Annotated in this window: 61 protein-coding genes and 2 tRNA genes (2 of these 63 cut by a window edge); 36 read left to right on the top strand and 27 right to left on the bottom strand. The window is 53.3% G+C overall.

Features of this window, described 5'->3' with window-relative positions; all coding sequences use genetic code 11:
• Positions 1-1,422: the 5' portion of a 2-polyprenylphenol 6-hydroxylase gene (gene ubiB, locus HF685_RS09250; protein ID WP_168819495.1), read on the bottom strand. The gene continues 132 nt to the left of window position 1, outside the view; 1,422 of the gene's 1,554 nt are visible here — the first part of the coding sequence; its start codon is at positions 1,420-1,422; its stop codon lies beyond the left edge, outside the window.
• A 13-nt stretch (positions 1,423-1,435) separates the two neighbouring features.
• Positions 1,436-2,176, bottom strand: coding sequence for a class I SAM-dependent methyltransferase (locus tag HF685_RS09245; RefSeq protein WP_168819493.1), 741 nt, complete (start codon positions 2,174-2,176; stop codon positions 1,436-1,438).
• Positions 2,177-2,330: 154 nt separating this feature from the next.
• Here HF685_RS09245 and mutM point away from each other — a divergent pair, with 154 nt between their 5' ends.
• Positions 2,331-3,143 carry a bifunctional DNA-formamidopyrimidine glycosylase/DNA-(apurinic or apyrimidinic site) lyase gene (gene mutM, locus HF685_RS09240; protein ID WP_168819491.1) on the top strand — a complete coding sequence of 271 codons (813 nt, stop codon included), beginning with the start codon at positions 2,331-2,333 and terminating at the stop codon, positions 3,141-3,143.
• 138 nt (positions 3,144-3,281) lie between these two features.
• Positions 3,282-3,545, top strand: a complete 264-nt coding sequence (rpsT, locus tag HF685_RS09235) for a 30S ribosomal protein S20 (RefSeq protein ID WP_168819490.1) — start codon at positions 3,282-3,284, stop codon at positions 3,543-3,545.
• Between the two features lie 85 nt (positions 3,546-3,630).
• On the opposite strand, the gene HF685_RS16355 is transcribed toward rpsT, so the two are convergent.
• Complete coding sequence (locus HF685_RS16355) at positions 3,631-4,785, bottom strand: hypothetical protein (RefSeq protein WP_246218560.1); 1,155 nt, start codon at positions 4,783-4,785, stop codon at positions 3,631-3,633.
• A 285-nt stretch (positions 4,786-5,070) separates the two neighbouring features.
• Here HF685_RS16355 and HF685_RS09225 point away from each other — a divergent pair, with 285 nt between their 5' ends.
• Positions 5,071-5,757 (top strand): DUF4136 domain-containing protein, encoded by a 687-nt coding sequence (locus HF685_RS09225; RefSeq protein ID WP_168819489.1) that lies wholly within the window; start codon positions 5,071-5,073, stop codon positions 5,755-5,757.
• A gap of 54 nt (positions 5,758-5,811) precedes the next feature.
• Here the strand turns inward: HF685_RS09225 and dnaA are convergent, their stop codons facing one another.
• Complete coding sequence (gene dnaA / locus HF685_RS09220; protein ID WP_246218559.1) at positions 5,812-7,251, bottom strand: chromosomal replication initiator protein DnaA; 1,440 nt, start codon at positions 7,249-7,251, stop codon at positions 5,812-5,814.
• 533 nt (positions 7,252-7,784) lie between these two features.
• Here dnaA and HF685_RS09215 point away from each other — a divergent pair.
• Positions 7,785-7,860: transfer RNA gene (locus tag HF685_RS09215), tRNA-Val, on the top strand.
• Between the two features lie 2 nt (positions 7,861-7,862).
• Here the strand turns inward: HF685_RS09215 and HF685_RS09210 are convergent.
• Positions 7,863-8,519 (bottom strand): TlpA family protein disulfide reductase, encoded by a 657-nt coding sequence (locus tag HF685_RS09210; RefSeq protein WP_168819488.1) that lies wholly within the window; start codon positions 8,517-8,519, stop codon positions 7,863-7,865.
• On the opposite strand from HF685_RS09210, the gene argH reads away from it, so the two are divergent.
• Genes argH through HF685_RS09185 form a run of 5 tightly spaced genes read left to right on the top strand, consistent with a single transcriptional unit; the run spans position 8,479 to position 12,722 of the window.
• Entirely contained in the window at positions 8,479-9,855 is a 1,377-nt protein-coding gene (gene argH, locus HF685_RS09205; protein WP_168819487.1) for an argininosuccinate lyase, read from the top strand. The genes HF685_RS09210 and argH overlap by 41 nt on opposite strands.
• A gap of 1 nt (position 9,856) precedes the next feature.
• Positions 9,857-10,108, top strand: a complete 252-nt coding sequence (locus HF685_RS09200) for a hypothetical protein (protein WP_168819486.1) — start codon at positions 9,857-9,859, stop codon at positions 10,106-10,108.
• Positions 10,109-10,148: 40 nt separating this feature from the next.
• Entirely contained in the window at positions 10,149-11,408 is a 1,260-nt protein-coding gene (gene lysA / locus HF685_RS09195; RefSeq protein WP_168819485.1) for a diaminopimelate decarboxylase, read from the top strand.
• 43 nt (positions 11,409-11,451) lie between these two features.
• Positions 11,452-12,225, top strand: a complete 774-nt coding sequence (locus tag HF685_RS09190) for a precorrin-2 dehydrogenase/sirohydrochlorin ferrochelatase family protein (RefSeq protein WP_168819484.1) — start codon at positions 11,452-11,454, stop codon at positions 12,223-12,225.
• Positions 12,222-12,722 carry a DUF2721 domain-containing protein gene (locus HF685_RS09185; protein ID WP_168819483.1) on the top strand — a complete coding sequence of 167 codons (501 nt, stop codon included), beginning with the start codon at positions 12,222-12,224 and terminating at the stop codon, positions 12,720-12,722. The genes HF685_RS09190 and HF685_RS09185 overlap by 4 nt, the downstream gene beginning before the upstream one ends.
• Positions 12,723-13,085: 363 nt before the next feature.
• On the opposite strand, the gene HF685_RS09180 is transcribed toward HF685_RS09185, so the two are convergent.
• Positions 13,086-13,631, bottom strand: a complete 546-nt coding sequence (locus tag HF685_RS09180; RefSeq protein WP_168819481.1) for a hypothetical protein — start codon at positions 13,629-13,631, stop codon at positions 13,086-13,088.
• A gap of 50 nt (positions 13,632-13,681) precedes the next feature.
• Between HF685_RS09180 and HF685_RS09175 the strand changes: the two genes are divergently transcribed.
• The 5 genes from HF685_RS09175 to HF685_RS09155 all read left to right on the top strand — a co-directional run bounded on the left by HF685_RS09175 (position 13,682) and on the right by HF685_RS09155 (position 17,915).
• On the top strand, positions 13,682-14,449 hold the full coding sequence (locus HF685_RS09175; RefSeq protein ID WP_168819479.1) for a TlyA family RNA methyltransferase: 768 nt from the start codon (positions 13,682-13,684) through the stop codon (positions 14,447-14,449).
• A gap of 61 nt (positions 14,450-14,510) precedes the next feature.
• The gene (locus HF685_RS09170) at positions 14,511-15,677 is read left to right on the top strand and encodes a mechanosensitive ion channel family protein (protein ID WP_168819477.1); all 1,167 of its coding nucleotides are present in this window, start codon (positions 14,511-14,513) and stop codon (positions 15,675-15,677) included.
• A gap of 111 nt (positions 15,678-15,788) precedes the next feature.
• Positions 15,789-16,967: an acetyl-CoA C-acyltransferase gene (locus tag HF685_RS09165; RefSeq protein WP_168819475.1), complete on the top strand. Its 1,179-nt coding sequence runs from the start codon at positions 15,789-15,791 to the stop codon at positions 16,965-16,967.
• 73 nt (positions 16,968-17,040) lie between these two features.
• The gene (locus tag HF685_RS09160) at positions 17,041-17,334 is read left to right on the top strand and encodes a putative quinol monooxygenase (RefSeq protein WP_168819473.1); all 294 of its coding nucleotides are present in this window, start codon (positions 17,041-17,043) and stop codon (positions 17,332-17,334) included.
• Between the two features lie 86 nt (positions 17,335-17,420).
• The gene (locus tag HF685_RS09155) at positions 17,421-17,915 is read left to right on the top strand and encodes a pyridoxamine 5'-phosphate oxidase family protein (protein ID WP_211051090.1); all 495 of its coding nucleotides are present in this window, start codon (positions 17,421-17,423) and stop codon (positions 17,913-17,915) included.
• Positions 17,916-17,968: 53 nt separating this feature from the next.
• Here HF685_RS09155 and dgcA read toward each other — a convergent pair whose 3' ends face one another.
• Genes dgcA through HF685_RS09140 form a run of 3 tightly spaced genes read right to left on the bottom strand, consistent with a single transcriptional unit; the run spans position 17,969 to position 20,553 of the window.
• On the bottom strand, positions 17,969-18,934 hold the full coding sequence (dgcA, locus tag HF685_RS09150) for an N-acetyl-D-Glu racemase DgcA (RefSeq protein ID WP_168819472.1): 966 nt from the start codon (positions 18,932-18,934) through the stop codon (positions 17,969-17,971).
• 34 nt (positions 18,935-18,968) lie between these two features.
• On the bottom strand, positions 18,969-20,393 hold the full coding sequence (locus HF685_RS09145) for a putative O-glycosylation ligase, exosortase A system-associated (protein ID WP_168819470.1): 1,425 nt from the start codon (positions 20,391-20,393) through the stop codon (positions 18,969-18,971).
• On the bottom strand, positions 20,386-20,553 hold the full coding sequence (locus HF685_RS09140; protein WP_168819468.1) for a hypothetical protein: 168 nt from the start codon (positions 20,551-20,553) through the stop codon (positions 20,386-20,388). The genes HF685_RS09145 and HF685_RS09140 overlap by 8 nt, the downstream gene beginning before the upstream one ends.
• A 107-nt stretch (positions 20,554-20,660) precedes the next feature.
• On the opposite strand from HF685_RS09140, the gene HF685_RS09135 reads away from it, so the two are divergent.
• The gene (locus tag HF685_RS09135) at positions 20,661-21,893 is read left to right on the top strand and encodes a TIGR04063 family PEP-CTERM/XrtA system glycosyltransferase (protein WP_168819466.1); all 1,233 of its coding nucleotides are present in this window, start codon (positions 20,661-20,663) and stop codon (positions 21,891-21,893) included.
• Positions 21,894-21,909: 16 nt separating this feature from the next.
• The gene (locus HF685_RS09130; RefSeq protein ID WP_168819464.1) at positions 21,910-23,013 is read left to right on the top strand and encodes a hypothetical protein; all 1,104 of its coding nucleotides are present in this window, start codon (positions 21,910-21,912) and stop codon (positions 23,011-23,013) included.
• A gap of 1 nt (position 23,014) precedes the next feature.
• Here HF685_RS09130 and HF685_RS09125 read toward each other — a convergent pair whose 3' ends face one another.
• Together HF685_RS09125 and HF685_RS09120 are read right to left on the bottom strand one after the other, a co-directional pair.
• Positions 23,015-23,335, bottom strand: a complete 321-nt coding sequence (locus HF685_RS09125; protein WP_168819462.1) for a hypothetical protein — start codon at positions 23,333-23,335, stop codon at positions 23,015-23,017.
• A 34-nt stretch (positions 23,336-23,369) separates the two neighbouring features.
• Positions 23,370-23,558 (bottom strand): hypothetical protein, encoded by a 189-nt coding sequence (locus HF685_RS09120; protein WP_168819460.1) that lies wholly within the window; start codon positions 23,556-23,558, stop codon positions 23,370-23,372.
• A 142-nt stretch (positions 23,559-23,700) separates the two neighbouring features.
• Here HF685_RS09120 and HF685_RS09115 point away from each other — a divergent pair, with 142 nt between their 5' ends.
• Entirely contained in the window at positions 23,701-24,360 is a 660-nt protein-coding gene (locus HF685_RS09115) for a S24 family peptidase (RefSeq protein WP_425500186.1), read from the top strand.
• 57 nt (positions 24,361-24,417) lie between these two features.
• Complete coding sequence (locus HF685_RS09110; protein ID WP_281352767.1) at positions 24,418-25,080, top strand: MBL fold metallo-hydrolase; 663 nt, start codon at positions 24,418-24,420, stop codon at positions 25,078-25,080.
• On the opposite strand, the gene HF685_RS09105 is transcribed toward HF685_RS09110, so the two are convergent.
• The gene (locus HF685_RS09105; RefSeq protein ID WP_168819457.1) at positions 25,077-25,328 is read right to left on the bottom strand and encodes a DUF6356 family protein; all 252 of its coding nucleotides are present in this window, start codon (positions 25,326-25,328) and stop codon (positions 25,077-25,079) included. The two genes, HF685_RS09110 and HF685_RS09105, sit on opposite strands and share 4 nt — an antisense overlap.
• Before the next feature lie 140 nt (positions 25,329-25,468).
• Positions 25,469-25,909, bottom strand: coding sequence for an MAPEG family protein (locus HF685_RS09100; RefSeq protein WP_168819455.1), 441 nt, complete (start codon positions 25,907-25,909; stop codon positions 25,469-25,471).
• Between the two features lie 51 nt (positions 25,910-25,960).
• Between HF685_RS09100 and HF685_RS09095 the strand changes: the two genes are divergently transcribed.
• From HF685_RS09095 to HF685_RS09075, 5 genes are all read left to right on the top strand, one after another.
• Positions 25,961-26,122, top strand: a complete 162-nt coding sequence (locus HF685_RS09095; protein WP_168819454.1) for a hypothetical protein — start codon at positions 25,961-25,963, stop codon at positions 26,120-26,122.
• 2 nt (positions 26,123-26,124) lie between these two features.
• The gene (rpmF, locus tag HF685_RS09090; RefSeq protein ID WP_168819452.1) at positions 26,125-26,304 is read left to right on the top strand and encodes a 50S ribosomal protein L32; all 180 of its coding nucleotides are present in this window, start codon (positions 26,125-26,127) and stop codon (positions 26,302-26,304) included.
• A 50-nt stretch (positions 26,305-26,354) separates the two neighbouring features.
• Entirely contained in the window at positions 26,355-27,398 is a 1,044-nt protein-coding gene (gene plsX / locus HF685_RS09085) for a phosphate acyltransferase PlsX (protein WP_168819450.1), read from the top strand.
• Positions 27,395-28,366: a beta-ketoacyl-ACP synthase III gene (locus tag HF685_RS09080; protein ID WP_281352766.1), complete on the top strand. Its 972-nt coding sequence runs from the start codon at positions 27,395-27,397 to the stop codon at positions 28,364-28,366. Before plsX ends, HF685_RS09080 begins: the two co-directional genes overlap by 4 nt.
• 107 nt (positions 28,367-28,473) lie before the next feature.
• Positions 28,474-29,523, top strand: a complete 1,050-nt coding sequence (locus HF685_RS09075) for a helix-turn-helix domain-containing protein (RefSeq protein WP_168819448.1) — start codon at positions 28,474-28,476, stop codon at positions 29,521-29,523.
• A gap of 30 nt (positions 29,524-29,553) precedes the next feature.
• Here the strand turns inward: HF685_RS09075 and HF685_RS09070 are convergent.
• Positions 29,554-29,628 (bottom strand) — tRNA-Val (locus HF685_RS09070).
• A gap of 43 nt (positions 29,629-29,671) precedes the next feature.
• A complete protein-coding gene (locus tag HF685_RS09065; RefSeq protein WP_168819446.1) occupies positions 29,672-30,049 on the bottom strand; it encodes a response regulator in 378 nt (125 codons plus the stop codon).
• Between the two features lie 115 nt (positions 30,050-30,164).
• On the opposite strand from HF685_RS09065, the gene HF685_RS09060 reads away from it, so the two are divergent.
• Positions 30,165-31,082: an N-formylglutamate amidohydrolase gene (locus tag HF685_RS09060; RefSeq protein WP_211051088.1), complete on the top strand. Its 918-nt coding sequence runs from the start codon at positions 30,165-30,167 to the stop codon at positions 31,080-31,082.
• A gap of 248 nt (positions 31,083-31,330) precedes the next feature.
• Here HF685_RS09060 and HF685_RS09055 read toward each other — a convergent pair whose 3' ends face one another.
• From HF685_RS09055 to HF685_RS09045, 3 genes are read right to left on the bottom strand one after another with little or no spacing between them, the layout of a single operon-like run.
• On the bottom strand, positions 31,331-31,864 hold the full coding sequence (locus HF685_RS09055) for a cytochrome b (protein ID WP_168819442.1): 534 nt from the start codon (positions 31,862-31,864) through the stop codon (positions 31,331-31,333).
• A 52-nt stretch (positions 31,865-31,916) separates the two neighbouring features.
• Positions 31,917-32,702 carry a SapC family protein gene (locus tag HF685_RS09050; RefSeq protein WP_168819440.1) on the bottom strand — a complete coding sequence of 262 codons (786 nt, stop codon included), beginning with the start codon at positions 32,700-32,702 and terminating at the stop codon, positions 31,917-31,919.
• A 45-nt stretch (positions 32,703-32,747) separates the two neighbouring features.
• Positions 32,748-34,196 (bottom strand): FAD-binding oxidoreductase, encoded by a 1,449-nt coding sequence (locus HF685_RS09045; protein ID WP_168819438.1) that lies wholly within the window; start codon positions 34,194-34,196, stop codon positions 32,748-32,750.
• A 207-nt stretch (positions 34,197-34,403) separates the two neighbouring features.
• On the opposite strand from HF685_RS09045, the gene HF685_RS09040 reads away from it, so the two are divergent.
• Positions 34,404-34,934, top strand: coding sequence for a hypothetical protein (locus tag HF685_RS09040; RefSeq protein WP_168819436.1), 531 nt, complete (start codon positions 34,404-34,406; stop codon positions 34,932-34,934).
• A gap of 158 nt (positions 34,935-35,092) precedes the next feature.
• Positions 35,093-36,502 carry a DEAD/DEAH box helicase gene (locus tag HF685_RS09035; protein WP_168819435.1) on the top strand — a complete coding sequence of 470 codons (1,410 nt, stop codon included), beginning with the start codon at positions 35,093-35,095 and terminating at the stop codon, positions 36,500-36,502.
• 93 nt (positions 36,503-36,595) lie between these two features.
• On the opposite strand, the gene HF685_RS09030 is transcribed toward HF685_RS09035, so the two are convergent.
• The 3 genes from HF685_RS09030 to HF685_RS09020 form a co-directional block, all read right to left on the bottom strand.
• A complete protein-coding gene (locus tag HF685_RS09030) occupies positions 36,596-37,135 on the bottom strand; it encodes an MOSC domain-containing protein (RefSeq protein ID WP_168819434.1) in 540 nt (179 codons plus the stop codon).
• A gap of 4 nt (positions 37,136-37,139) precedes the next feature.
• Complete coding sequence (locus HF685_RS09025; RefSeq protein ID WP_168819433.1) at positions 37,140-37,736, bottom strand: hypothetical protein; 597 nt, start codon at positions 37,734-37,736, stop codon at positions 37,140-37,142.
• Positions 37,737-37,836: 100 nt separating this feature from the next.
• The gene (locus HF685_RS09020) at positions 37,837-39,264 is read right to left on the bottom strand and encodes a sigma-54-dependent transcriptional regulator (RefSeq protein WP_168819432.1); all 1,428 of its coding nucleotides are present in this window, start codon (positions 39,262-39,264) and stop codon (positions 37,837-37,839) included.
• 168 nt (positions 39,265-39,432) lie between these two features.
• Here HF685_RS09020 and HF685_RS09015 point away from each other — a divergent pair, with 168 nt between their 5' ends.
• The 5 genes from HF685_RS09015 to HF685_RS08995 all read left to right on the top strand — a co-directional run bounded on the left by HF685_RS09015 (position 39,433) and on the right by HF685_RS08995 (position 43,110).
• Positions 39,433-39,555, top strand: a complete 123-nt coding sequence (locus HF685_RS09015) for an aa3-type cytochrome c oxidase subunit IV (RefSeq protein ID WP_168819431.1) — start codon at positions 39,433-39,435, stop codon at positions 39,553-39,555.
• Between the two features lie 16 nt (positions 39,556-39,571).
• On the top strand, positions 39,572-40,699 hold the full coding sequence (locus HF685_RS09010) for a Re/Si-specific NAD(P)(+) transhydrogenase subunit alpha (RefSeq protein ID WP_168819430.1): 1,128 nt from the start codon (positions 39,572-39,574) through the stop codon (positions 40,697-40,699).
• Positions 40,699-41,205: an SHOCT domain-containing protein gene (locus tag HF685_RS09005; RefSeq protein ID WP_168819428.1), complete on the top strand. Its 507-nt coding sequence runs from the start codon at positions 40,699-40,701 to the stop codon at positions 41,203-41,205. The genes HF685_RS09010 and HF685_RS09005 overlap by 1 nt, the downstream gene beginning before the upstream one ends.
• A gap of 10 nt (positions 41,206-41,215) precedes the next feature.
• A complete protein-coding gene (locus HF685_RS09000) occupies positions 41,216-41,530 on the top strand; it encodes an NAD(P) transhydrogenase subunit alpha part 2 (RefSeq protein WP_168819426.1) in 315 nt (104 codons plus the stop codon).
• A 98-nt stretch (positions 41,531-41,628) separates the two neighbouring features.
• Positions 41,629-43,110: an NAD(P)(+) transhydrogenase (Re/Si-specific) subunit beta gene (locus HF685_RS08995; RefSeq protein WP_168821440.1), complete on the top strand. Its 1,482-nt coding sequence runs from the start codon at positions 41,629-41,631 to the stop codon at positions 43,108-43,110.
• Between the two features lie 153 nt (positions 43,111-43,263).
• Here HF685_RS08995 and HF685_RS08990 read toward each other — a convergent pair whose 3' ends face one another.
• Positions 43,264-43,458, bottom strand: coding sequence for a hypothetical protein (locus tag HF685_RS08990; RefSeq protein WP_168819424.1), 195 nt, complete (start codon positions 43,456-43,458; stop codon positions 43,264-43,266).
• A 40-nt stretch (positions 43,459-43,498) separates the two neighbouring features.
• Here HF685_RS08990 and HF685_RS08985 point away from each other — a divergent pair, with 40 nt between their 5' ends.
• From HF685_RS08985 to HF685_RS08975, 3 genes are all read left to right on the top strand, one after another.
• Positions 43,499-44,194 (top strand): aspartate/glutamate racemase family protein, encoded by a 696-nt coding sequence (locus HF685_RS08985; protein ID WP_168819423.1) that lies wholly within the window; start codon positions 43,499-43,501, stop codon positions 44,192-44,194.
• 76 nt (positions 44,195-44,270) lie between these two features.
• Entirely contained in the window at positions 44,271-45,467 is a 1,197-nt protein-coding gene (locus HF685_RS08980; RefSeq protein ID WP_168819421.1) for a parallel beta-helix domain-containing protein, read from the top strand.
• A complete protein-coding gene (locus HF685_RS08975; protein ID WP_168819419.1) occupies positions 45,467-46,504 on the top strand; it encodes an SO2930 family diheme c-type cytochrome in 1,038 nt (345 codons plus the stop codon). The genes HF685_RS08980 and HF685_RS08975 overlap by 1 nt, the downstream gene beginning before the upstream one ends.
• Before the next feature lie 23 nt (positions 46,505-46,527).
• Here the strand turns inward: HF685_RS08975 and HF685_RS08970 are convergent, their stop codons facing one another.
• Together HF685_RS08970 and HF685_RS08965 are read right to left on the bottom strand one after the other, a co-directional pair.
• Positions 46,528-46,950, bottom strand: a complete 423-nt coding sequence (locus tag HF685_RS08970) for a DUF2147 domain-containing protein (RefSeq protein WP_168819417.1) — start codon at positions 46,948-46,950, stop codon at positions 46,528-46,530.
• A gap of 59 nt (positions 46,951-47,009) precedes the next feature.
• The gene (locus HF685_RS08965; protein ID WP_168819415.1) at positions 47,010-48,242 is read right to left on the bottom strand and encodes a multidrug effflux MFS transporter; all 1,233 of its coding nucleotides are present in this window, start codon (positions 48,240-48,242) and stop codon (positions 47,010-47,012) included.
• 82 nt (positions 48,243-48,324) lie between these two features.
• On the opposite strand from HF685_RS08965, the gene HF685_RS08960 reads away from it, so the two are divergent.
• Together HF685_RS08960 and dinB are read left to right on the top strand one after the other, a co-directional pair.
• Complete coding sequence (locus tag HF685_RS08960) at positions 48,325-49,896, top strand: pentapeptide repeat-containing protein (RefSeq protein WP_168819413.1); 1,572 nt, start codon at positions 48,325-48,327, stop codon at positions 49,894-49,896.
• A gap of 45 nt (positions 49,897-49,941) precedes the next feature.
• Complete coding sequence (gene dinB / locus HF685_RS08955) at positions 49,942-51,081, top strand: DNA polymerase IV (RefSeq protein WP_168819411.1); 1,140 nt, start codon at positions 49,942-49,944, stop codon at positions 51,079-51,081.
• A gap of 107 nt (positions 51,082-51,188) precedes the next feature.
• Here dinB and HF685_RS08950 read toward each other — a convergent pair whose 3' ends face one another.
• The 3 genes from HF685_RS08950 to HF685_RS08940 form a co-directional block, all read right to left on the bottom strand.
• The gene (locus HF685_RS08950; RefSeq protein WP_168819409.1) at positions 51,189-53,531 is read right to left on the bottom strand and encodes a TonB-dependent receptor; all 2,343 of its coding nucleotides are present in this window, start codon (positions 53,529-53,531) and stop codon (positions 51,189-51,191) included.
• Positions 53,532-53,719: 188 nt separating this feature from the next.
• Positions 53,720-55,120 carry a glutamate--cysteine ligase gene (locus tag HF685_RS08945; protein ID WP_168819407.1) on the bottom strand — a complete coding sequence of 467 codons (1,401 nt, stop codon included), beginning with the start codon at positions 55,118-55,120 and terminating at the stop codon, positions 53,720-53,722.
• 80 nt (positions 55,121-55,200) lie between these two features.
• Positions 55,201-55,641 carry the 3' portion of a YqaA family protein gene (locus HF685_RS08940; RefSeq protein ID WP_168819405.1) on the bottom strand. It continues 141 nt past the right edge of the window, so only the last 441 of its 582 coding nucleotides appear in the window; the start codon falls outside the window, past its right edge; its stop codon occupies positions 55,201-55,203.

Here is a 55,641-nt window from a genome sequence, read left to right as displayed (position 1 = left end):
CGCAGGAGGTGCGCCGCCTTTTCGGGGGAGTTGTGCATCCAGCCGCCGGACAATGTCGGGTAGCATCATTAACGTGCCGACATCATCATTGATCCGGTCGGCAATGGCGGCTTCTGGACCAAGCTCGCCGCGTATCCATTCTTTGACGTAAGGCCCGCTGGTGTCCCACATATTGATCAGTGGATTGAGGTCGGTGGCGATCCCTTCCACCATCACCATGGTTTTTTGGAGAAGCAGCAAATGCGGCTGGGTTTCCATGTCGAAATCGCGGGTAATTGCGAACAGCCCGTCAAGCATATCGCCTACCGATAGCTCGCTCACCGGCTTGCCCCGCATGGGTTCTCCGACCGCTCTCAATGCGGTTGCGAAATCTTCCATACTGTGATGATCAGGCACATATTGCGCTTCAAAATGAATTTCCGCGACACGTTTGTAGTTGCCGGTGGTCAGGCCATAGAGGATTTCAGCAAGCCAGAAACGCGCCTTTTTGTTAATCCGCCCCATTATGCCGAAATCAATCGCCACAATGGTGCCGTCCGCTTTCACAAACAAATTTCCCTGGTGCATATCGGCGTGAAAATAGCCCGCTTCAATCGCTTGCTTGAGGAAAGTGCGGACGAGGCGGTTGGCCACATCATCGAGGTCATGCCCGGCTGCGATAAGTGCATCGCGTTTGGAGATTTTTACACCATCCACCCAGTCGAGTGTCAGCACGCGGCCCGAGGTCCGGTCCCAATCGATTGCAGGTATTTCAAACTGATCGACATTGGCCATATGTTCAGCCAACTCCGATGCGCTGGCTGCTTCGCGCCGCAGATCGAGCTCGCGCATGGTCCAGCGCCGGAAATTGGCGATAACGGCGGCGGGACGAAGTCTTTTTGCCTCTCCGCCCATAGCCTCAAGATGGGCTGCTGCCCACTCATACGTCTCGATATCTTGGTTGAACTTTTTGATAATCCCGGGGCGCAGCACTTTTACCGCAACATCCTTGCCTTCAATCGTCGTCGCCCGGTGCACCTGAGCAATCGACGCCGCACCAACCGGGTCGGGATCAATGTGACTGTAAAGCTCTTCGACCGACTTGCCGAGGCTGGCTTCAATCTCGTCGCGAATTTTATCAAACGCCACTGGTGGTAGATTATCTTGCAGTTGGAGAAGATCACGCGCAGCTTCCACCCCGATAATGTCAGGTCGGGTGGCGAGCGTCTGGCCGAGCTTGATCGCTGCCGGGCCAATGGCTTGCAGCGCCGCAGAATAATTGGGCGTTTTCGGCTGTATCGTGCCCAACCGCGCGAAGCGAAACAGGCGGCGGACCTGCGGCGGTGTTGCCTTGTGCTTTTCAAGGTCGCGTAGCGCGCCATGCTTGGCGAGCGTGCGGCCCCATTTGAGCAGACGAAACATATGGGTGCGGGCAGAGGTCATGGATTTTACGTGCTCAGACTTTCCAGCCGCTGTGAATACAGACCAGCCCGCCCATCATCGGTTCGACCTTGGTCTGCGAAAAGCCTGCCGTCTTGATCATCGCCTCAAATTTTTCCATCGGTGGAAAGCGATCAATCGATTCTGCAAGATAGCGGTAGCTGTCTTCGTCTCCGGCCACAGCTTTACCGACTTTAGGTAAAATTCGGTGAGAATAAAAATCATAAGCCTTGTCAAAACCCGGCCATTTGGTCTGCGAGAACTCCATGCAGTAAAACCGTCCACCGTATCGCAAAACCCGGTGCGCCTCTTCCAGCGCCTTATCGATATGGGTGACGTTGCGGATGCCAAACACAATGGTGTAGGCATCGAAATGCGTATCTGGGAAGTTCAGTTCTTCCGCGTTTTGTTCGCTCCAGACCAGCCGACCTTCGCCTTTCTTGATGGCCCGTTCAACGCCGGCTTCCAGCATATCGGGGTTTATGTCAGCCACTGTAATGTTCGCGCCGGTATCGACCATGCGGAAAGCAATGTCACCGGTGCCGCCCGCCATATCGAGAATTTCTTCGCCTTCGCGGGCTTTCACGCGGCGCACGAAACGGTCTTTCCAAAGCCGGTGCGTTCCGGCTGTCATGGCATCGTTCATCACATCATATTTGGAGGCAACGCTGGAAAATACCTGCCCGACGCGTCCGACTTTTTCATTCTCGTCGACGTCTTCATAACCAAAGGAGACCGTTTTGCTTTCAAGTGCCATTATATACTCATGCCCTAAGAATGTATCGTCAGTGCCAGCTTTATCATCCACCGGCATTAGACGAGGCTTGGCAGCACTGCAATCACCCTGTAGCTGGCCATTAGGTCATATTGTAAGCCGTCTAAAAGATCGGTGCATACACGCAGGAATTTCAATGCCGGAGCTACCAGAAGTGGAAACAACGGTCGCTGGATTGCGACCAGCGCTGGAAGGCAGGCGCTTGACGTTGGTCGAACCGCGCCGCGCCGATCTGCGGCGACCGTTCCCGGTTGACTTGCGCCAGAGGATGACCGGCGCGCGGGTGGTATCGCTGGGTCGACGAGCAAAATATGGCCTGATTGAAACAGATCGCGGCGATGTGATGATCTTTCATCTCGGCATGTCAGGCCGCTGGCGGATTGATCCCTCTGAATTGGAAAAGCACGATCATTTGCTGCTGGAGACCGACGAAGGCCGCCAGCTCGTGCTGAACGATCCCCGCCGCTTCGGCTCAGTTGATATCACAACGGCTGATGCTCTGGATGAATATGGACCATTTTTCGCGATGGGCCCCGAGCCGTTAGGCGATGATTTTACGGCCGCCTATTTGAAGCGCGTAACCAAAGATCGCAAGGCCCCCATCAAGCAGCTTTTGCTGGACCAAAAGACGGTAGCAGGACTCGGTAATATCTATGTGTGCGAGGCGCTTCATATGGCTGGCATTTCTCCCCATCGGACAGGTGGACAGATATCGAAACCACGTTACGAAAGGCTGGTTGTTGCTATTAAGCAGGTGCTTACATCAGCCATTGCAGCAGGTGGTTCGAGTTTGCGGGATTTTGTGCGGCCGGACGGAGAATTGGGTTATTTCGCCAAGGATTGGCTCGTCTATGGCCGTGAAGGGGACGCATGTCATTGTGGCGCTGTCGTGCTGCGCAAAGTGGATAGTGGCAGATCGACCTTTTTCTGCCGGAAATGTCAGCGATAGCGTTGGATGACTGGCGAAAACGGAACTACCACTCTGCTATTGACGAGAATCAGATCAGAAGCTAATGACCGCCGACTTGAGCTAGTGATGCTTCTTTGATTCACGGCAAACCAGATTTTCAGATATTGAGGTATTTTCATGGCTAATACGCCGCAAGCAAAAAAACGTATCCGTCGTAATGGACGCCGCACGGTCATTAACAAAAACCGCGTGAGCCAGATCCGGACGAAAATCAAAGCGGTTGAAGCGGCTTTGGAAGCGGGCGACAAGACTACTGCAGCGACGGCATTGACCGCTGTTCAGCCAGAATTGGCGCGCGGTGTCTCCAAAGGCCTGTTCCACAAAAACACAGCGGCCCGCAAATTTAGCCGCCTTACCAAGCGGGTTGCTGCGCTGGGTTAGTCCTATGCCATGTCGCTAAAAAAAGAACCCGCCCCTGAAAGGCGGGTTTTCTTTTGTCTGTGACACACGGCTGACCGCAGTCGTCTTAGATCATCATCAATTTACTGCGCCGAATCATCGAGAAAAATCCGATCATACCTGCGGTGGATTCATCGCTGAGTTCAATGAAAATGCGACGGCCGTCCTTCTCATCGGCCCGGCGTTCAAATATTTTCTCTTCGGTCATAGTTTTGATCCAGCGCAAGGCAGTGGTTGGCGGCACGCTAGCGGCGATGCATAGGCTGGATACTGAAACGCGGACACCTTCGAGTCGCGCTGCCATCAGGTCCAACAGCATATCCCATGCGGGATCGGCAAATAGTTCTGCATCAAAATATTGATCGCGCAGGCGCCGAGCCTTGATCAAATCCCTTATTTGGCGGGCAGAAACGGGACCTTGTAGTTCGCCACTTTCGACTTTTTCCGCGCGCTGGCCGCTATCCGCCGCGAAACCATAGGTTTTTTGGTCTGGCTTGTTCTGGGCATTAAACCCAAGTGGTACATCTGCCACATTATTGCGCCCCGGAAAATTCGTTCCTTGGGTGATTTCATCGCGCCCGAGGAAAGGGTCAGCGATTGCCTCTCGCTGAGTGGCTCCATAATCCGGGGCTGACAATTCGTTGAGCGCCTTGGCAATGCGCTCAACATCTGCCGAGATTTTCTTCAGATCGACAAGATCAACCTCATCGCGGTTCCCGAAGATATGTCTTTGCCCACGCTGGATACGCCGGGGCAGCGCTATGATGATTTCAGCCGTAATATCAGTCTTTTGTGGGCCATTTTTATTGAGGATGATATGTTCTACATCTGCGCAGTTGATAGTCTCCAATATTTCATCGAGCAATTCGATTTGAAATATAAGGACAAGCGGTAGGCCGCGATCATTGCAAATCCTCCCGATCTGCGTCATCGGGGCGCTTGTTATTTCGTCTGCAGAATCAATTTGAGCGAGCACCGCTGAGGCGTTGAACTGCCGCAACAAAGCGGCCTCCGCTTCGTCCAGGCCCTTGTTCGTCGAAACCCTCAGTCCACAAAATTCAATAATTTGTCGATATTGATCGCCCGTTCCTGGATCATTGGTGGTTAGGATAACCGGGCCGATAAAATCATCGATATGATGGCCAATATCAGGATCATCGTAGTTTTTCACATTATATCCGCTAACCAATTGCTCCAGTTCTTGACCATTTTCATATTTCATTATCTGTTGTCCCCCATGTTTAACAAGTTTTGTTGGTAAGGATTAAAATAGAATGCGTTTCGGAGAGAAGTCGAACCGATCACGCTCCGATATGGACGGAAATCAGAGGAAATATCGATTTTATCATGGCCGGATTTGTCCATTCACAAGGCATTATGGCGTCATCATAATTGCTCCGAAATGGATAGATAAAATGGATTGCGCCAAAATTCCGTCGTTCAAAACGGGTTCAGCATGCTAATGATATTAAAGAACGATGATGGTGGATAACCAGAAGGATTTGCAATGACAGGGTCTAGTAAAACTATATCGCGGCGGGGGCTTATGGCCTTGGCGCCGTTTTCACTCTTGGCGCTCAGCGCCTGCGCGACTCCTTTCCGCGCTGATGTCCAACGGTTCGTCGCATTGCCTGAAACTACGGGCCAAAGCTTCGCCGTTGTAGCCAGCGACCCAGAGCTGAAAGGCGGACTGGAGTTTGCACAATATGCTGGGTTGGTTGAGCAGCGCATGATTGAACTGGGCTATCAGCGCAGTGATGATCCAGCGGCGGCCCAGCTTATCGTCAGTATGGATTATGACGTCGACAAGGGTCGCGAAAAAGTCGTTGCAGATTATGATCCGTTCTATTCAAATATCGGCTTCGGCTCATATTACGGACGCGGATTTGGACGGCGCGGTTTCTATGGAAGCCACCGCTACCGCTATGGCTTCCATGATCCGTTCCTATTCGGTGGATATGGTTTTTCCGGATATGGCGGAGCGCGCAGCTTCACGGTGTTTACAACCGAGCTGGATATGAAAATCGATCGTGCGGTTGATGGCGAGCGCCTTTTTGAAGGTAAAGCCGAGGCGATGTCACGCTCGAAAAACCTTACGTATCTGGTGCCTAATCTCGTGGAAGCCATGTTCACCGGCTTCCCGGGAAACAGTGGAGAGAAAGTCCGCATCTCTGTTGCACCTGAAAAGAACTAATGGCAACGAATTAGAGCCAAAGAACGACCGGTTGATAACGGGTTTTTCTAGCGTTCAGCTTTCCAGTTGGCGGAGCAGCATCCTGACATCATTGTCCATCTCGCTATCTTCGCCACGGAGTTGCTCGACCAGTTTCACCGCATGTATAACCGTGCTGTGATCGCGTCCGCCGAATTTGCGACCGATTTCCGGATAGCTGCGCGGGGTCATGACCTTGGCGAGATACATGGCGACCTGACGCGGCCGTGCAACAGCGCGGGCGCGGCGTTTGGATGACATTTCATTGCGCTCAAGCCGGTAATATTCACAAACGGTGCGCTGGATCTCATCAATCGTAATGCGGCGACGGCAGGCGCTCAAGATGTCGGAAAGCTGTTCTTCGGCGAGTTCCCGGGTGATATCGCGTCCTGTCAATTGTGCGTAGGCCAACAACTTGTTAAGACCACCTTCCAGCTCACGCAAATTGCGGCTGATTGTCCGGGCAAGAAACTCCACAACATCATCAGATACTTTTTGATGCGGCATGCCAGCTAGCCGGTGCTTGAGAATATCACGACGGAGCTCGAGGCCAGCCGATTGAATATCGGCGACCAGGCCCATTGAGAGGCGAGAAAGCAGTCTTTGATCGACTCCGTCCAGCGCTTGCGGCGGACGATCTGCCGCCACCACGACGCGTTTGCCCTGGCTGATCAGCGCATCAACCGTGTGTAAAAATTCCTCCTGCGTCGAGTTTTTGCCGACGATGAACTGAATATCATCAATCATCAGCAAGTCGGCTTCGCGCAGGGAAGCCTTGAATTCCATCGCTTCGTTGCGGCGCATCGCGGTGACAAATTCAATCATAAACCGTTCTGCGGACATGTATATGATCCGCGCACCTGGAAACTCTATGCGGTAGGCATGGCCAATAGCATGCATCAGATGCGTTTTGCCCTGACCGGTGGAAGACTGCAGATAGAGAGGGCAAAACAACGGTTTCTCTGGAGCCGCCACGCGTTGTGCTGCATTGAGCGCGAGCACATTAGAATTGCCTGCGATGAACTGATCGAATGTCATCCGCGCATCAAGGTCAAGTCGAAATTTGCTGATATTCTCGGACGAGTTTTGCCCGGAGAGTTCTACCTGCTTAACCTTCGCTATGCGGGCGGCCCCAGCTTTGGCGCTGAATGTTAGAGAGCGCACATCTGGAAAATGACTCTTCCATGCCAGCGTCAACCGATCAGCATAACGATCACGAATCCAGTTTGCTGCAAATTCCGAAGGGACGACAAGCTGCAACTCGCCAATCGTCGCTTCAAATTGTGCGAGCTTGATCGGCTTAATCCATTGACCAAAAATCTGGGCACCCAGATCGCGGCGCAGGCCAGTACAAATCGTAGCCCATATTTGGTCCAGCTCTGTGTTCAACCCTGTCGTCTCACCCAGATTGTTAGCTGTGGTATCGACCGCCTCGATGCTAACCATTTCATTGCCGACATTTGCATCCTCTTCCACTTATAACCCCCGTTACTTTTTTGCTTTGGCCCGCTTCATGTCAGCACCAATGTTCGACTGCTGTGCTGCCCGCATTTATTGTACCCGATGTTCGAGTGCCCCCAGCCATAGGAACACGACAGGCACAGCAAAATTGATGTTGAAAACACGTTTTCAACGCAGCACTGTTATTTTCATTGAAGGTTTGGATAACCAATCCATAACCAACCGCCGATGTTCTTTATTAAGCGGCTCAAACCGATTCGAGCAAGGCCGGGATTGTAAAAAAAATGAAATAAACCTGTTGACAGTAGCAAGCTGTGGAATTTCCCGAATTATCTTTTAAAATATTGAATTTATTAGATAAAATATTGTGGATAAGTGGGGGTAAGTTGCGAATCGCGGGATAAGCTAGCCTTTTGAAATTGCGTTCAAATTTTGTTCTCCCACGCTTTACACAATGATACAAAATCTAAATTTATTGAAAGGTGCTTGCCAAAGTCAGGATGTTTTGGCATTGGCCGCCGCCTGTACTCCACATGTGCCGAGCATGGGGGCGATTAGCTCAGTTGGTAGAGCGCTTCGTTTACACCGAAGATGTCGGCGGTTCGAGCCCGTCATCGCCCACCACCTCACTTCTCAGACAGCGTCTCTTCCATCAAGGTGGCTGCCCGGGCACCGTCCCAGTCCATCGCACCGATGACCCGCCAGACTTCTTTGCCGCTCTCGTCATAAAGGACTGTTGTTGGCATCAGGCCCGTTCCGAATCCAAAACTCAGGCCGTTTTCAGGATCGATATAGGGTTCCAGCATTTTGAAATCAGCGCGCTCGAAAAACGGGTCAACCTTCTCTGCTCCTTGCAAATCCTGTGAAACGACAATCACCTCAAGCCGGTCTTCCTCGCGGGCAGCGAGTTCATCGAGCATCGGCATCTCCACCACGCAGGGCGCGCACCAGGTTGCCCAGATGTTGATGAGCAAGGGCTTACCTTTGAAATCGCTGAGCCGAACCGGGTTTCCATCTGGCCCTTCAAATACCACATCAAGCATATCCGAACCACGCTGCGAGATATCGAGTTTGCCGACAAGACCGCTGTCGCTTTCTATGGTTTCGCCGTCTCCAGTTAGTTCCGTGCCATCAACATCTTGCTCCGCTTCGCTGGAGCCTCTATCGCAGGACGCAAGCGCAAGCCCGATCAAGACCAAGAGGATGTATCTTATCAACGACGCCACTAAAAATTCCAACGCTATGTGGGGCGGCAGGTTTGCCGATGGCCCTTCATCTGTCATGCGCGAGATAAACGCCTCCATCCCGTTCGACAAGAAGTTATGGCGACAGGATATTCGCGCATCGTTGGCGCATGTCGCGATGCTGGCCGCGCAGAAAATTATCGAGGCCGAAGACGCGACGCAGATTATCAGGGGGCTCAACCAGATCGCACAGGAATTTGAAGCGAACGGGATAACCGAAAATCTGGATCTCGAAGACATTCACATGCATGTAGAGGCGCGGCTCACTGAAATACTGGGCCCGGTCGCGGGGCGCTTGCACACCGCCCGGTCGCGCAATGATCAGGTGGCGACGGATTTCAAGCTCTGGGTGCGCGATGCGCTCGACATGGTCGATGCGGCGCTGGAAGAACTACAAAAGGCCTTGCTGGACCGCGCCGAAGAGCATGCGGACACGGTCATGCCCGGCTTTACCCATTTGCAGTCTGCCCAGCCGGTGAGCCTTGGCCATCACCTTATGGCTTATTTCGAAATGATCCGGCGGGATCGTTCGCGGTTTGCCGATGCGAGAACGCGGATGAACGAATCGCCTTTGGGCGCGGCGGCATTGGCAGGAACCGGTTTTACGATAGATCGCGGTAATACGGCACAAATGCTCGGTTTCGATGGACCGACTAGAAACAGCCTTGATTCGGTATCCGACCGTGATTTCGCTCTCGATTACCTGATGGCTGCCACCCAGTGCAGTCTGCATCTCTCGCGGCTGGCCGAGGAGTTTGTGATCTGGGCGAGTCAGCCTTTTGGTTTCATCAGCCTACCCGATAGCTATTCCACCGGCTCATCGATCATGCCGCAAAAGCGCAATCCTGATGCTGCTGAATTAGTGCGTGGACACAGTGGGCGCATTGCCGGTGCGATGCAGGCGCTGGTAATGACAATGAAGGGGCTCCCACTAGCGTATTCCAAGGATATGCAGGATGATAAACCTCCCGTGTTTGAAGCGCATGATCTGCTCGGACTTTCCATCGCAGCGATGACCGGGATGATTGCCGAAGTCGAATTCCGGCCAGCACGTATGCGGGAACTGGCCGAGTCCGGATTTTCTACCGCCACCGACTTTGCTGACTGGCTGGTTCGCGAAGCCAAGCTACCCTTCCGCGAGGCGCATCATGTGACCGGTACTGTTGTTGCACTGGCGGAAAAGCAAAATTGCGGTTTGTCAGAATTGACGCTGGAGCAATTTCAGCAGATTGATGCGCGGATTTCCGAGCAGGTCTTTGATGTTTTAACCGTCGATGCCTCTGTCGCCAGCCGTTCCAGCTATGGCGGGACAGCACCCATTCAGGTAAAAGCGCAGATTACGAGTGCGCGCAAAGTATTGGGGCTGGAGAATTGATATGAGAAAAATCTGCGCCACAGGCCTTGTCGTCGCTGGCACCATAATATTGACAGCATGTGGCAATCGCGGCGCTCTTGAACCAGTTGAGGGTAGTTCATTGCCGCCACCGGTCTATGGTGAAGCCACAGCACCAACAGGCGACGAATTGCTGATACCCTCTACGCAGGCGCAGCCTGAACGCAGCGATGAATTGCTCCGTCGCTCGGAAAAGCGGCAGGATGACAAGTTCGATCTTCCACCGCCCGGCTAAACTTGTTTCTCCTCACACTCTTTCGTGAAAGCCAGAATCCTTGGACCATTTTCAGCTCAAAAACGGCGTGCTTTACGCAGAAGATATCCCCGTACCGCAGATTGCAGCAGAGGTGGGAACGCCGGTCTATATCTATTCCCGCGCAACATTGGAACGGCACGCTCGCGTATTTCGTCAAGGCCTGAAAGATGTCGGCAAGATCCATCTTGCTTTTGCCGTCAAGGCCAATCCCAATCTGGCGGTGCTGCGGGTGCTTGCCAATCAGGGCTACGGCGCGGATGTGGTATCTGGCGGAGAACTGGAACGAGCGTTGGCCGCTGGCATGAAGCCTGAAGATATTGTGTTCTCCGGCGTTGGCAAAACCCGCGCAGAATTAACGCTCGGGTTGGATAAAGGCATTGGCCAGTTTAATCTGGAATCCGAAGAAGAAGGCCAGTTGCTGGCGGAAATTGCTGCCGCTCGTGGCGCGCAAGCGCCCGCAACTTTGCGCGTCAATCCCGACGTGGATGCCGGTACGCACGCGAAAATATCAACCGGTAAGAAAGAGAATAAATTTGGCGTGGGCATTGATGTCGCGCCAAATATTTATGCGCGACTGTCCAAATTGGATGGGCTGAATCTACGCGGCGTCGCGGTTCATATCGGGAGTCAGCTGCAAAACCTCGACCCGCTGGAAAAATGCTATGCGCGCATGGGTGAACTGGTCGAGCAATTGCGCGGCGCTGGCCATGAAATCAGCCATGTTGATCTGGGCGGCGGCTTAGGTGTGCCTTACAAGCCAGAGGATAATCCCCCAAGCCCGGCCGATTATGGCGCTATGGTGGAGCGGGTAACAAAAGGCTGGAACGTAACACTGATGTTTGAACCGGGCAGGGTGATCGCTGGCAACAGCGGCATCATGGCGACACAGGTAATCCGTATCAAGCCGGGTGTGAATAGCGACTTTGTGATTGTGGATGCGGCGATGAACGATCTGATGCGGCCTGCGATATATGATGCATGGCATCATTTTGAGGCGGTGGAACCCACAGGCGAAACAATGATAGCTAGCATTGTCGGACCGATTTGCGAGAGTAGTGATATTTTTACCAAGGAGCGTAAGGTGGACCGGGTTGCTACTGATGATCTTGGTATATTTCGCACAGCTGGCGCTTATGGTGCAACGATGGCCAACACCTATAACAGTCGCCCGCTGGTGCCCGAGGTTCTTGTCGATGGCGACAAATATGCGGTGGTTGCCGAACGGATTGAGCCAGCGACAATCATGGCGGCGGAGCAAGTGCCGGACTGGTTGAAATGATAACGTTATCTGTTCATGTTATTTTGTCTAGCGGAACAGGCCAATGAATCAGCTGCCGATCTTTGTGAACCTGAAAGGGCGCAAAGTGATATTGCTCGGGACTGGTGAAATGGCGGACGCCAAGCGGCGTTTATATGAACGCGCCGGGGCTATCCTTACCGATGATGAAGAGGCTGATGCCGCGTTGGCGGTGGTTGCCATTGAAGACGATGAGGCGGCAGTGACTGCGGTTCATAGTCTCAAAGCGAGAGGTTTGCTGATCAACGCCGTCGATCGGTCTGCGCTTTGCGATTACACAACGCCCGCTATTATTGACCGCGATCCGGTGCTAATCGCAGTCGGAACAGGCGGCGCATCAGCGGGGCTTGCAAAGGCCTTGCGGCAAAGACTGGAGCGCATGATACCCGGCAATCTCGGCGTGCTGGCGAAAACACTTTTTGCAGCCCGCGAGCGGATCAAACACATTTGGCCAGAAGGCGCTGATCGCCGCAAGGCAATCGACGCGGCGCTTGATCCGGGCGGGCCACTGGATGTTCTGGCCGACCACGACGTTGATGCCGTGGAGACATGGCTCGCCATGCCGCACGCGGCTGAGCTTTCGGACGTTGTTGATTTGCTATTGTCCAGCACCGACCCCGACGATCTCACGATTCGCGAAGCGCGCTTGCTTGGGCAAGCGGACCAGATTTTTGCAAATGAAGATGTGCCGCCGGCAATTTTGGACCGCGCCAGGGCCGATTGCGAACGCTTTGGCCTGTCACTATGGAATGAGCAACCGACGGTCGGATTAACCCTGCGGATAAGGATGCACCCATGAATTCCATAGAGATATTTGCCAAGGGCGATATCGTCACCGTATTGCAAACCGCCATGGCGCCTGCTTTTCTGTTGGTCGCTATTGGCGCGATGCTCGGGCTTTTTGCTGGCAGACTGGCGCGGGTGATCGATCGCTCCAGAGCGTTGCAGGAATTGTTCAAGGAAACACAGGGTCGCGACCATGATCTTGTGGTCAATGAACTGCACGATATTCAATTGCGGCTCAAAACGGTGAACAGCGCGATTTTTCTAGGCGTGATCAGCGCCATTGTTGCTTGTGCGTTGATCGGTTTGCTTTTCGTGATGGGCCTTACTGGCATCAACATGTCGAAGGTGATTGCCGGTGCCTTCATTCTCGCGATAATGCTGCTTTCCGTCGCACTTGTGCAGTTCTTGCGCGAAGTGCGTATCGGGTTACGAGATTTTATGATCCGTGAGGAATATCTTGAAGAAACCGAGGAACATAAAGGCAAGCCGCTGATTAAACGCGGCGAATAGCGGTTGGGATATATTATTATCCAGAAATGAAAAGAGGCTGCCGGTATTGCACCGACAGCCTCTAAGCATGAGTCAGCGGATGGAAGTGCCGCTGCCGGGTAACCTGATCGTTAGATCAAATATGCTCCCCGAACGGATTTTTCCGATCCTATTACTGAACCATGAGACATCGGACCACCTCCTTTCGCTGTTGAAAAATATACGAACTGTTGCATTGAATTTTCTCCGCTGTTCGACGGTTTCAATGTGAATCAATTTATGGCTACGCACAAGGCTTGAAATTATTTATTTTGCTGTCAATATTACGGGTTCTATTAAAGCGGGCCGTCTCAAACCAATGCGGAACTAGAAAACACCGCTTCGTTACCGGCAATCTTCCACGACACGCGCAAACTCTGCCCAGACCGGGATAGCTAGTGGCTGCATCCCGGTTGTTTGGACCGCAAACCGGCCACGGCTAAAGGCTATGCGGTCGAGCATATAGTCCGCCGGAGCCAAAGCTAGTGCGGAGTAATAGGGTGAGCTGCTGCCCGTGCTGCGGGTTGGATAGGATTGTAAACCAGAGCTGGCCCGCAACGTGGTCTGCGCGCCCGAGGTTGCCTGGCCCGCCCGCGACAGGAAAATCTGTCGCTGGTCGCGATCGCAACGGACTGTCAGTGTTGCATCGGCGTTTGCCGGGCCAAAGAGCGCGATCGAACCGCGATCATCCTGGCGATAAACCCATGTGCCCGGCGCGATGGGCCACTCGGTCCAATCATCGCTTACTGGTACCTGTGCTGGCGCAGGAGTCGATGTCTGAACAACCGGAGCGGGCGCGGGGGCTGGTGTTGGCTCGGGCTGAGCCGTCGAACACGCTGCAAGGCTGAACACAGTGGCGATTGCCGAAAAATTATTTACCGTGATTCTCATAGCGAGCGAATATGGTCAAAACCAATGGCTTAGGCTAGTGCCAATCTTGCATGACCTATAATGGAACCAAACCGGAGAAAACCGTTAAGCTGCGCATTGATCAATTGCTGGTTGATCGCGGCATGGCGGAAACCCGCACGAAAGCGCAAGCCTATATCATGGCGGGTCTGGTGATGGTTGGCGGACAAAAGATCGAAAAACCGGGACAAAAAATCGCGTCCGATCTGGAGATTGTTCTGAAAGGCAAGGATCATCCGTGGGTGTCGCGTGGGGGATTGAAGCTGGATCATGCGCTAAAACATTTTGAAATTGATGTGACTGGCATGACCGCTATTGATGTCGGCAGTAGCACCGGCGGATTCACCGATGTGTTGCTCAGCGGGGGTGCAGCGAAGGTTTACGCCGTGGACAGCGGGACCAACCAATTGGCATGGAAGCTGCGCCAAGACGAGCGGGTGATTGTGCACGAACAAACCAGCGCGCGGGTATTGACCGAGGCGCACATAACCGAGCCTGTTGATCTGATAGTATGCGATGCCAGTTTTATCTCGCTGACCAAGGTGTTGGAACGACCGATCAGTTTCGCCAAGAAGGGCGCGATACTGGTTGCGCTGATCAAGCCGCAATTTGAAGCCGAGCGTGCTGATGTTGGCAAAGGCGGTGTCGTGCGTGATGAAGCGGTGCACAAAGCTGTCTGTGACAAGGTCGGGCAATGGCTGATAGCGCAAGGTTGGTCCGTGCTGGGTTTAACCACAAGTCCAATAACTGGGCCCAAAGGCAATGTTGAGTTTTTAATCGCCGCTCAACGGTCAACATGATGCAACCGAAAGCCGACAGACGGGTTGTGTTTTATCCCGACCCCGACTAGCGGACAGAATTATGACCAATGCTACAGCATCACCCGTCGGGCCGACAATTCCGGACTTTGCTAAATCGTTTAATACGCTGGTTTCGGATAGCAGTCTTTGGCTTTCGACCCACTATATCGAACTGATTGTTGCCATCGCTATCGGTGTTGCAATTTACGTCGTTCTGGGCGTCGTAAAAAGATACGCCTCGCGCTACGTCAACAAAAGCGAAAGTCTGACCGACTATAAGCTGATCCTGATTAAGGCGATCGCACGCACAAGCCGATTCTTCCGAATCATGGTTTCTGCCGAACTGGTTGTGACTTTTGCCTACGCCCCTTTCAGCATCGACAAAATCATCCATGTGTTTTTCACTATTTCAGCGATTTTACAGACGGCCATTTGGTTACGCGAAATCATTTTAGGGTTGTTTAACCGCAGACTTACCGCCGATCCTTTGGAAAATGAGACCTTGGCGAACGCAATGGCGCTTATTCGGCTGTTCGTGACGTTTATCCTGTTCGCCATCGCAACGATCATGATCCTCGACAATCTGGGTGTTGATGTAACCGGGCTTGTTGCGGGTTTGGGTGTCGGTGGTATCGCTATCGGCCTCGCTGCGCAGGGCATATTCTCCGATTTATTCGCAGCTCTGTCGATTATTTTCGACAAACCGTTCCGCCGCGGGGATACGATCACCTATGATACGACCATTGGTAAGATCGAGAAAATCGGCCTGAAAAGCACACGATTGCGATCAGTTACCGGCGAAGAAGTCATCATCTCCAACACAAACCTGCTTGGTAAAGAAATTATCAATATGACCCGTCTCGACCGTCGCCGGACGCGCTTTGGCATTGGTGTGATCTACCAAACCGAACCGAAAGAGGCGCGCCGCATTCCCGAATTGCTCAAGAAAATAGTCGAATCGAATGATGCGGTATTTATCCGGTCCGGCTTTGTCGGATTTGGCGATAGCTCGATCAATTTTGAACTGGATTTCGATATTTTGAGCAGCGACTATGAAGTCGTGTTTGAGGGGCGTCACAAGATCGGGCTGGCGATATTACAGACATTTAACGAGGAAGGTTTTGAATTTGCCTATCCCACGCAAACTACCTTTACGTCTGCGCCTGATGGCAAAATGATCATGCCTTATCCGGAAGGCGGTTTCGGAATCGCTGCCAAAGAGGGCTAGCGTGCCGTAACGTCAGGTGCGTTTCAAAGAAAAACCTTGTTAATTGACCGATTAAAAGGGACACTAGCGTCATATTTCGACTCATAAATTCACAATAAAAGGAACTTCACCATGCGTGACGCAGTCATCGTTTCTACCGCCCGTACCCCTATCGGCCGTGCCTATAAAGGCGCATTTAACGCTACTCCCGGCCCGACACTGGGCAGCTATGCCGCAAAGGCAGCAGTCGAACGCGCGGGCATTGATCCCGCCATGGTTGATGATGTTGTCTGGGGCAGCGCCCTGCAACAGGGATCGCAGGGCGGCAACCTGGGACGCAACGTAGCTTTGCGGTCTGGCTTCCCTATCGAAGTTCCGGGCATGACGCTCGACCGTCAGTGTTCTTCCGGTTTGATGGCAATTGCAACGGCTTCCAAGCAAGTCACAATTGATCGCATGGATGTTGTTGTCGGCGGCGGACAAGAGTCCATCTCTACTGTCCAGACCCCAGAAATGCGCGTTGCACCGGATCCAGCACTGCTTAAAATGCACGACGATATTTATATGCCGATGCTCCAAACCGCTGAAGTCGTTGGTGCGCGCTATAAGATCTCGCGGGAAGCTTGCGACGAATATGCGCTGAAATCGCAGCAGCGCACCGCAGCAGCACAGGAAGCTGGCAAATTTGACGACGAGATAGTCGAAGTAACGGCAATAATGGGCGTGCAGGACAAGGAAACCAAAGAGATTTCGATGCACGAAATTACACTCAGCAAGGACGAAGGCAATCGCCCGACCACAACGCTGGAAGGTTTGCAGTCTCTGAAGCCTGTTCTCGGCGAAGATAAAATCATCACCGCCGGTAACGCATCGCAGCTGTCTGACGGTTCATCCGCCAGCGTTGTGATGGAAGCAAAGGCTGCTGAAAAAGCAGGCCTTAATCCGCTTGGCCGTTATGTCGGCATGGCGGTAGCGGGCACGAAGCCTGATGAAATGGGCATTGGTCCCGTTTTCGCAATCCCAAAATTGCTTGAACGCTTTGATCTGAAAATGGACGATATCGGTCTGTGGGAATTGAACGAAGCCTTTGCTGTGCAGGTGCTATATTGCCAGCAGAAACTGGGCATTCCTGACGAGTTGCTCAACGTAAACGGCGGCTCGATATCAATCGGTCACCCCTATGGTATGACCGGCGCGCGTTGCACCGGGCACGCTCTGATTGAGGGCAAACGTCGCGGCGCGAAATATGCGGTCGTCACAATGTGCATCGGCGGAGGACAAGGCGCCGCGGGATTGTTTGAAATCTTCTAATAGCGAAACATTCTAACGGGCTGGTGGGAAATCACCGGCCCGTTTCATTTATAAAAAGACAGAAGGACAGATTATGGCAGCAGTAGGTATCATCGCGACGTTGACGGTTGCGGAAGGCAAGAATGCGGTTTTTGAAGCCGCGTTTTCGGAGTTGATGGCGGAAGTTCACGCGAACGAGCCGGGCAACGAATTTTACTCGGTATTCCAGTGCCGTGATAATCCGCAGCAATATAAAGTTCTGGAGCGCTATGTCGATCAGGCCGCCCTTGATGCCCACGGCAAGTCGGATCATTTCCGGGCGGCTGGGCCAAAGCTGGCACCTTGCATGGCGGCGGCTCCGGTTATTGAAAACATGGATAGCATCTAAACTTGATCTGAATAAATCGACTGTTTTCGCGGAACAAATCTGGATGCTGCGCGTAAGTTTCTCATAACCCCGAAGGAGAAACATACATGGCAGACGCCGATATGAAAACCGCTGAGAATATTCAAGAGATCAAGGAAGAATTTTGGGAAGCCCTAGACGACAGCCCTTATGTGATGGTCAGCATTATGGGATCAAATGCACATGCAATCCCGATGCGCGCGCAACTCGATAAAGATGCGGATAGCGCTATCTGGTTCTTCACCAGCACCGATAACCGACTTGCAAGTGGTGGTCCAGCGATGGCGCAATTTGCCAGTAAGCGCCATGATCTCTTTGCCTGCATCGGCGGAACGCTGACCAAGGAAACCGAGCCGGCGGTTTTCGACAAGCTGTGGAGTAATGCAGTTGAAGCGTGGTACGAAAAAGGTCGTCTTGACCCAAAACTGCTATTGCTGCGCTTTGACCTTCGCAATGCAGAAATCTGGGAATCAGATCCGGGCATTGTCGGTATGTTCAAGATGATGACCGGATTGACGATGGATGGTAACGAAATGGGCGAACACGCGAAAGTCGCGCTTTAGCATATTTCTCCAACACAGAATTACACGGCCTCCGCTTCAAACCGGAGGCCGTTTTATTTCGGGCCAATCATGCCACCGGAAAAAACAAAACCATCAGATCGGTCTTTCGCCAGCAATAACGGACCGTCAAGATCAACCCATCGGGCACGCTGGGCCAATGCAAATGCAGGGCGGATGCCAAGGGATGTTGACAGCATACAGCCGACCATCAGCTTAAGCCCTTCTGCCTCCGCAGCATTTGCTAATGCTATGGCTGCCGTCAACCCCCCGGTTTTGTCGAGTTTGATGTTCACCGCATCATAATAGGGCGCAATGCGCTTGATGTCGGCAGCGGTATGGCAGCTTTCATCAGCGCATAGAGGTACAGGCGATTGCACTCCGGCGAGCAATTCGTCTCGTCCAGCGCTAACCGGTTGCTCAATCAATTCTACTCCCAAACCAGCCAATCTCGCAGCCTCTCGCGCAATGTCGAGATCATTCCAACTTTCATTGGCATCGACAATCAAGCGGGCATTGGGCGCCCCGCGATGCACGGCGACGACCCTTTCATGGTCATTATCGCCCGATAGCTTGAGTTTGAGCAGAGAATGGCGGTCACCCGCAGCTCTTGCATCAGCTTCCATTTTCGACGGTTCACCAAGCGAAATGGTATAGGCGGAAATGAGGGGTTGCGGTTTGGGCAGCTTCGCGACCTGCCAAAGCGGCTTGTCCAATTTCCGGGCTTGCAAATCCCAAAGCGCGCAATCGAGCGCGTTGCGCGCCGCACCCCTTGGTAAAGCTTGCAGCAGCATTTGCCGATCAAATTCTGTGGCCTGGTTGGCAAATCCTGCGATCGTGCCGACGCAGCTTTCCGCCGTTTCGCCCTCATAATATATCGGCGTGGACTCGCCTTGGCCTTCATGAAAACCGTCCGACACCGTACAGACCACGATATCAACATAGGTCTTTGCACCCCGGCTGATGATGAAACTGCCATCGACAGGCCAGCGTTCAATTTGTGTGGTAACGGTTAAAGCCATGTTCGGTGCTTAGCATCACAGATTGTGGCGTCATCTAATTTGTGAAAGGCTGGGCTGAACCGGGACCTGGCTTGGGCAATGCGGGGGGTCTGGCCTTGCCGGTCAAGCGCTTGGCAATAGGGCGCCATTTCGCTTCGGTCGAGCGGCGCGACATATAGGTGTCGAGCCCCAATTGCATCGCGACCAGCATATAGATAAACGGCTGGTATGCCACGCCGACGAAAAGTGCGCCGACCATATAGATGATATGGCCGTGCTGCAGGGCGATGGCGAGCGGCGCGACCCATTTTTCACCCTCTTTCGGGGTTTTGGTGTAGCGGCGCCGTAGCACCTCCATTCGCCAAATACCTCCGCCGTGGATAAGCAGCCAGATTACCAGGCCGGGATAGCCTTGCTCACCCAGCATTTCAAAATAGCTGCTGTGGAAGGCGCGGCTTTCGTCGACAATCTCTATCGGACCTTCGTCTTCAATTTCATATTCTACCTCTTCTTCGGGTTTATCAGGGTCTTCGATCAGATCATAGCTGATCTTGTTGAGGCGATAAGAATCGAAGCCGCCGCCAAAGGGGTTGTTTTTCGCGTATTCCAGCGTCCACTGCCACACGGCGATGCGGGTAGAAGCGGATTCATCCGCTTTGTAATTCTCTATAGTCGACATCCGGTCTGAAAAGCTCTGAGGCAGGAACGGAATTGCCATTAGCCCCAATATGACTGCTAGACCGGCATAAATGAAACGATATTTCACGAAGCGTAACTGCAGTACCGCGAGCACCGCGATGCAAACCAGTCCGGTCCGCGCTTGTGTTCCGATTGGAATGAGCAGCGCGGCAAAGCATAAAGCATAAGCGAAGAGCTTGACCCGCCAGTCTGGCGGAAAGACCGTGCCCCAATTGGCCAGCCAAAGGATAAGCGGAATGATACAGATCGCAACCATCGAGATAATCGAGCCTTCGTAAAGCCCGCTATTGTCATCAATAAGCAGCACCAATACGCCATAGCCACCGCCCGATGCCAGTGTTTTAATGCCGCCGGTGATGATCAGCGTGCCTGCGCAGAGCACCATGAACAGCGCTAACGCTTCAATCCGCAATTTTGTTTTCAGTGTCAACGGCAGGAAGATTGCAAAGACCAGCGCTTTCCACACCCAGTCCCATTTTTCCAAGGCAGCTTCCGGTACGGCGGCTTGCACGGTGGTGTACCCACAATAAACAAGCAACAAAATCATCAAACCTTGCCGGACGGAGAAACGGCTGTCCTTCTTTTCGTCACCAACCATATACCCCAGAAAGGCGAGGCCGAAAACGATTAGTGACAGCGGGATGCTGTTGAGAAGAAAATAACTAAGGCGCTGCGGCGCAATGATATCGACATAAGCGTAGACCAGAGTGAACAAAAATGGGCGCTTGAACGCAATAAATAGTAGCGCAAGCAAATAGCCGACGAATACGAGATCACGCATCGGGATTTGCTCCCGAATTTTGGTTGCCCGCACCAAAGCCGCTCGGTTCCTTGTCCCTTTCGGGTGGGTCTTCGAGATCGAGATCGGGGCGATGAATGAGTCGCCACGCCGCAATCAGCAGCAGACCATGTGTCAGCGCGATTGAGAAATTGTCGATCATCTATCCAAATCATCCCGTCCATGCGCATCAAACGCGTTTCTATTCTTCGCGCGATACAGGGATTGGGTTGACGGGACGTTAATCCTTTTCGGGCACAGAATCTTTCCATGACACGGATTTTACATATCTTGGATCACAGCCTGCCGCTTCATAGCGGCTATTGCTTTAGAACCCGGGCGATTATGAAGGCGCAGATTGCTGGTGGTTTGACCGTAGCTGGCGTCACGGGCGTGCGGCAAAACCAGCATGGTTATGAAGCAAAGACGCCTTTGGAACAGGCCGACGGTTTGGATTTTTACCGCACCTTGGCCGCGGTTGACGGCCCATCACCGGTGCGCGAATGGCGCGAGGTAGCGGTTTTCGCTGAACGGATTGCCTCGGTCGTACGCGAGTGGCGTCCGGATGTGCTCCATGCCCATTCTCCTGCGCTGAACGGATTGGCAGCCTTACGGGTCGCCCAAAAAACTGGCCTGCCTTTGCTTTATGAAATTCGGGCCTTCTGGGAAGATGCCGCTGTCGGTAATGGCACGGGCCGCGAAGGCAGTCCGCGTTACTGGCTGACCCGGCAGCTGGAAAACCATGTTGTTAACGGCGCTGATGCGGTAGCGGTGATCTGTGAAGGATTGAAATCCGACCTTGTTTCGCGCGGCGTTGCCCAGCAGAAAATTACCGTTTCGCCGAACGGCGTTGATCTGGAGTTATTTGGCAAGCCACCAGCGCCGGATGAAAATTTGCGTGCTGAGTTGGGCTTGCAGGGTAAATCGGTTCTCGGCTTTATCGGCAGCTTCTATGATTATGAAGGTCTTGATGATCTGATAGCAGCAATGCCGATGTTGCAGCAGCGATGCCCTAAAGTGCATTTGCTAATGGTTGGCGGCGGGCCGATGGAAGAAGCCTTAATGGAACAGATGGAGGCTTCCGGCATGGGTTCTGCCATCACCTTCACTGGCCGCGTTCCGCACGATGAAGTCGAGCGCTACTATGGTTTGATGGATGTAATGGTCTATCCCCGCAAAGCGATGCGCCTTACCGAGTTGGTGACGCCGCTCAAGCCGCTTGAGGCGATGGCGCAGGGCCGCCTTGTCGCCGCATCCGATGTTGGTGGTCATAAGGAACTGATTGAAGACGGCGTTACGGGGACATTATTTCCTGCCGGAAACCCGGAAAAAATTGCTCAAAAACTAGCCGATTTGTTCGAAAACCGAGAAGCGTGGCCACAAACCATTGAAAAAGCAAAGAAATTTGTTGAGGCAGATCGTAACTGGTCGTCAAACATTTTGCGTTACACTCCTGTTTACCAAAGGCTGATTGCGCAAAAATCTTTTGAGCGCGCGGCCTGAATCGACGGAGTATATTGTGGACCAGCTAGATCAAGATCTGACCCGCTTTAAAAAGCCAAGCATGGCTGCTGTTGGCGGCTTTGCAGCGGCCCTGGTCATTGCGACATTACCAGCTGTTTATCTGGAAAAAATCATCGGCTTTACCGGCATAGCTGAAATTATATCCGCTGCTGCGCCGCCGCTGGGGAACACTGCGAAGGGGCTTATTGCAGTGACGGCCGGACTGGTTTCTGCGTCAATTATTTATCTGTTTCTTAATCAAAAAGGGGGCTCTGACATGGGCTTGGCATTACCAAAATTTTCCGTTTCTGACGACAACGTTGCAGATCCGGGGCAACCGATGGTAAAAAAATCCAAATTTTCATTGAAGAAATTACTGCGGAAACCGAGAAAAACGGGCGCGACAAATGACAGGAAAGTAATGGACCTTGCTGATCTGCCAAAATTGCGGGAAGCGGATGCGCATCCTGATGCTCCTGCTCGCCGTCCAATTTTTGCCGAAGCCGATCTGGGTTCACCATTGGCTGAAAAAATCCAGCCTTTCGAAGCCGCCTCGGCTGCGCCTCAACAGGCTGAACCGCCAGTGGCTGAAACACGGGCGACCACGCCGGCTCCGTTTGTCGCTGATAGGCAGTTGCGCGCGCCTGTTGAGCATGTGTCTCAACATCAAGTGCCAGCGCAAGAAACCGCGTTGGACCTTTCCAATATGGTTGTAGCGCCTGCAGAGCAGGTTGCGGCTCCTTTACAGGCACAAACCGTTGCCGCGCCGGAATCACAAATTCAGCCACACGAAGATCAGCCACAAGAAGATATGTCCGCGCTGTCGATTGCCGATTTGGCGAGCCGACTGGAAGCAGGCCTGGCACGGCTGAAGCAACTTGAAATCGCGAGCCGCGCCATTGCCGATCCGGTTGCCCCGGAAGCTGCGTCAGTTGTACCGGCACCTGCAGAAAATGCTGGCAGCTTCAGTGTCTCCAGCCAAGAGGCACCGCTTAATGTTCCTTCTTTAAAGCCGGTCGAAAAAACCGAAGAGGAAGTTCAGGCCGCGCGTCAGGCTGATATGGATGCGGCGCTAAAGGCGGCGCTGGGCACTTTGGAAAAAATGACAGCGCATCGGTAGTTTAATCGGCCGGTTTCCCCACCGGATCGACTATCGTCAAAATGTCGATGGCAATGCGCGCGTCTGCTGGCGCGCGTAAGTGCACCAGTATATCGGCTACAAAATGGCCGGAAATGTCAAATTCATGGCTGACCAGTGGCGCAAGCAACGCGTTGACAGTCTTTTCCTCGACGCCCGGTTCAGTGATTAGTTCGAAATAATGCCGCGTGCCGGAGAAGGTGATGCTCGCCCAGGGTTTTTCCCGTTTCAGGGTAATTTCGCCATAGCGTCCAAAATACTGCTGTAATTGCATGGTGAGCTGGCTGCCCACATCATTTTTCACGATGTGCCGCGTCCTCTTCCTGACCGGACAATCTTTAACAGGCATGGTCGCTGCGCCATTCTTTCATGAAATTGATCACGCGCTGGGAAATATTATTGCCAGGCTGGCGGCCATTGCGCAGATCTTCGACAAAGCGCGGGTCGCGCACCGACAAGCGGCCAAACTTGGTCCACGGCATATTGGTGTCGCGCATAAATTTTTCGATTTCTCGTAACAGGTGCATTGGCTCTCTCCGCTAGTTTCGGTCGGTGTTGGAGGCGGCGAATCGCTTCCAATAGGGAAAATCCTATTTGAAATGTAATTTCCTACATGTCTAGGATATTTCCTATTGCCATTTTCGGCCAATCGTCTAAAACCGGAGCATGATGCAGGATGATCCGCGTGCAAATCTGGAAGAGCTTATCCGTAAAAACGGCGATGATTTTTCGTCGCTATCGAAGATGCTTGGCAAGAACCCGGCCTATATTCAGCAATATATCCGCCGCGGAACGCCGAAAAAGCTCGATGAAGATGATCGCCGGCGGTTGGCCGAATTCTATGGTGTGGATGAAGAGCAACTCGGCGCAGTTGGCCGTTCGCCCGCCGCATCGAAGCGATCTGGAAAGCCGTCAGACGGTTTGTTCCGGATCAGGCAATTGCAGATCGGCGCGTCCGCAGGCCCCGGATCGATTGCGGATGATGGTGAATATCACGAAGCTATGGGCTTCGGGCCAAAATGGCTGAAACAATTGGGCGCTGACCCCAAGAACCTTTCGCTTATCAGCGTTGATGGCGATTCGATGGACCCGACCTTGTGCGATGGTGATGACATCATGGTCGATCACAGTGCCGCCCAGCGCCCGCTTCGCGATGGCATATATGTGCTGCGCATGGATGATGTGCTGCTGGTCAAGCGGGTCGCGCTCGGACCATCGGGAAAACTTTCGATCCGCAGCGATAATCCGCAATATCCTGATTGGGACGATGTCCATGCCAACGAAGTGAATATTATTGGCCGGGTGGTTTGGACCGGGCGGCGATTATAATCCCCCTCGCATTTTCGGCCCTTGCAACTTGCGCGCGCCACCGCCAAATAGCATCCCATGACAGAAGCACCCTTGAAAGCCGTGATTATTCCGGTGACACCACTCCAGCAGAATTGCACGCTCCTTTGGTGCACCAAAACCAATAAGGCCGCGCTTAGCGACCCCGGCGGCGACTTGAACCGGCTGAAGGCGGCGGTGGAACAACATGGCGTTGATCTGGAAAAGATCATCATCACCCATGGCCATCTTGATCATTGCGGGCAGGCGGGGATGCTGGCTGAAGAACTTGGCCTGCCGATTGAAGGCCCACATAAAGATGACCTGTTCTGGATTGACCAGCTTGATGGCGACGGCGCGCGTTATGGCATGGAAGCCAAGAGCTTTGTGCCAGACCGCTGGCTCAATGATGGCGATCAGGTGACTGTCGGCGATCTGGTGCTGGATGTGATCCACTGCCCGGGACATACGCCTGGCCATGTCATTTTCTATCACGAACCATCAAAGCTGGCGGTTGTTGGTGATGTGATTTTTCAGGGTTCTATCGGACGGACGGATTTCCCGCGTGGCAATCATCAGGATCTGATCGACGCGATCACGCAGAAGCTATGGCCGCTGGGTGATGATGTTACGTTTATTCCCGGACACGGACCAGTCAGCCAATTTGGTCATGAGCGGCGCACCAATGCGTTTGTTGCCGATGATGTGCTGGCGGCGCGCTAGATACACCATTCCAAAGGCTGTTCGCCGACCTTATCGAGGTTCTTTGGTTTCACGCGGTTAGTCACCATGCGCTCATGCAGATTGCGCACCAGATTGCTGCCGGTTTTTTCAAACAGGAACGGGAAGAAACCATGCAGCAGGCAAGCAAATCCGGTTATGATCATCGGAACACCAAAGCTCGAAGCCGTGGCAAAATGCTCAAGATAGGTTTCGCCAACTGCCTTGGGGTGATCGGTAAAAGGGTTCATGTCCGCTCCATCTGATTGATTAGAGGATATAATAGCCTGTCGATAAGAAATATCTTTGCCAAAATTCCCGAAGGCGCATCTGATGGAACGAAAATATTCTAACTGAAAGATTCAAACTAGAATATTTTTTGCCTTTTGTCTTAAAGCGTTTCACCTTCTGCCATCGGGATAGGCGCAGTGCTCGCGTCCGCAACGGTGAAATAGGGTATGGCGATCGCGTAAATCCCCAATCCCAGCAGGGTAAGCATCGTCACAAGCGTACCGACCATCCGGCCTTTGCCAAATTTGCCATCATCCATGCCGATGCCATGAGCGACACGGCCGAGAAGGTAAATGCCGCCGACGATCCATAGCCATGTCGGCGATCCCATTGCCAGTTCGATCAGGCCAATTAACGCCAAGACAAATGGGGCGGATTCAATGAAGTTGCTATGCGCCCGCATCCGGCGAATAACTTTATCATTACCGCCGTCGCCAACACTTACTTTTTCGCTGGTTCGAACCTGCCCGACGCGAATCATCAGCCAGATGTTTATCAGCGCAGCAGCGCCTGCAATCGTCAATGTAATCGGTAAAATCATAAATCCCCCAAAGCGGTGTTAAAATATCCCGCTGCTATAGGAGTAGAATGCTTGCAACGCACAGGAAAATCGTTATACGCGCCCTTTCGCATGCGACTTGCCAGCGGCTTTGCGGTGATTCTCTTCATTTTGGAAGCGAGCTACCGGAAAATCAACAAGCCCAAAGTATTGCCGCATTGGTTATCGATAATTGAACTTAAAGAACAGGCTTAGCAATGGCTGTACCTAAAAGAAAAACGACGCCGTCAAAACGCGGAATGCGCCGGTCACATGATGCTTTGAAAGTCGAAGCACATCAGGAATGCCCGAATTGCGGTGAACTCAAGCGCCCGCATCATATGTGCGGCTCTTGCGGCCATTATAACGGCCGTGAGGTCTTGGCTGTAGACCTTTAATCGTTTAGGCTTCTGGCTTTAATAGCGCTTTCAAGGGGAATATAGTGGGAATGAGGCCGCGAATCGCAATTGACGCGATGGGCGGTGATGTTGGCCCGCGCGTTATGGTGGCAGGTGCTGCCCTGGCCCGCCATCGTCATGAAGGCTTTCAATTCTTGTTTGTTGGCGATGAAACCCAGATCAGGGATGCGCTCAAAGATCATCCTAATCTTGCCGCTGCTTCCGAAGTTTTGCATGCCGAAGATGTTGTTTCGGCAGATGCCAAGCCCAGCCAGGCGCTGCGCGGCTCCAAAAAAACATCCATGGGTCTGGCGGTAAACGCCGTAAAGGCCGGCGACGTGAGCGCGGCTGTTAGTGCTGGTAACACCGGCGCTTTGATGGCGATTTCCAAACTTGCGTTACGCACCATGCCCGGCATCGACCGGCCTGCATTGGCCGCATTGCTGCCGACTTTGAAGGACACGGATGTCGTGATGCTGGATCTGGGCGCAAATGCCGAATGTGACAGCCGCAATCTGGTTCAGTTCTCGGTCATGGGCGCAGCCTATAGCAAGATTATGCACGGATTTGAAAAACCCAGCGTCAAGCTGCTGAATATTGGCACCGAAGACGCCAAGGGCACAGGCACGATCCAAGATGCCGCAGAGGCACTGCGCAGTGCAAAAGGCTTGAGCCTGGACTTTCGGGGTTTTACCGAAGCGGACAAGATTTCTACCGGCGAGGTCGATGTTATTGTGACCGACGGATTCTCGGGCAATGTGGCCTTAAAAGCACTGGAAGGAACGGCACGGTTTGTGACGGACCTTCTCAAGCGCAGTTTTCGCAGTTCACTCCGTTCAAAATTCGGCTTTCTGATTTCTCGTCCGGCCACCGAGATGCTCCGTGGCCATCTGGATCCCAATAATCACAATGGCGCCGTATTTTTGGGCCTTAACGGCGTCGTCGTAAAAAGCCATGGCAGCGCCGATGAAAAAGGCGTGGCCAATGCGGTCGAAGTCGCGGCACGACTGGTTGAGGATAGTATTTTGGAACGGATCAGTGAAGAAATTTCCAAAATTGGTCAATCAACGCCAGCGGCAGCAGCAGCGAAGTGACGGACCAGGCCGCTATACGCGCGGTCATTAAAGGCACGGGCTCGGCTTTGCCCCGGACACGGGTTTCCAACGCAGAGCTTGCGAAGCGGGTTGACACCTCTGACGAATGGATCGTTGAGCGGACGGGTATCAAGTTCCGCCATATCGCCGAGCATGATGAAACGACCTCCAGTCTGGCGACACAAGCGGCGCAAAGGGCGCTGGATGCTGCTGGTATGGCGGCATGCGACATTGATTTAATCGTGCTAGCGACCGCTACGCCGGATCAGACTTTCCCGGCAACGGCGACAACCGTGCAGGAAAATCTGGGTTGCAATGGCTGCGTGGCTTTTGACGTAGCGGCGGTCTGCTCCGGCTTTTTATATGCCCTGTCGGTCGCAGAAAGCATGATCCGGGCAGGTAGCGCGCGTAACGCGATCGTCATCGGCGCAGAAACATTCAGCCGGATACTGGATTGGGAAGACCGGACGACATGCGTGTTATTCGGAGATGGTGCCGGTGCGATCATCTTGTCGGCGGAAGCAGGCGAAAAGGGCGTTCTTGCGACGCGATTGCATGCTGATGGTGCGCACAATCAACTGCTCTATGTCGACGGGGGTGCTGGAACGACCGGTACCGTCGGAAAATTGCGGATGAAGGGGCCGGAAGTATTCCGCCATGCTGTGGTCAACCTGTCGTCGGTTTTGAAAGAAGTGCTGGCGGAGTCTGGCGAATCTATTGACGATGTCGATTGGGTTGTGCCTCATCAGGCCAATGAGCGGATATTGGACGCCACAGCAAGAAAACTCAAATTATCTCCCGACAAGGTTATCAAGACGGTTGATCAACATGCCAACACCTCTGCTGCTTCGGTCCCGCTTGCGCTTGATACCGCAGTGCGTGATGGCCGTGTTAAATCGGGCGATCTGCTGGTTCTGGAAGCAATGGGTGGCGGCTTTACCTGGGGCGCAAGCGTCATTCGTTATTAGCGTAAATCGTTTCATTACAGCGAGATAATGTCCCTGTTCATCGCTGATTTTACATATTCATCGAATGCCAGTTGAGGGATCCTGAAATCGCTTCGTAGTTTCATACTATGGGGCATATCAACATATCAACACATTCAGTTTCATCGCAGTTTTTATACCGGGCATTTCAGAGCGCGCAGGCATTAGGTGCACGAAAGCCGGTTTTGCTTGCAGCGCTTGATCTTGAAGAATCGGCTTTGCGCAACCCTCTCCGCCGTTTTGATATGTCGAGCATATCGGCTTTTTGTAACGCCGCCTCGCACGAGCTGGGTGATCCGGCAATTTATGATGCAATCGGACACCAAATGTTGCCGCAGGGTTTCTCCGATATTGGCTATTCCGCCGTATTTGAACAAAATTTTGTGAAAGCGGTCAAATGGATGATCGGGGCTTATCACATCGTCGGTAGCGATCAGGAAAATACCGAAATATTCGGCATTGAAAAGCAGCCAGAAGCAGAGCGTCTAATATGGAATATCCCCGGTGTCGCCTCACCGGAATTCCTGCATATAGTTTTCGCAAATGTGTTTCACTTTGGCGAAATGCTCTCATCCGGTCGTTTCCAGACCGTTCGCGCGATATATTTCAAGCATTCCCAACCGCCACATTTCGCCGGCATTGGCACCACAGGTGCAACGAATCATATTCCCTGCTATTTTAACGCACCGCAAAGCTATCTGGAATATTATCCCGGCGTTTTGGGGCAGCCCAATCAGATGGAAAATCGCGGGATTGTTTCTGCGAGAAAGAACCAGCGCGCCGATTTCCAACCGATCGATCACGATACACTGTCGCTGGCTCGGTTGAGCTACTATTATCTGATATATCTTCTGGACAAGCCGGGTCTTAATCTTGACGCAGCCGCTCAAAGCTTTCAGGTGGCCGAGCGAACAATGCGGCGAAAACTTCTCGCAGAAGGTGCATCATTTCGGCAGATTCTGGAAAATGCGCGGCGGGATACGTGCCAGTTATATTTTCTCGAAAACACCCGCTCGTTGGGCGAGATTGCGGCTAAGCTTGGTTATAGTGAGCTCAGTGCATTTACGCGTGCTTACACCGCTTGGCATGGCAATCCACCGAGCCGCGATGCACGCTCCCCAAGAGCATTGGCTGCGTAAACCAGGTCACTATTTCGAATAAGGGAAAAATGGTGGGCGTAGAGAGAGTTGAACTCCCGACCCCTTCGATGTCAACGAAGTGCTCTACCACTGAGCTATACGCCCACACTGAGGGCCGTCTAGCCAGACGGCCTTATCCGCGCAAGACTTAATTCAGGTCGCTGATACTATCGGGTTCAAACATCCGCTGAACTTCCAGAACGAGATCTCGCAAGTGGAATGGTTTTGAAAGAATTTTGGCCTTGGGAACGGATTCTCCGGCACGCAAGGTGACACCCGAAAATCCGGTGATGAACATCACCTGCGTGCCGGGGGAAAGCGTCGCACATTGCTGGGCCAGCTCAATTCCATCCATTTCTGGCATCACAATATCGGTGAGCAACAAATCAAACTCCTGCGCTTCCAACAACGGAATTGCAGCGGTGCCGCGATCCACCGCCACGACTTCATAATTGGCTTTCTGAAGGGCACGGGTAAGGTGCTCCCGCATGGCGGTTTCATCTTCTGCCAGGAGAATTCTAATCATTGGTCATCTTGTCCCGTTATCATTCGTGCCACTATATGCCTGAGGCATACCTTATGCGCAAATCCCTTAACATTTTCGTGATTTTTACTGGCAAACGTGCAAAATGTTGAAAATTATGAAGCAAAATGATGAAACGAACGGCAATTACGGCCAGCTAACCGGGGTCGCAACCGACGTGAAGCCATTTTCCGACTTTAACATCGACAAGCTGCAATATCCTGTTTTGCTGAGTGTTCCGCATGCCGGACGCGTGTATCCCCAGGCGATCATGGATAACCTGGCCGTCCCGGCAAAAAGTCTGCTGCGGCTTGAGGACCGCTATGCGGACCGACTAATTACCGGTGCTGTCGAGGCGGGTTTCGCCGCTATTGTCGCTCATAAACCGCGCGCATGGATCGATCTCAATCGTAGCTGCCATGAAATTGATCCCGAGATGGTGATCGGCCTTTCATCAAAGCAGGTGCCCAAGCCAAGCCGGAAAGTACGCGGGGGGTTGGGCCTGGTGCCGCGTCGATTAACCGGAGTTGGCAATTTATGGCATCGCAAATGGAGTTGGGAGAGCCTCGAAAGGCGGATCGACACTTGCCACGAACCGTATCATCGGCATGTATCCGGAATTCTGCAAAAGATTCGCTTGAAATTTGGCTGCGCCATGCTGCTTGATGTGCACAGCATGCCGCCGCTTGATCATCCGGACGACCAAAACAGCAACCCGCAAATTATCATTGGTGACCGTTTCGGGCGAAGCGCCGGGTCGCGTTTTTCGGAGCTGGCGATGGGACATTTCAGTCGAGCTGGATTGCGCTCCACGCTCAACCATCCCTATGCTGGCGGCTATATATTGGAGCGCCATAGCGCGCCGGATAATAATATCCATGCGATTCAGCTTGAAATCGACCGGAGCTGCTATCTTGATGGAAGCCTTCAGGAACCGGGTGCCGGATTATCAGCCATGATCGGGCACGTCGCGGTTTTGGCAGAAAAACTGGCTGACCAGATCAACGGTCAATTTTTGCTTGCTGCGGCTGAGTAAGCCTATCAATTTAAGATGCGAGATTTTGAAAGCCCAAGAAAAAACCACCTCGCTTTCTGGGCGAGGTGGTCAAGGTTCAGGGAGGTGGTGTTCTCGAAGAACACCGGTACTGGCCCAATCGGGGGAGACCGGCCGGTACGATTCATAATGTGGTCTCTCTTTGGGACAGTTGCAAGCCCCAAAACCACAATTTTTCCGATATTGTTAAATAGCAACGATCAATATTTTTGCAGCCATTTGGCCGGTCGCTACCCAGGCCACATACGGGCGAGAAGGTTATGTTTATCAACCAGATGATGCTTCGCGACGGCCAGCAGATGCAAAACGACCAAACCAAGCATGATTTTCCCGCCCAGCTTATGCCCTTCGTGCAGCGCCTCGCCCAACGCCTTGTTTCCTTCGACCGGAAGCATCGGCACCTCAAACAACCCAAAATAGCTGAACGGGGCGGGATAGGTGGACATCCACAACCAGCCACCGATTGGCAGGCCAATCATCAACACATAAAATAATACATGGCTAATTTTGGAGAGTAACGTCTGCCAACCCGGCATATTCGCGGGCAACGGTGGTGGTTTATGGCCGAGCCGCCACCCGAGTCGTCCAATCGACAGAAACAAAATCGTGATCCCGATGGCTTTATGATAGTCCATATAGGGGCCGCGTGCTTCGCGGCTCATATCCTCGGTAAATTCGGCAAGTCCGATATTGGTTATAATCAAAATCGCAATAATCCAGTGAAACCATATTGCTGTGGTGCTATAGTTACTGCGCTGGTTCATTGCGATTTCTCCCAATTATGATGTCTCTGTGTTTCGGGACTAATCCTTGATTCTAGCTAGGGACGGCGGGCGCTTCAGTTACCTGAGGCACTTTGCCGGCTTCCACCTGCTTGGCAAAAACTTCACGCATGATCTGCAGCGAGAAGAGATGCGAATAGATAAGCGGCAGTATGCCGTTCTGGTTGATCTTACGCAGTTCATCGCCACGCAAATCACGCAATTTTTCTTCGTTCACCATCTTGAAACCGCGATAGACATAAGGTTTTTCGACTCCGGTTTGCTGAATCGAAACTTCACCTTCCATCAGCAGATCCATTTTATTAAGCTCTTCCATGAACTGGCCGGTGCGCTGACCAGCTTGTTCGAACTGCTCGCAAAATTCCAAAATACCTTTGGTGGTGTCAGTCGGCTGATCTTTGTCGAACAGCGGATCGCCTTCTTTGTACTCGCCAAGTGCTTCTGTTGTCGGATCAAAGCAAAGCGATAGCTCGTCAGCATCCGGGCGCAATTTGGCGAGCAGGAATGGATAGCGGCGAACATAAGCGGGCACATAGGCTGGCTGATTGAACTTGCCGTCATCGTCCATGAAAGTGTTTACGCCTTCGTTGAGGCCCATCAATATCAAGGGGACAGTATTCTCCCCGGTCGAGAAGACGATTGGGTAGTTGCGTCCGGCGCTGGCAAATTCATCAATAGTGATCGGAATGGCATGCTGGCTTTGCATGAAAGCGGCATTATCAAAGCCTTTCACTTTCCATTTTTTGTGATCATTGCTGTTGAGCGGCACCAGGTCTTTGTAGAACATGGGTAAAGCTTGTTGTTGGGGCGCGCTGGCCATAAAATGTCTCTCCGGGTCAATTGAAAATAAACAGTTGCGTCTGCTTTAAGAGGCTCGCTGTTCTGACGCAAGGGGAACTAGTTTGCCTGGATTCATAATATTCTTGGGATCAATAGCAGATTTTATCGCCTGTAAGGCCAGTAGCTGGGCTTTGTCAGACAATCGGCCAAGTTCGGCCCGCTTGTTTTGACCGATGCCATGTTCGGCTGAAATAGAGCCGCCCGCTGCTACGACGAGATCATGAACCATCGGCGTTATCTTGGCCGCATATTCCAGAGTCCAGCCGGTGCCAGCCGCGCCGGGTGGCGCTTTGACATGATAATGCACGTTGCCGTCACCCATATGGCCAAAGGCAGCCACTTCGGTGCCGGGGAATTTTGCTTCCATGATGGGCGTCGATTCGGTGATAAAATCTGCCATTTTACTGATCGGAACGCTGATGTCATGTTGCAGGGCGGGCCCGGCCGCGCGTTCGGCTTCAGCGATTGAATCGCGAATTTTCCAGAAGGCCTCGGCCTGGGTTTCGTTGGATGCAAAGGCTGCGTCTTGCGCAAGATTCTCTTCAAACGCTTTTTCCAGCAAAGTTTCGGCAGTGATTCGGGGATCAGTCGCGTCGTGCTGGTCGCGCGTTATCTCGATTAATACATTCCACGCAGACGGCTGCGCGAGCGGCGCTCTGGTGCCGGGAATATGCTCCAGAACCGAGTCAAGGCAAGTCGCCGGGATGATTTCAAACCCTTCCAGCGACTGGCTTTCGCGAGCGTTGAGAAACTGGAACAGCGCATAGGCCGCCTGTGGCGTCTTCACGCCGACCCATGTGACACAGCGATCAACCAGCGCGGGAACGGTTTTCAGCGTCGCGGCAGTTACAATGCCCAAAGTGCCTTCACCGCCGATAAGCAGCTGTTTGAGATCATAACCGCGATTGTCTTTTTTGAGCGCTGCCAGGCTGTTCAATATACTGCCGTCGGGCAAGACGGCTTCGATACCGGCAACCAGCGATCGCATTGTGCCGTGGCGCAGCACCTGTGTACCGCCTGCGTTCGTCGATACCAACCCTCCTATGGTTGCAGAGCCTTTGCCGCCCAAAGTCAGCGGGAAGCGCTGGCCGTGCTCCGCCAGTGCTTCGTGAAAATTTTGCAGGATGACGCCGGCATCGCAAACCGCGAGCTGATCGCACGGGCTAACACTGCGGATAGTGTTCATCCGGCGCAGCGATAGGATTATCGATTCGCCGCTTTGATCCGGCGTAGCGCCGCCGACCATGCCGCTATTCCCGCCTTGCGGGACAATCGCGATTGCATGCGCATTGGCAATTTTGACGACTTGAGCGACTTCCCGCGTCGATGCCGGGGACACCAGAGCCTGGGCCGATCCGGTATATCTTCCACGCCAGTCGGTCAGCCAGGGTGCCATATCCTCGGCATCCATTGTCAGGCCCTTGGGCCCGACACAGGCGGATATTTCTTGCAGCCAGTCCCGGCTATCAGACATGAGTTTCTCCAAAGCAGATATTCACTTCCCTATCAAATAGGAAGCATGAGCGCGATAGTGAAACAGGAATCTCCAGAAATCCAAACTCTTGCGCAAAAACTTGAAATGGTGGAATATATTCCCGCGACTAATCGTACGGGAAGGCCAGTTCATCAAGTGTTCAATCGTTACTGGTATAGCCGCGCCAATGACAAATAAGGGTTTCTGGTGAGTCTTTCGCTTTCTGCACTATTGTTGCTTGCTATCCCGGTGGCACCGGCACCGGCGGCATTACCTGCGCAGGATGCGCCATCATCTTTGTCAGATAGTGGTTCAACGGGCCAGGATGAGGGCCACTATGTCCCGCCCCGGTTCGATCGATATGCGCAGGTGCGTATCGAGAAGCGGGTGATTATCCGGGTACCCCGGCGTCGCCCGGCATTGACTATGCCACTCGCGGATATTCAGCGAAATTCTTCGCCCCCGGTTTACGAGGAAAAGAAAATTGGCAAATGCCTGCCGATGACGAATATTTTAGGCGTGCAGCTCTATGAAGGCAGAGAGCTTGACCTGATTACCAAGGACCGCAAACGGATTCGCGCGCGGCTCGAAAAAAAATGTCAGGCGCGCAGTTTCTATTCCGGTTTCTATATGGAGAAATCCGGGGATGGAAAAATCTGTGCGGACCGCGATATCTTGCACAGTCGGACTGGCTCAAAGTGTGAGATTGATCGATTCCGTGAACTCGTCCGGAAATAGCTTTTTGGGCCAATTGTGAAATCTGCTTGGGTGCGAGGCGGCACCAGATAGCTTGACAAAACCGGCTTTTGCACCCATCGAGCGACCAGTAAACCAGCGTATCAGTAACATGCGTCAATCCAGTGCTATCAGGCACTGACCAAACTTCCGGAATCAATATGAAATTTGCCGACCTCGGCCTCTCCGACGAACTTTTGAAATCCATAGCGGATGCCGGCTATGATGAGCCAACGCCCATCCAGGCGCAGGCCATTCCTCCGGTTCTGATGATGAAGGATATTATCGGTATTGCGCAAACCGGCACGGGCAAGACCGCCAGTTTCGTGCTGCCGATGATCGATATTCTGGCGCACGGACGTTCGCGGGCAAGAATGCCGCGTTCGCTGATTCTGGAACCAACGCGCGAACTGGCAGCGCAAGTCGCAGAGAATTTCGAGAAATATGGCAAGCATCATAATCTCAGCATGGCCTTGCTGATCGGCGGTGTTTCGATGGGTGACCAGATCAAGGATCTGGAAAAGGGCGTGGATGTTTTAATCGCCACTCCGGGGCGGTTGATGGACTTGTTCGAACGCGGACGCATCCTGATGTCGGGTTGTGAATTGCTTGTGATCGACGAGGCAGACCGAATGCTCGATATGGGATTTATTCCCGATATCGAGGAAATTTGCTCCAAGCTGCCGGCAACCCGTCAGACGATGCTGTTTTCCGCGACGATGCCACCGCCGATTAAAAAACTCTCCGACCAGTTTCTCAACAATCCCAAATATATCGAAGTGTCGCGACCGGCGACGGCCAATACGTCTATCGAACAGTCGATCATCAACATCGCGCCAAAAGCCAAGCGCAAGCTGCTCTATGATATTCTCGACAATGAAGGCGTCGATACGGCAATCATCTTTTGCAACCGCAAAACCGAAGTCCGTGATTTGTGCGAGAGCATGCGCAAGGATGGTTTTGATGCCGGGCAAATTCACGGCGACATGGACCAGAGCTCGCGGTTGGCGGAACTGGAGCGATTCAAGTCTGGTGACATCAACATATTATGTGCCTCTGACGTCGCAGCGCGCGGACTCGACATCAAGGGTGTGAGCCATGTCGTGAACTACGATATTCCCTGGCATCCCGATGATTATATCCACCGGATTGGCCGGACAGGGCGCGCAGGCGCAACGGGCATTGCGATCACGTTCGTTACCAATCGCGATGCCGAGCATGTTGATAGTATCGAGAAACTGACGGGCATGAAATTGCCGGTGCGTGATGCCAAATCGATCAAATCCGGTAAGAAGCCAGCGGCGAAGCACGATGGCAAGCCCAAGGATGCTGGCAAGAACAAGTTTGAAAAACCAGCCAAGAAACCGGTTGAAACAGATCATGATCGTAAACCGGAAAAATCAGAACAGCCGTATGAGGCAAAATCTGAAACTGCAAAACCGGTAAAGGCCAGATCTGAAAAAGCCAGCCGGAAACCTGCGCCGGCACTGGCGACTCCTGTCGAGGATGAAGATTCCGAAGGTTGGAACGGTCCGGTTCCCGGTTTTCTGGATGCCAAACTCAATCGGTAAGCTCATTTCGCGCTTGGTTTATGGATAGTAAATTGAAGCCCGTTCGTCCCGAGCTTGTCGAAGGACGTCGTTATCCACGCTCTTGATCTGCGACTAGACCACGTTGAGTGCGATACGAGGGGCGGGCGGCAATTCCAAGTTGATCTGGTCGCCGATGGAAATTGTTCCACCCCTTTCCACAATCGCCATCACTCCGGCTTTTCGGATGAGTTGACTATTTTCGTCGCGACTAAGCACCGCTTGCATCAAGCCTTTGGAGAACCGGTCAAGTTGCAGGCATGGATTGCGCAACCCGGTGATTTCAATGATCGCATCGGCTCCGATTTTCAGTTTCGTACCACGGGGTAATCCCAACAAATCGATGTTCCGGGTAGTTATATTCTCGCCAAGGTCACCCGGCGCGATTGCAAAACCCTTCTCGCGCAGCTCGGCAAATAGCTCTTCGTGGATGAGGTGCACTTGCCGGAGATTGGGTTGGCTTGGGTCTTTGGCAACTCTCGAGCGATGTTGAACGGTTTCCCCGCAATGGGCATCGCCCAACACACCTTTGCCGGTCACAAGTGTGATTTGCCGTCCGCTGGCCTTGCTAAATTGATGGAGCTTGTCGCGATTTACGGAAACGACGGAACCCATAAGCCTATTGCAGTGTCAGGCTATCGATGATCTGCTTGGTCAATGCGTCCAGTTTTTCAGCCTGATCTGCCGGATAGCGAACCATCGCGCGGACCATCGTTCCGTCGGGTTTGCGGAAAATACGCTGGCGCATTTTTGAACTGTCGTTTGACAAGCCGGATGCCCGATATTCATTTTCCGAAACGTCGTCTCCGGTCACCGAATCTCCGCCTTGCTCAACCGCATCAACCGCTGCCTGAAAATCAGCATCTTCGCGATTTTCGATCCAGCCAACCGTTAGTGTCGCCCCATTTTCTGGATCTTTATAAACATTGCCATTGTCATCACTGGCTGCCTTGTCCAGCGTCCATTTTTCCGGCACCATGATCGAGAAACCGCGCAGTGCGTTGGCATAGCTGGTCATGGCGATGCTATCGAGAGCGGCTCCCTCAGTTCCACCGGCCGCTTCATCGCGTATTGCTGCGGTGGCGGCGTCGGCCTGTTTAGCCAGTTCTTCGCTGGACGGCACATCGCCGACCGCCTCTTGTTTACCGCATGAGGAGAGCAAAAGCGCGGCCACGAGGGCGGCGCTCAATGGAACAGATGGAAGCTTGTTTCTCATATCCCAGACTTAGGGAGTCCCGGCTTAAACATCAACGGTGAAGTGGAGCGTTAAGATTCTTCTCCTGTGTTGGAAAAACCTCACCAACACCGGTTGCAACTCAAGCCGCGTTGTCGATGCCCAGATCAGCCAGCTTGCGATAGAGCGTTGAGCGGCCAATGCCCAGACGCCGTGCGACTTCCGTCATCCGGCCGCGATAATGGCCAATGGCAAGGCGGATCACATCGGCCTCTATTTCTTCCAGTGGTCGCAAGTTCCCGTCTTGTGCATATAAGGTAATACCAATGCCTTCGGGACTGCTGAGCAAATGCGGATCAGCATCACCGGATTCTGCGACAAAAGTCGCGATTTGTGGAAATTCATCACAGGTCAGTGCGTCGCGGTCACACATGACGGCTGCGCGGAACAATACGCTCTGCAGCTGGCGGACATTGCCCGGCCAGCTATAGCTGCGGAGTAGATTCAGCGCTTCGTCGGTTATCCCAAGGCTACGGAGGCCTGGCTGCAAGGCGAGGCGTGAGAGGAAATGCCGCGCCAATGCCGGAATATCGCCGGTACGTTCTTTCAGCGGCGGAATAGTAAGGCCGACTACATTGAGTTGATAATAGAGATCTTCGCGAAAACGCTCTTTTTTGACTTCCCGTGCCAGTTTGCGATTGGTCGCTGCGATAATCCGCACATCGAGCTGGAAACTGTTCGGACTGCCCAATGGCTGGATTTCTGAAGATTTCAGGAATCGCAGCAAGCGCACCTGAGTTTCCTGCGGAATCCGGTCCACTTCGTCCAAGAATATTGTGCCACCTTCGGCCTGTTGTAGCAAACCGATTTTGCGGTCAAACGCCCCGGTAAACGCGCCTTTTTCATGGCCGAACAGGATCGAATCGAGCAAGTTCCCGGTGATCGCGCCGCAGTTTATTTTTAGCATCGGCAGCTTGGCGCGCGGGCTGGCGGCATGGATAGCATCGGCGATCACTTCCTTGCCAACCCCGCCTTCGCCTTCAACCAGCACCGGCACGCGGGCACGCGCCGCTTTGGCGGCAATCGCGAGAGCAGCGCGGAACGCGGGCGCGGCACCGACAATTTCTTCAAACGCCAGCGGGACCGAAATTTTCTCGGTCAACGGGCGCAGCTCGCCGATGTCTTTGGACACGACTACTGCTGCGGTCAGCGCCTGCAGCAGCAATTCCGGCGCAACCGGCTTGATCAGATAATCGGTGGCTCCGGCGCGGACGGCATCCACCGCTTCTTCAATGGAACCCACAGCAGTGAGCATCAATATCGGCAACGCAGGGCGACGCGCGCGCAATTCGGTGATGAGTTCCGTGGCTTCTGATCCCGGCACCCAATGGTCCAATATGATCGCATCAAGCATCATGCCATCTTGCGTACCCAGCGTGGCAATCGCTGTTTCGGCATCGCGGGCAAAAATCGTGCGGAACCCGGCGCGCGAGGCCAGCGCCGAAATTAGCCGGCATTGCGCGGGCTCATCGTCGATCAGCAGCAGTAATTTAGTGCCGTTTTGCGCCATTTTTATCCCATATGTGCCAGAATGAAGCATATTCTTAGCGGGAAGGGGTAAAGAGCCGATTAAAGACCGGACAATTATTCTATCCAATTCGACCAATGACAGGGCTTGAGCGCCGTGAAATATGCGGTTACTAACTTTTCAGCATTTGAACAAATATGTGGGGAAATCATGGCTTCAGACAATAATATGGACACGGCAAAAGAAGGTTATGCGAAATTTCTGTCGATGCTGAAAGTTGGCATGGTCATTACTGCACTTGTAACAGCACTGGTGGTCTTTCTCATATCCTAACCGATTGGAATAAATCGTGAAAATTGCCGTCCTGAAAGAACTCGCCGAGGGTGAGAAGCGTGTGAGTGCGTCACCGGAAACGGTCACAAAATTCATCAAACTCGGGGCTGCGATGGCCGTGGAAAAAGGCGCTGGCGAATCTGCCTCGATCGCCGATTCCGATTATGAGGAAGCCGGTGCCAGCGTCGGAACGCGCGCTGCTGTGTTGAAAGACGCGGATATTGTGCTCGGCGTGCAGGGGCCAGAGCCCAAGTCATTGAAAGACATGAAAAAGGGCGCATGGCTGATAGCCAGCCTTGATCCGTTTGGTGTACGGGCGCGGGTTGATGAATATGCCAAGCTTGGCATTGATGCTCTCGCGATGGAATTTATGCCGCGGATTACGCGGGCGCAATCGATGGATATTTTATCGTCGCAGTCAAATTTATCCGGCTACAAGGCGGTTCTCGAAGCCGCAGCCCATTATGGCCGCGCATTCCCGATGATGATGACAGCGGCGGGCACAGTGTCTGCGGCGCGATGCTTTATCATGGGCGTCGGTGTGGCCGGTTTGCAGGCGATTGCGACAGCCCGACGTCTGGGCGCGCAAGTGTCCGCTACCGATGTGCGCGCTGCGACGAAGGAACAGATTCAGTCGCTCGGCGCAAAACCGATTTTTGTCGAGAGCGTCGAAGGCATCGAAGGAGAAGGCACCGGCGGCTATGCCACCGAAATGAGCGAGGAATATCAGAAGGCGCAGGCTGAGCTGGTATCGTCGCATATTGCCAAGCAGGATATTGTGATCACCACCGCGCTAATCCCCGGACGGCCTGCGCCACGCCTGATTTCAGACGCGCAAATCGCGACCATGCGCAACGGCAGCGTGATTGTTGATCTGGCGGCAGAAGCAGGCGGCAATGTCGAGGGCGCTGTTGCTGGCAAGGTTGTGGAAAAGCACGGCGTCAAAATCGTCGGCGCGCAAAACATGCCAAGCAGCATGGCAGCAGACAGCTCGGCGTTGTTTTCGCGAAACCTGTATAATTTCCTCAGCGCCTATTGGGATGAAGAGGCGAAGCGGCCTGTGCTGCCAGATGATGATGAAGTGACGATTGGAATACGCCTGACCAAAGACGGCAAGGTTGTGAACGAGCGGTTGTTGGGGTGATGGCTAAAGGCAAGTCGAATAAGCATTTGGAAAACTTTAGAGCGTCTAAACTGAAGCCGAGTGAGACGATTCATGGCCATTTGGATGGTTGGATCGGCGACATGATGGGGAAAGGTGACAAGAAACAACACAATGGACAGTTTGTTCTTACCGATGAGCGCGCTTGTTTTTATCGCAAAGGAATATTGGGCGAGGTGTTTGAAACCATGCCACTTTCTAAAATTACATCAGTAGAATCTCTATCTCGGATGGGCTATCGGGTGTTGAGATTGCACACGTCTAATGACGAGTTGGCATTTAAGACGTTTGAAGAAAAAGATTACTTTGATGAAACCTACAATAAGCTCGAAGAAATTCGTAATCAGCCTGCGTCTAACTCAACTGCTTCATCCGTAACAGAAGACATACCTGATCAAATCAAGAAATTGGCCGATCTTAAGGATGCTGGAATTTTAACAGATAACGAGTTCGAAGCCAAAAAGGCCGAATTGTTGTCCAGAATGTGAGGCCAAAATAATGGACTTTATCAGCATACTCTCAATTTTCGTGATGGCCTGTTTTGTGGGTTACTACGTCGTCTGGTCGGTGACGCCGGCGCTGCATACGCCGTTGATGGCGGTGACCAATGCGATTTCCTCGGTGATTATTGTCGGTGCGCTTATTGCCGCTGCCGCAGGCTCACAGGCTGATGGCGGGCAGACTGCGAAATGGCTCGGGCTGATCGGCGTGGTTCTTGCCTCTGTGAATATTTTTGGCGGCTTTGCCGTGACCGAGCGGATGCTCGCGATGTACAAGAAAAAGGCGCCTAGAATTCAGAAGGAGCAAGAATAATGGGTGCTTCTTTTCTCTCATCGTCATTGCGAGCGCAGCGAAGCAATCCAGGGTTATTTCGCGCCGCTCTGGATCGCTTCGTCGCTTTGCTCCTCGCGATGACAGTATCGGTATTTCCAGCCCCAGCCCTCGCATCATCCGGCGAGCCGGTAAACCCCTGGGTGGCAACCGCTTATCTGATCTCGGGCATATTGTTCATTCTCGCCTTGCGCGGATTGTCATCGCCGGAATCCAGCCGTGCGGGCAACCGTTTTGGTATGCTCGGCATGTTGATCGCCGTGGTCACTACCTTGTGGACCCACAGCATCGCCAGCTTGCCGGAAATCGCGGTCGCTATCGCCATTGGCGGCGCGATCGGCTTCTTCACCGCACGCAAGATTGCGATGACGGATATGCCGCAACTGGTGGCGGCGTTTCACTCATTGGTCGGCATGGCAGCGGTTCTCGTGGCAGCGGCGGCCTATCTCAATCCTGCCGCATTCGGGCTCCTCATTCCCTCCGATCCCCTGATTGATGCCGATACCGGCCAGTTGGTTGACATGGTTATCAACCCCGTAAGCCGTGTGGAAATGGCGTTGGGTATTGCGATTGGCGCGATCACATTCTCCGGTTCGGTTATCGCGTTTCTCAAACTCAATGGCAATATGTCCGGCGCGCCGATCATGTTGCCGCTCCGCCATGTTATCAATCTCGGCACACTCGCAGCCATTCTTGGTCTGACAGCCTATTTCACCATAGACCAAAGCCCTTGGGTCTTCTGGACCATCATGGGTCTGGCATTCATCATCGGCTTCCTGCTCATCATTCCGATAGGCGGCGCGGATATGCCGGTGGTGGTGTCTATGCTCAACAGCTATTCCGGCTGGGCGGCAGCGGCGATGGGCTTTACGCTGGGCAATACCGCGATGATCATTACCGGCGCACTGGTCGGTTCATCGGGCGCAATTCTCTCTTACATCATGTGCAAAGCAATGAACCGCAGTTTCATAAGCGTGATCGCAGGCGGCTTTGGAGCCGAAGCAGCAAGCACCGATGGCGCAGCAAAAATCGACCGCCCGTGGAAACGCGGATCGGCCGAAGATGCCGCCTATATGATGAAGCAAGCCGAAAAAGTGATCATCATTCCCGGTTACGGCATGGCGGTGGCGCAAGCCCAGCATGCTTTACGCGAAATGGCTGATTTGCTCGAAGAAGAGGGTGTTGAGGTGAAATTCGCGATTCACCCAGTTGCCGGGCGGATGCCGGGTCATATGAACGTGCTGCTGGCCGAGGCCAATGTCTCCTATGACAAAGTTTTCGAGCTGGAAGATATCAACAGCGAATTTGCGCAGGCCGACGTCGCTTTCATCATTGGTGCCAACGACGTCGTAAATCCGGCTGCGAAAACGGACAAAAGCTCTCCGATTTACGGCATGCCGGTATTTGATGTTGAAAAAGCCAAACAGGTCTTCTTCATCAAACGCTCGATGGGCGGGGTTGGCTATGCCGGTGTCGACAATGAAGTCTTCTATATGGACCAGACCATGATGCTGCTTTCGGACGCCAAGAAGATGTGCGAGGAAATCGTCAAAGCGCTTTAACCTCTACTCAATAGGCTGTGTCATTAAGGGACAGGAGCTTCCCGATACAGGATTTGACAACAACCTGAGCCAGTTAGCGGCTATCTGCGTGCTGTAGCGACTCATCGGGCATCAGCGTGCATCGGACAATCGCTGCAATGGCACGGAAGAGGCTCATGAAGAATATTGGTGATTTTCTGAAAATTGCGTCGGTGACAGGCTTGGCTTTGTTTCTTGCCTATTCGAGTTCCAGTCAATCATCGCCAGCGCCCCGGAATTCTGCTGTGCCCACAGCGACACAGGCGGCGCATTGATTGGCGTTAACATAGCTTCAAAGCTTGTCTTTTGAGCGGCTTGCGCATAGCCCATAATCTTGCTTCAAGAGCCGGGTTGGCGGGAAACTGGAAATATGCGCAAAATAGGCCTTATCGGCGGAATGAGTTGGGTTTCGACCGCAAGCTATTATTCGCGTATCAACGGTGAAGTGCAGCGTAAGCTGGGCGGTTTTTCCAGCGCGCATATGCTGATTGAAAGCGTGAATTTCAGTGAATATGCGCGGTTGCAATCCGATGATGACTGGGACGCGGCGGCGGGGCTAATGACCCGCTCGGCCAAGCGGCTCGAGGCATCGGGCGCGACGGCGATATTGATCTGCTCGAATGCGATGCATAAAATTTATGACCAGGTGCAGCCTGAAGTTGGCGTACCGATATTGCATATTGCCGACTGTATTGGGGACAAAATGGTCGCTGATGGAATTACGTCGGCAACCTTGCTCGGCACACGCAATGTGATGACCGAAGGCTTTTACCGGAAACGCCTGGTTGGGAAGGGCGTTACCCTTACTCCGCCGGACGAAGAACGCGTCGAGGAAATCGACCGGATAATTTATGAGGAATTGATGTTCAGCCAGGCTACCCGTGATTCCGAGCGTACGATGAAGACTTATATTACCAATATCGCCAAAGGTGACACCGAGGCGATTATATTGGGTTGCACCGAGCTTGATCTGATCATCGATACCAAGGCTAACATTCTGCCAATCTATGACAGCACCGAAATCCATGCGGATGCAGCGGTGGACTGGATTTTGAGCGAGGATTGATACTGACATTCGTGTCAACGCTATTGGCAATCGCACAAATTTCAGCCATTATCTCCCGCAAATAAGGGAGAGAGTCATGTTTCGTACCACCATCATCACTGCTGCGCTTGTGCTGGCGCCCGCGGCATTTGCCAAAACCATCACTGTTGAAGCCGGAGCCGATGCGCAGGAGCGGTTGCAGGAGGCGTTGATTCTTGCCGAACCGGGCGATGTGGTTGCACTGGGCGAGGGTCAGTTTGATCTCACCGACGGCCTTTCGCTGGATGTTGACAAAGTGACGCTGAAAGGCGTTGGCATGAACAAAAGCGTGCTGAGTTTTGCCGGACAGCTGGGCGCTGGCGAGGGCTTGCTGGTTACCTCCGACGACGTGGTACTGCGCGATTTTGCGATTGAAGACAGCAAGGGCGACGGGATAAAATCGAAAGGCGCGAACCGGATTGTCTATCACGCGCTGCGCGTCGAATGGACCGGCGGACCGCTGGCGACCAATGGCGCTTACGGCATTTATCCGGTCGAATCCAAAGATGTTCTGGTGCAGGATAGCTATGTTCGCGGTGCATCGGATGCGGGAATTTATGTTGGCCAGTCGGACAATATCATCGTGCGCCGCAACACCGCGATTGAGAATGTCGCAGGCATCGAGATTGAGAACAGCTACAACGCCGAAGTGACCGAAAATCTGGCCACCAAAAATACGGGCGGTATTTTGGTATTCGATCTGCCGAACTTGCCGCAGATGGGCGGTCACAATGTGCTGGTCGCGCGCAATGCCGTGATTGACAATAATACCGATAATTTTGCGCCGGAAGGCAATATTGTTGCCGGTGTGCCAGCCGGAACTGGGGTGATGGTAATGGCCAATCGCAATGTTCAGGTGACCGAAAACCTGCTGGTCAACAACGGCACGTCGAATGTGATGATTGTCGCCTATACCCAGAAGTTTGACGATGCCACTTATGACCCGACGCCGCGTTATGTTATGGTGACATCCAATGTCCACGGCACTGCCGGTTTCGCGCCCGATTTTGAGGGCGGTTCGCAACTCGCCGCTGCAATGGGCGGTTCGCTACCGCATATCCTTTATGATGGCCTGGGCAAGGGCGTCACTGTGAATGAAAATAAGACCGTAGGGGCCATGACTCTGGGGCTGACCAGGGTGGGCCAAAGCCGGATGGAGGCAAAGCCGGCGCCATATAAAAACGATGCCGCAGCGACCACGGCCGCTCTTGCGCCAATCACGCTACCTGCTTCGATGGAGGCCGCGCTTAAATAATGCGCCTGCTTGCCTCTGCCATTGCAATCTGTCTGGTGGCGGTGGCCGCGCGGGCCAGTGATACGCCAAAGCACGCGCCCGTGGCGGATGCAGTCATTAGCGGCGAGGGACTTCCCAAAACCCTTTCCGAATTCGGTTTCTTCAAGGATGTGTCTGGTGAGAGCCCCAATGCGGGCGTCATCCCCTACAAGCTGAATGCGCCGCTGTTTTCTGATTATGCCGAGAAGTTTCGCTTCATCTACATACCGGACGGCAAGATGGCCAGCACCACGAGCGATAGTGAACTGATCGACTTCCCGGTTGGATCTGCCCTGGTTAAAAGCTTTGGCTACCAACAGGGCGGCAAGATGAAGTTGCTGGAGACGCGGGTTTTATTGCACCGTGCCGACGGCTGGCTGGCACTACCTTATATCTGGAACGAAGAGCAGACCGAGGCGACGCTGAAAGTGGCCGGGAAACGGATCGCGATCAATTTTGCCGATCCTTCCGGAAAAACGCACGATATCCAATATGGTGTGCCGAATAAAAACCAGTGCAAGGAATGTCACTCGCTCAAGGATGCAGTGATGCCAATCGGGCCAAAGATGCGCAATCTGGAAAGTGCGTCAATTGCAAGACTGCTTTCGGCCGGAAAGCTCAAAATGCCTGCGAGCATTGCCGCCATGCCCGATTATGCCGACACTTCTGCGCCACTCCAAAACCGCGCCCGCTCCTATCTCGATATTAATTGCGCCCATTGCCATAATCGCCAGGGTTCCGCGAGCAACAGCGGGTTGTTTCTCACCTATCAGGAACCGATCGGCCCTAACCTGGGTATCGGCAAAAGGCCAACGGCGGCCGGACGTGGCAGCGGCGGACTGGAATTCGCCATCGCGCCAGGCGAGCCGGATAAAAGCTATTTGATATTCCGCATGAAGAGCCTTGATCCCGGCATTGCGATGCCCGAAGTGGGGCGTTCAACCGTGCATGCCGAGGGTGTGGAATTATTGGGTGAATGGATCGCGGAGATGAATGAGACGGGCACGGATCCTAGTTAACCTACATCGAATGAGCCCGGGCCCTAGTTAGCACGGGACCAGTTCTGACCCTGACAAATAAAAGCGATGCAGCCCTTGACCTTTAATTTATTCGAAGACGTCAGGCTGACTTCTGACCGGTAGGTCTTACCGGTTTTCGGATCATAAATTTTGCCCCGCCAGATGTCGCCATCGGGTTTGAAGCCATAGAGAACATTGCTGCCAAGCAGCGTACGGCTGCGCAAATTCTTGTTGGGATTATTGACGTCTTTCTGCCCGGCACCATTGGGCGGGGTGACCAGATATTTCGCTATCGTACCGCATATCGTGGTGCCGCATTTGCCGATCCGCACGATCGCATCGCCGTCCTGCGTCTTCCAGTTGCCGTTAATCGCGTCAGCGGCTAGCGCAGGCGTTGCAACGGCTAATCCAGTAGCAGCCAAAGCCAGATAAAATTTATTACGCATATAAATCCGTCCCTTACAGAAGAATACCATCCCGTTTATGCATTCGCGTCTAGACGGTTTCAGGTTACAGCAGTCTGAACACGCCGGAATAGCTGCCAATTTTCCGCCCATGCAATGAACATAAATGAGGCTGCCCCGCAAACCACAAAACCGGCTACCAGTGGCACGGTGGTGCCATCAAATTGCAGGCCAATCGCTCCGCCAATACCGGCTGATATCCCGCTTCGTGCGAAATTCTGGAAGGAGGAAGCAACGCCAGCAATCCTGCCAAAAGGCTGCATCGCAATCGAACTGAAATTTGCGCCGGTCAGACCGACCATTCCCATGGCCGGTGCCAATAATGCTATGAATATTGTAAGCGTTATCTGTCCCGAAAGCGTGAAACCCAAATGCACCAGTCCCAGGGTTATGAAGGTGATCAGCGCGCATTGCGACACCCGCCGCGCCCCAAAGCGCATGACTATCCGCGAGTTGACGAAACTGCCCAGCGACATGCATCCGGCATTGAGCGCGAAGGCATAGACAAAAATATCGCCCGCGCTGAATGTATCAAAAAACACCTGCTGAGCTGATGCAATAAACGCAAATAATGGCGCCATCATCAGGCCGCTCGCCACAACATGGCCAAAGCTGTTGCGATGGAAAATCACTTGCCGCCATGCGCTGGTGACGGATCCAAATGCTATCGGTGTTGCATCATCGGGATGCATCGTCTCGGGAAGCCGGAGCATCACCCAGACCAACACCGAAAACCCGACGACGGACAGCATCAGAAAAATCACGTGCCATTCGGCAAAGAACAGGATGATTTGCCCCAATATCGGAGCGGTTATCGGCACGATCATGAATATCATCATGATGGTTGACATCATCCGCGCCATTGCGTCGCCGTCATAGCGGTCGCGAATGATGCTATTGGCCAGTACCCCCATGGCCGAGGCCGCCAGCCCCTGAATGAAGCGGGCGATCAGCAACAGGTCATAATCATCGGTAAACGCACAGATGATACCGACAATCGTATAGATGGATATCGTCACCGCCAGGATCGGTTTTCGGCCATAGCGGTCGGCAAGCGATCCATAGATGATTGAGCCGAAGGCCATGCCATAAATATAGGATGTGACAATCCACTGGCGATCATTAGGATCGGTCAGCCGCAGATCCTCAGAAATTAGCCCCAGCGCCGGCAACATCACATCAATAGCGAGCGCATTCAGCGCCATTAAACTGGCCATCATGATGATCAGTTCTTTGGGGCCGATAGGGAAGGGAAGGGGCGTCGATTTGTTCATATATCTGTTCTTGGGCGAGGCTATGGCAACATGTGTGATGCGTGGCTATAGATTAATCTGATATCGGGAAGGTTTTAAAGCCATGTTGACAAAGTTACTTGCGGCTTTTGTGGGCGCCATATTCGTTCTCGCGAACCCCTATCCGGCGCGGGCCGTAATTTTGGAACCGGCACTGACGTGCTACTCGGTTTTTGACGATATCTGGAGCGATGGCAATACCGACATTGAGCAGCGCGAGATTGACGGCAGCGCGCTCAAAACCCCTGCAGACTTTAAGCGCACGAACGGCCAGCGACGGACGGGTTTTTCTATCATCAAGGGCGGCGATTTTTCGGGCTGGGACTTTTTCGGCATGCCGCTGGAGCGCACCTGTTTTGTCGAGGTCAATCTGGCCGATACTGATTTTTCCAAAGTGGATACGACCGGCATTGGCTTTATCAAATCCGATTTGACCGGAGCAAATATGCGGGGAGCCAAGTTGGCCGGGGTCCTGTTTCGGGATGCCAAGCTGGAAAATGTCGATGCGCGCGGTGCCGATTTTTCTGACGGTCACTTTGACGGCGGCTGGTTTGAAGGCAATGTTGCCGGCTGGAATCTCGATGGCGCAAATATGCGCGGCTTCACATTTGCGTGCGGGATAACTTTGCCCGATGGTTGCCCGGTCTATTCCGGCGGTGCTCCGATCAGCGCGCGCGGGACCGATTTCACTGGAGCAACACTGCACAGCTTTGGATTATATAATATCATTACCGACGGCGCAAAACTGGATCAGACGATCGTTGGACCAGGGCAGCTGCCACAGCTGCGAACGGCGGACATAGGAGGTGATTTGATATTGCGCGGTGGTGATAGCGATGTGCGGATTACACCGGTTGAAGTCAGAACGCTGCTGGAAGAATATGCCAGTCAGGAGGTGATTGCCTCTAATCCCTCTTTCGATTGTTCCGCCGCCCGGAGCAAAGTCGAGGAAGAGATTTGCGGTGAATCTGCCAAGGATTTGCGGCTGCTGGACCGGCAGATTGCCGTGTCGTACAAACGGGCGAAAGTGGCTGACCCCAAGGTCACCGCCAGCCAGCAGGCATGGCTCCGGGCACGAAACCAATGCAATGCCGAAGAATATGCCGCTGACTGTATCCGCGAGAGCTATGCATTGCGTAAAGGCCAATTATTGGGGCAACTCGGCGAGAGCGATTGGCTTGCCGCAGGAGAGGAAGCGTTGTTTGTCAGCGACGTGCTGCCGCTCCCTCACGAATTTTCAAAAACGCCGTTGTTCGCCAAAATCACCCCCGCGCTGGTCGGTGCATCAATGACCGAAATACTGGTGTCGCGGCGCGAGGACGGTCTCTATTCGATCAAAGGATCTTCGGTCGGTGCCAATGCCCATACCTGTACTCTGGGCGCTGATATCCTCTATCTCGACAAGGCAACCGGCTGGTATTCGATTGTGACGGAAGGGCCAGCGGTTCCGGTGTTTCAAATCATCGATGACCGCCTGACAGTTTTCGAGAACGGCAAGGCGGACTATGCGAAATATCCCGAAGCATCAAACTACGCCAGTTGCGGCGCGCGGGCGAGCTTTCCCGAAACCATGCGCATCAACATCGACGAGCAGACGCTCGAGAGATATCGCAAGGCGCTGAACGAAGAGATGTAGCGTTTGGCTCTCCCCAATCCGCCTCATATTGGCTAAGCTAGCCATATGGCTGACACCAACCCGCTTGATTCCGGCCATACCGGCATCCGCAAAATCATCCATATCGATATGGATGCCTTTTTTGCGAGCGTCGAACAGCGCGACCATCCCGAACTGCGCGGCAAACCGGTTGCCGTCGGCGGATCGGCGGCGAGGGGCGTGGTCGCGGCGGCTTCCTATGAAGCTAGGGTCTTTGGCGTGCGGTCGGCGATGCCTTCGGTCACCGCCAAGCGCAAATGCCCTGATCTGATTTTCGTTAAACACCGGTTCGAGGTTTACCGCGAAGTCTCCCGGCAAATTCGTGCGATTTTCAAAACCCATAGTGATCTTGTCGAGCCGCTTTCGCTTGATGAGGCGTATATTGATGTAACGCCGGAAAATGGCGGTGACAAAATGGGCATTGGCAACGCCACCCGTATTGCCGAGATGATCCGTGCCGAGATCAAAAAACAAACCCAGCTGACCGCCAGCGCGGGTGTTAGCTACAATAAGTTCATCGCCAAAATCGCCTCTGACCAGAATAAACCCGATGGTATTTGCGTGATCAAACCGCATCAGGGCGCGGAATTTGTCGCGCAGCTTCCGGTGCGGCGGTTCTTTGGTGTTGGCCCCAAGACGGCGGAGCGGATGGCGAAGCTGGATATCCACACCGGCGCCGACCTGCGGGCGCAATCCGAAGATTTCCTCCGCCAGCATTTCGGCAAGTCAGCGGGCTATCTGTTTCGCGCCTCTCGCGGTATCGATCACCGGGAATTGCGCGCCAACCGTATCCGCAAGTCAGTCGGCGGGGAGCGGACGTATGGTGAGGATCTTGTCACCGATACTGATCTGCAGGATGCCTTTGAGAATATCATCAATATTGTCTGGAACAGCATCGAGAAATCCGGATCGCGTGGGCGCACGGTGACGTTGAAAGCCAAATATGCCGATTTCCGGCAAGTGACGCGGTCAAAGTCTGCCGATCATTATGTCGAAAATAAGCAGGAATTCAGCGAGATCAGCCGTGAGTTGCTCGAACAAATCATGCCGGTTGAAAATGGCGTGCGGTTATTGGGCTTAACTCTGGCCAATCTGGAAGGCGCGGAAGATAGCGAAAACGAAAACGAGGATAGAACCAAGTCTGCGCAGGAGGCCTTCGAGTTTTAACGCGGAATGTGCCCCGGCCTGAGCCGGGGCACTATGCATCTGAAATTTATGGGCCTCTAAAATTTATGGGCCTCTAAAATTTATGGGTCTCAAAAATTTAGAGGTCTCTAAAATTTAACCCCGGCCTCAACGCCCCAGATACGCGGTTCATTCACAAAACCGGTGAGGTTGTTAAAGTCGATCGCGCCAACAGCAGACTGGTCATTGGTGATGTTGCGGACAAAACCGGCAATGTCGAACCTGTCGGTGCGGTATCCGATGCGCAGGCCGCCTTCAAGCTGGCTCTTGTCCTGAAACTCAACAGAGTCGTACAGGAAGAAGTTGATTTTCGAACGGTAGGACCAGTCGGTAAAGGCGTAAATATCACCATTGCCAACCGGGATATTATAGCTTGCCGTCCAGCTGGCGATCCAGCGCGGGCTTTGCGGCAGGCTGTTACCATTTATGCTGACAATTGCCGCAGAGAAAGGCGCGGCCGGAACCACAATCGGATCAAGTGGGGTGCAAAGCGAGACGTTCGGGAATGTATCCACCCGAGTCGCGCCGCAAGCCGCAGTGGTCAGTCCCGCATCCTGTATCTCGGTGTTATTATAGCTAATACCAGCAGTTAGCAGCAGGTTGGGAATCGGCTTCAGTTCCCCGTCAAGCTCAAGGCCGTAGCCGCGCACGTTATCGGCATTAATCAGCCGGTTGGCATTGATGCCGCCGCCAACAGCCGTCAGTTGTGCATTGTTCAGATCATAATAAAATCCGTTTAGATTAAGCCGCGCGCGTCCGTCCAGAAACGTGGTTTTGACGCCGGCTTCATAAGACTGGATGGTTTCCGAATTACCAATGGTCACGCCGTCTTCCAGCGGCATTGCGGTTGCAGGCGGAAACAAAATACGCCCCTGTATGCTCGGCGCGCGATAGCCTTTGGCGGCACGGGCGTAGAGATTGATATCATCGGTCGCGGCATAGGTGATGCTGGCATCCCAAGTGATATTATCATCCTTGACCGAGCGGGTGACGCTGCCGAGCGGATTTTGCAGGAACGTGGGAAACTGGGTGTCCTGGGTACGGGCAACGAAATAATCGCGCTTGTCATTATTATAACGCAGGCCACCGGTAATGCTGAGCTGGTCGGTCAGCGCGTAGGTCAGCGATCCAAAAATACCGAAGGCTTCACTGTCCTGTCGTTGGCTAACAAGAATATTCACGCCGCCCGGCGCGTTAAGCGGATCGCCGAGCGTGGAGTAATTTTCGCTGACAATGCGCAGACGTTCGTCAAAGTAAAAGAACCCGGCCTGATAGCTCAGTGGGCCGTCATTATTACTTTCCAGACGGATTTCTTGCGTAAACTGGCTCAGCGCCGGTACGCTGTCCCGGGTTTCAGCGGTAAAGGGAATATCGCCGGGGCCGAACAACGCCGGTGGCAAAAAATTTGCGCCAAATCCGCCATCAACATCGCCCACCGATGTTGCATCGCCAGTCCAGTAGCTGGTTACCGAGACCAGAGAAACGGGGCCGAAATCATGGGAAAAGCGGCCTGCAAGATTATAGGTTTTGACCTTTTGTTCGTTCTGGCCATCAGTCGATACGGCATCGCGCCGGTAATTGGCATTGAGGCCGCCCTGGCCTCGGGTGAAGACGTTGGCACGAAACACGCGCGCTGTGCCATCAAGATTGCGATATTGTCCGGTCAGCAGCAATTCCGTATCGTCATCAGGCTGGATGAGAAGCTGCAAGCGGGCTGCAAATTCGTCATAACCTTCCAGTGCATTGGCTTGCGGCGCGGAAGGATTAACATTGTCGATCCAATCATCCTGCCGTTGATACATGACGGAAAAACGGGTGGATACTTTCTCGCCCAGTTGCAGGTTGAAGGCGCTCTGGGCATTGACAGCATTGAAGCGACCATAGCTTACTTTTGCATAGCCGTCGGTTTCATCCGAAGGCTTGACCGAGTCAAACTTCACGATACCAGCTGGCGTGTTGCGACCAAATAATGTCCCCTGCGGTCCGCGCAGAACTTCGACGCGGTCGAGGTCGAAAATCGGGAAACCTTTCAGGATCGGATTTTCCAGAACCACATCATCATAGACCAGACTAACCGGCTGGGAGGCATTGAAATCAAAATCGGTATTGCCGAGGCCGCGAATATAAAAGCGCGGGAATGTACGGCCGAAAGAGGATTCGACGACGAGGCTGGGCACACGGGCCGAGAGCGCGCGAACATCTTGTCCGCCAGATCCGATGGCGGCTAGTTTTTCGTCGCTGATCGTAGATATGGACAGCGGCACGTCCTGCAGATTTTCTTCGCGTCGTTGCGCGGTAACAATAATTTCAGTGAGCGCGGATGGATCGGCTTGTTCGCCGTCCTGCGCCAGGGCCGGCTGCGACAGGCCGCCAGCGAGCATAGCGCCAGCAAGGGCGAGACATGAGATTTGTGTGTGTGATGGTAAGCGCATGTTTATCTCCGGCAATCCAAAAGAGAGAATATGCGGAAGAATATACCCCCGCTTATGCGACCGCCTACTGACGGTAAGAATCCGAACCAGTCAAGTTGACATCATTGTAAGAAGGGCAGTTTTCTGCACTTTAGCCAGAAGTGTTGCAACGATGTGACAAAATCAGCGATTTCGCGAAAATCAGATTATTAGAAACTCATCTCGTCATAGATGCGGCTGATGTCGCCATTCCACTCGCCATGATAAAGGTCGAGCAATTGCTGTGCCGGGGATTTCCCCTTTTTCACGATATCGCGCAGGTCATCAAGAAATCCGGTTTCATTATCGCCAGACGTATTCAAACGCCCGCGCGCTTTTAATCCGGCATAGGCAATATCGAGCACTTCACCCGCCATATCGAGCAATTTCCGGCTTTCTCCGTTTCTGGCAGGAATGGACGCAAGCAAACCGTCCTTTGGCACAGCGTTACGCAGTGCCTCGCGTTCTTCCATCGTCCAGTCCTTTACCAGGTCCCACGCCGCATCAAGCGCAGTCTGGTCGTAGAGCAGTCCGACCCAGAAAGCCGGTAGCCCGCAAATCCGGTCCCACGGCCCGCCATCTGCACCGCGCATTTCCAGAAAGCTTTTCAAGCGCACTTCGGGAAAAGCGGTGGACATATGATCATTCCAGTCGCTGATCGTCGGTTTCTCACCCGGCAGAACGGACAGCTCGCCTTTCAGGAAATCCCGGAAACTATGCCCCGCGGCGTCGATGTAAAGCCCGTCGCGGAACACGAAATACATCGGTACATCGAGCATGTAATCGGCATAGCGTTCATAGCCAAAGCCGTCTTCAAACACGAACGGCAGCATGCCGGTACGATGCGGATCAGTGTCCGACCAGATATGGCTGCGATAGCTTAAGTAGCCGTTGGGTTTGCCTTCGGTAAATGGGGAGTTGGCAAATAGAGCCGTGGCTAATGGCTGCAGCGCCAACCCGACGCGGAACTTCTTCACCATATCGGCTTCGCTGGAATAATCGAGATTGACCTGTATCGTGCAGGTGCGCAGCATCATGTCGAGACCCATAGTGCCAACCCGCGGCATATGGTCGAGCATAATCTTGTAGCGCCCCTTTGGCATGATCGGCAGGTCGGCGCGGGTTTTATCGTGCCACATTCCCATGCCCAGAAAAGCTTTGCCGGTTTTGGCCCCAATCGCCTTGACCTGCTTCAAATGCCGCCCGGTTTCGTTGCAGGTCTGGTGCAGGTTTTCAAGCGGAGCGCCGGAAAGTTCCAGCTGTCCGGCTGGCTCCAGACTGACCGTGCCATCTTCGCCCGCCATCGCGATAACGCGCATTTTGCCGTCCTGACCGAGTTCTTCAACCGGCTTCCAGCCAAATTCCTGCAGGCTCAGCAGCAGGTCTTTTATTCCGCCGGGTTCATCATAGCTCGGCGCATGATGGTCATCGACGCAATAGACAAATTTCTCATGCTCTGTGCCGATGCGCCAGCGGTCTCTGGGCTTTTCGCCTCCGGCCATCGGCTCGATCAACTGGCTGGCATTTTCGATCACAGGATCGTTGCTATTTGAAACTTGTCTGGTGCTCATGGGTTCCGCTTAAGCAAGTGGTCAGGAATGCGCTAGAAATATTTTGTTGGTTCGACCCAAGCCAGATTAGAGCAAATATTTCACAGTAGATATTTTATGGCAACAAATCCGCCAACAAAAAGCACGCCGCCAACTGTGGTTGCCAGCGCAAAATTCTTGTCGATCCACTCTTTCATCGGCGGTCCAAAATAGCGCAGCAGAACGGCGACCAGAAAAAATCGGGCAGCACGGGCAACGATTGCCGCAGCTATCAGCACGTAGAGCGGCATGGCGGTGCTGCCCGCAGCGATGGTAATGACCTTGAACGGCAGAGGGGTGAAACCGGCGAGCAGGACAACCAGCCAGCCTTGTTCGTTAAAATTCTGGGCGAACACATCGAATTTGTCGGCAAGCCCGTAGAAATCGAGAATGGCGATGCCGACCGTTTCAAACAGAAAAAACCCGATGGCGTAACCAAATAGTGCGCCTAAAACAGAAGAGATTGTGCAGATAAACGCATACCAATAAGACCGCTCCGGCTT

Source organism: Parasphingorhabdus halotolerans, from assembly GCF_012516475.1.
GTDB lineage: Bacteria > Pseudomonadota > Alphaproteobacteria > Sphingomonadales > Sphingomonadaceae > Parasphingorhabdus > Parasphingorhabdus halotolerans.
This window is presented reverse-complemented; position numbering and strand designations above follow the sequence as displayed.

Bases quoted from the DNA above. Each gene is read 5' to 3' on its own strand.
- HF685_RS09245 (WP_168819493.1), bottom strand. From the start codon at position 2,176: ATGGCACTTGAAAGCAAAACGGTCTCCTTTGGTTATGAAGACGTCGAC.
- mutM (WP_168819491.1), top strand. From the start codon at position 2,331: ATGCCGGAGCTACCAGAAGTGGAAACAACGGTCGCTGGATTGCGACCA.
- rpsT (WP_168819490.1), top strand. From the start codon at position 3,282: ATGGCTAATACGCCGCAAGCAAAAAAACGTATCCGTCGTAATGGACGC.
- HF685_RS16355 (WP_246218560.1), bottom strand. From the start codon at position 4,785: ATGAAATATGAAAATGGTCAAGAACTGGAGCAATTGGTTAGCGGATAT.
- HF685_RS09225 (WP_168819489.1), top strand. From the start codon at position 5,071: ATGACAGGGTCTAGTAAAACTATATCGCGGCGGGGGCTTATGGCCTTG.
- argH (WP_168819487.1), top strand. From the start codon at position 8,479: ATGTGGGGCGGCAGGTTTGCCGATGGCCCTTCATCTGTCATGCGCGAG.
- HF685_RS09210 (WP_168819488.1), bottom strand. From the start codon at position 8,519: ATGACAGATGAAGGGCCATCGGCAAACCTGCCGCCCCACATAGCGTTG.
- HF685_RS09200 (WP_168819486.1), top strand. From the start codon at position 9,857: ATGAGAAAAATCTGCGCCACAGGCCTTGTCGTCGCTGGCACCATAATA.
- HF685_RS09190 (WP_168819484.1), top strand. From the start codon at position 11,452: ATGAATCAGCTGCCGATCTTTGTGAACCTGAAAGGGCGCAAAGTGATA.
- HF685_RS09185 (WP_168819483.1), top strand. From the start codon at position 12,222: ATGAATTCCATAGAGATATTTGCCAAGGGCGATATCGTCACCGTATTG.
- HF685_RS09180 (WP_168819481.1), bottom strand. From the start codon at position 13,631: ATGAGAATCACGGTAAATAATTTTTCGGCAATCGCCACTGTGTTCAGC.
- HF685_RS09175 (WP_168819479.1), top strand. From the start codon at position 13,682: ATGACCTATAATGGAACCAAACCGGAGAAAACCGTTAAGCTGCGCATT.
- HF685_RS09170 (WP_168819477.1), top strand. From the start codon at position 14,511: ATGACCAATGCTACAGCATCACCCGTCGGGCCGACAATTCCGGACTTT.
- HF685_RS09165 (WP_168819475.1), top strand. From the start codon at position 15,789: ATGCGTGACGCAGTCATCGTTTCTACCGCCCGTACCCCTATCGGCCGT.
- HF685_RS09160 (WP_168819473.1), top strand. From the start codon at position 17,041: ATGGCAGCAGTAGGTATCATCGCGACGTTGACGGTTGCGGAAGGCAAG.
- HF685_RS09155 (WP_211051090.1), top strand. From the start codon at position 17,421: ATGGCAGACGCCGATATGAAAACCGCTGAGAATATTCAAGAGATCAAG.
- dgcA (WP_168819472.1), bottom strand. From the start codon at position 18,934: ATGGCTTTAACCGTTACCACACAAATTGAACGCTGGCCTGTCGATGGC.
- HF685_RS09145 (WP_168819470.1), bottom strand. From the start codon at position 20,393: ATGCGTGATCTCGTATTCGTCGGCTATTTGCTTGCGCTACTATTTATT.
- HF685_RS09140 (WP_168819468.1), bottom strand. From the start codon at position 20,553: ATGATCGACAATTTCTCAATCGCGCTGACACATGGTCTGCTGCTGATT.
- HF685_RS09135 (WP_168819466.1), top strand. From the start codon at position 20,661: ATGACACGGATTTTACATATCTTGGATCACAGCCTGCCGCTTCATAGC.
- HF685_RS09120 (WP_168819460.1), bottom strand. From the start codon at position 23,558: ATGCACCTGTTACGAGAAATCGAAAAATTTATGCGCGACACCAATATG.
- HF685_RS09115 (WP_425500186.1), top strand. From the start codon at position 23,701: ATGCAGGATGATCCGCGTGCAAATCTGGAAGAGCTTATCCGTAAAAAC.
- HF685_RS09110 (WP_281352767.1), top strand. From the start codon at position 24,418: ATGACAGAAGCACCCTTGAAAGCCGTGATTATTCCGGTGACACCACTC.
- HF685_RS09105 (WP_168819457.1), bottom strand. From the start codon at position 25,328: ATGAACCCTTTTACCGATCACCCCAAGGCAGTTGGCGAAACCTATCTT.
- HF685_RS09100 (WP_168819455.1), bottom strand. From the start codon at position 25,909: ATGATTTTACCGATTACATTGACGATTGCAGGCGCTGCTGCGCTGATA.
- rpmF (WP_168819452.1), top strand. From the start codon at position 26,125: ATGGCTGTACCTAAAAGAAAAACGACGCCGTCAAAACGCGGAATGCGC.
- plsX (WP_168819450.1), top strand. From the start codon at position 26,355: ATGAGGCCGCGAATCGCAATTGACGCGATGGGCGGTGATGTTGGCCCG.
- HF685_RS09075 (WP_168819448.1), top strand. From the start codon at position 28,474: ATGGGGCATATCAACATATCAACACATTCAGTTTCATCGCAGTTTTTA.
- HF685_RS09065 (WP_168819446.1), bottom strand. From the start codon at position 30,049: ATGATTAGAATTCTCCTGGCAGAAGATGAAACCGCCATGCGGGAGCAC.
- HF685_RS09060 (WP_211051088.1), top strand. From the start codon at position 30,165: ATGAAGCAAAATGATGAAACGAACGGCAATTACGGCCAGCTAACCGGG.
- HF685_RS09055 (WP_168819442.1), bottom strand. From the start codon at position 31,864: ATGAACCAGCGCAGTAACTATAGCACCACAGCAATATGGTTTCACTGG.
- HF685_RS09050 (WP_168819440.1), bottom strand. From the start codon at position 32,702: ATGGCCAGCGCGCCCCAACAACAAGCTTTACCCATGTTCTACAAAGAC.
- HF685_RS09045 (WP_168819438.1), bottom strand. From the start codon at position 34,196: ATGTCTGATAGCCGGGACTGGCTGCAAGAAATATCCGCCTGTGTCGGG.
- HF685_RS09035 (WP_168819435.1), top strand. From the start codon at position 35,093: ATGAAATTTGCCGACCTCGGCCTCTCCGACGAACTTTTGAAATCCATA.
- HF685_RS09030 (WP_168819434.1), bottom strand. From the start codon at position 37,135: ATGGGTTCCGTCGTTTCCGTAAATCGCGACAAGCTCCATCAATTTAGC.
- HF685_RS09025 (WP_168819433.1), bottom strand. From the start codon at position 37,736: ATGAGAAACAAGCTTCCATCTGTTCCATTGAGCGCCGCCCTCGTGGCC.
- HF685_RS09020 (WP_168819432.1), bottom strand. From the start codon at position 39,264: ATGGCGCAAAACGGCACTAAATTACTGCTGCTGATCGACGATGAGCCC.
- HF685_RS09015 (WP_168819431.1), top strand. From the start codon at position 39,433: ATGGCTTCAGACAATAATATGGACACGGCAAAAGAAGGTTATGCGAAA.
- HF685_RS09005 (WP_168819428.1), top strand. From the start codon at position 40,699: ATGGCTAAAGGCAAGTCGAATAAGCATTTGGAAAACTTTAGAGCGTCT.
- HF685_RS09000 (WP_168819426.1), top strand. From the start codon at position 41,216: ATGGACTTTATCAGCATACTCTCAATTTTCGTGATGGCCTGTTTTGTG.
- HF685_RS08995 (WP_168821440.1), top strand. From the start codon at position 41,629: ATGACAGTATCGGTATTTCCAGCCCCAGCCCTCGCATCATCCGGCGAG.
- HF685_RS08990 (WP_168819424.1), bottom strand. From the start codon at position 43,458: ATGGGCTATGCGCAAGCCGCTCAAAAGACAAGCTTTGAAGCTATGTTA.
- HF685_RS08985 (WP_168819423.1), top strand. From the start codon at position 43,499: ATGCGCAAAATAGGCCTTATCGGCGGAATGAGTTGGGTTTCGACCGCA.
- HF685_RS08980 (WP_168819421.1), top strand. From the start codon at position 44,271: ATGTTTCGTACCACCATCATCACTGCTGCGCTTGTGCTGGCGCCCGCG.
- HF685_RS08975 (WP_168819419.1), top strand. From the start codon at position 45,467: ATGCGCCTGCTTGCCTCTGCCATTGCAATCTGTCTGGTGGCGGTGGCC.
- HF685_RS08970 (WP_168819417.1), bottom strand. From the start codon at position 46,950: ATGCGTAATAAATTTTATCTGGCTTTGGCTGCTACTGGATTAGCCGTT.
- HF685_RS08965 (WP_168819415.1), bottom strand. From the start codon at position 48,242: ATGAACAAATCGACGCCCCTTCCCTTCCCTATCGGCCCCAAAGAACTG.
- HF685_RS08960 (WP_168819413.1), top strand. From the start codon at position 48,325: ATGTTGACAAAGTTACTTGCGGCTTTTGTGGGCGCCATATTCGTTCTC.
- dinB (WP_168819411.1), top strand. From the start codon at position 49,942: ATGGCTGACACCAACCCGCTTGATTCCGGCCATACCGGCATCCGCAAA.
- HF685_RS08950 (WP_168819409.1), bottom strand. From the start codon at position 53,531: ATGCGCTTACCATCACACACACAAATCTCATGTCTCGCCCTTGCTGGC.
- HF685_RS08945 (WP_168819407.1), bottom strand. From the start codon at position 55,120: ATGAGCACCAGACAAGTTTCAAATAGCAACGATCCTGTGATCGAAAAT.